This is a genomic window from Echinicola marina (assembly GCF_020463795.1).
Classification (GTDB): Bacteria; Bacteroidota; Bacteroidia; order Cytophagales; family Cyclobacteriaceae; genus Echinicola; species Echinicola marina.
The window spans coordinates 4,070,658-4,128,328 of the sequence record NZ_CP080025.1 but is presented as its reverse complement, the minus strand read 5'-3'; the positions used below and the strand labels follow the sequence as shown (position 1 = coordinate 4,128,328).

At 42.9% G+C, this 57,671-nt stretch carries 55 protein-coding genes and 2 pseudogenes (1 of these 57 only partly in view); 13 read left to right on the top strand and 44 right to left on the bottom strand.

All coding sequences use genetic code 11. The annotated features are described in order from the left end of the window. Positions 1-138: 138 nt before the first annotated feature. On the top strand, positions 139-1,494 hold the full coding sequence (locus KZP23_RS16630; RefSeq protein ID WP_226332891.1) for a RagB/SusD family nutrient uptake outer membrane protein: 1,356 nt from the start codon (positions 139-141) through the stop codon (positions 1,492-1,494). A 108-nt stretch (positions 1,495-1,602) separates the two neighbouring features. Here KZP23_RS16630 and KZP23_RS16625 read toward each other — a convergent pair whose 3' ends face one another. After that, positions 1,603-1,872 (bottom strand): hypothetical protein, encoded by a 270-nt coding sequence (locus KZP23_RS16625; RefSeq protein ID WP_226332889.1) that lies wholly within the window; start codon positions 1,870-1,872, stop codon positions 1,603-1,605. Between the two features lie 339 nt (positions 1,873-2,211). Then, a complete protein-coding gene (locus KZP23_RS16620) occupies positions 2,212-2,664 on the bottom strand; it encodes a MauE/DoxX family redox-associated membrane protein (RefSeq protein WP_226332888.1) in 453 nt (150 codons plus the stop codon). 254 nt (positions 2,665-2,918) lie between these two features. On the opposite strand from KZP23_RS16620, the gene KZP23_RS16615 reads away from it, so the two are divergent. The 4 genes from KZP23_RS16615 to KZP23_RS16600 all read left to right on the top strand — a co-directional run bounded on the left by KZP23_RS16615 (position 2,919) and on the right by KZP23_RS16600 (position 5,913). Then, positions 2,919-3,512 (top strand): Crp/Fnr family transcriptional regulator, encoded by a 594-nt coding sequence (locus KZP23_RS16615; protein ID WP_226332887.1) that lies wholly within the window; start codon positions 2,919-2,921, stop codon positions 3,510-3,512. A gap of 184 nt (positions 3,513-3,696) precedes the next feature. Then, positions 3,697-4,647: a terpene synthase family protein gene (locus KZP23_RS16610; RefSeq protein ID WP_226332886.1), complete on the top strand. Its 951-nt coding sequence runs from the start codon at positions 3,697-3,699 to the stop codon at positions 4,645-4,647. Between the two features lie 25 nt (positions 4,648-4,672). Next, positions 4,673-5,020: a hypothetical protein gene (locus KZP23_RS16605; RefSeq protein ID WP_226332885.1), complete on the top strand. Its 348-nt coding sequence runs from the start codon at positions 4,673-4,675 to the stop codon at positions 5,018-5,020. A gap of 5 nt (positions 5,021-5,025) precedes the next feature. After that, the gene (locus KZP23_RS16600; protein ID WP_226332884.1) at positions 5,026-5,913 is read left to right on the top strand and encodes a WG repeat-containing protein; all 888 of its coding nucleotides are present in this window, start codon (positions 5,026-5,028) and stop codon (positions 5,911-5,913) included. Between the two features lie 16 nt (positions 5,914-5,929). Here KZP23_RS16600 and KZP23_RS16595 read toward each other — a convergent pair whose 3' ends face one another. Further along, entirely contained in the window at positions 5,930-8,854 is a 2,925-nt protein-coding gene (locus KZP23_RS16595) for a DNA polymerase III subunit alpha (RefSeq protein ID WP_226332882.1), read from the bottom strand. Positions 8,855-8,856: 2 nt separating this feature from the next. Continuing rightward, positions 8,857-10,011 carry a DNA polymerase IV gene (gene dinB, locus KZP23_RS16590; RefSeq protein WP_226332881.1) on the bottom strand — a complete coding sequence of 385 codons (1,155 nt, stop codon included), beginning with the start codon at positions 10,009-10,011 and terminating at the stop codon, positions 8,857-8,859. Between the two features lie 70 nt (positions 10,012-10,081). Between dinB and KZP23_RS16585 the strand changes: the two genes are divergently transcribed. Further along, positions 10,082-10,897, top strand: a complete 816-nt coding sequence (locus KZP23_RS16585) for an XRE family transcriptional regulator (RefSeq protein WP_226332879.1) — start codon at positions 10,082-10,084, stop codon at positions 10,895-10,897. A gap of 16 nt (positions 10,898-10,913) precedes the next feature. Here the strand turns inward: KZP23_RS16585 and KZP23_RS16580 are convergent, their stop codons facing one another. Together KZP23_RS16580 and KZP23_RS16575 are read right to left on the bottom strand one after the other, a co-directional pair. Next, positions 10,914-11,591 carry an SOS response-associated peptidase gene (locus KZP23_RS16580; protein ID WP_226332878.1) on the bottom strand — a complete coding sequence of 226 codons (678 nt, stop codon included), beginning with the start codon at positions 11,589-11,591 and terminating at the stop codon, positions 10,914-10,916. A 494-nt stretch (positions 11,592-12,085) separates the two neighbouring features. Continuing rightward, a complete protein-coding gene (locus KZP23_RS16575) occupies positions 12,086-12,286 on the bottom strand; it encodes a hypothetical protein (RefSeq protein ID WP_226332877.1) in 201 nt (66 codons plus the stop codon). A 191-nt stretch (positions 12,287-12,477) separates the two neighbouring features. Between KZP23_RS16575 and KZP23_RS16570 the strand changes: the two genes are divergently transcribed. From KZP23_RS16570 to KZP23_RS16560, 3 genes are read left to right on the top strand one after another with little or no spacing between them, the layout of a single operon-like run. Continuing rightward, on the top strand, positions 12,478-13,251 hold the full coding sequence (locus tag KZP23_RS16570; protein ID WP_073094941.1) for a hypothetical protein: 774 nt from the start codon (positions 12,478-12,480) through the stop codon (positions 13,249-13,251). 11 nt (positions 13,252-13,262) lie between these two features. Then, positions 13,263-13,670 (top strand): DUF5675 family protein, encoded by a 408-nt coding sequence (locus KZP23_RS16565; RefSeq protein WP_073094942.1) that lies wholly within the window; start codon positions 13,263-13,265, stop codon positions 13,668-13,670. Then, positions 13,667-13,897, top strand: coding sequence for a hypothetical protein (locus KZP23_RS16560; protein ID WP_073094943.1), 231 nt, complete (start codon positions 13,667-13,669; stop codon positions 13,895-13,897). The genes KZP23_RS16565 and KZP23_RS16560 overlap by 4 nt, the downstream gene beginning before the upstream one ends. 265 nt (positions 13,898-14,162) lie before the next feature. On the opposite strand, the gene KZP23_RS16555 is transcribed toward KZP23_RS16560, so the two are convergent. From KZP23_RS16555 to KZP23_RS16390, 35 genes and pseudogenes are all read right to left on the bottom strand, one after another. Then, positions 14,163-14,585, bottom strand: coding sequence for a DUF6943 family protein (locus KZP23_RS16555; RefSeq protein ID WP_226332875.1), 423 nt, complete (start codon positions 14,583-14,585; stop codon positions 14,163-14,165). Positions 14,586-15,213: 628 nt separating this feature from the next. Continuing rightward, positions 15,214-15,831 carry a hypothetical protein gene (locus KZP23_RS16550; RefSeq protein ID WP_073094947.1) on the bottom strand — a complete coding sequence of 206 codons (618 nt, stop codon included), beginning with the start codon at positions 15,829-15,831 and terminating at the stop codon, positions 15,214-15,216. Positions 15,832-16,651: 820 nt separating this feature from the next. Then, positions 16,652-17,326: an HNH endonuclease signature motif containing protein gene (locus tag KZP23_RS16545; RefSeq protein ID WP_073094949.1), complete on the bottom strand. Its 675-nt coding sequence runs from the start codon at positions 17,324-17,326 to the stop codon at positions 16,652-16,654. Between the two features lie 7 nt (positions 17,327-17,333). Next, complete coding sequence (locus KZP23_RS16540; RefSeq protein WP_226332874.1) at positions 17,334-18,584, bottom strand: hypothetical protein; 1,251 nt, start codon at positions 18,582-18,584, stop codon at positions 17,334-17,336. A 1-nt stretch (position 18,585) separates the two neighbouring features. Then, entirely contained in the window at positions 18,586-20,790 is a 2,205-nt protein-coding gene (locus KZP23_RS16535; protein ID WP_201430286.1) for a sensor histidine kinase, read from the bottom strand. Between the two features lies 1 nt (position 20,791). After that, positions 20,792-22,078 (bottom strand): DNA methyltransferase, encoded by a 1,287-nt coding sequence (locus KZP23_RS16530; protein ID WP_073094952.1) that lies wholly within the window; start codon positions 22,076-22,078, stop codon positions 20,792-20,794. Next, positions 22,075-22,287, bottom strand: coding sequence for a helix-turn-helix transcriptional regulator (locus KZP23_RS16525; RefSeq protein ID WP_073095123.1), 213 nt, complete (start codon positions 22,285-22,287; stop codon positions 22,075-22,077). The genes KZP23_RS16530 and KZP23_RS16525 overlap by 4 nt, the downstream gene beginning before the upstream one ends. 68 nt (positions 22,288-22,355) lie before the next feature. Then, positions 22,356-23,018 (bottom strand): AAA family ATPase, encoded by a 663-nt coding sequence (locus KZP23_RS16520; protein WP_226332873.1) that lies wholly within the window; start codon positions 23,016-23,018, stop codon positions 22,356-22,358. Then, positions 23,002-23,763 carry a transcriptional regulator gene (locus KZP23_RS16515; protein ID WP_106565258.1) on the bottom strand — a complete coding sequence of 254 codons (762 nt, stop codon included), beginning with the start codon at positions 23,761-23,763 and terminating at the stop codon, positions 23,002-23,004. Before KZP23_RS16515 ends, KZP23_RS16520 begins: the two co-directional genes overlap by 17 nt. 15 nt (positions 23,764-23,778) lie before the next feature. Then, complete coding sequence (locus KZP23_RS16510) at positions 23,779-24,060, bottom strand: helix-turn-helix domain-containing protein (protein WP_226332872.1); 282 nt, start codon at positions 24,058-24,060, stop codon at positions 23,779-23,781. Positions 24,061-24,149: 89 nt separating this feature from the next. Continuing rightward, a complete protein-coding gene (locus KZP23_RS16505; RefSeq protein WP_226332871.1) occupies positions 24,150-25,496 on the bottom strand; it encodes a hypothetical protein in 1,347 nt (448 codons plus the stop codon). Continuing rightward, positions 25,453-26,250, bottom strand: coding sequence for an RteC domain-containing protein (locus KZP23_RS16500; protein WP_226332870.1), 798 nt, complete (start codon positions 26,248-26,250; stop codon positions 25,453-25,455). Before KZP23_RS16500 ends, KZP23_RS16505 begins: the two co-directional genes overlap by 44 nt. Positions 26,251-26,375: 125 nt before the next feature. Next, a complete protein-coding gene (locus KZP23_RS16495; RefSeq protein WP_226332869.1) occupies positions 26,376-28,427 on the bottom strand; it encodes a copper-translocating P-type ATPase in 2,052 nt (683 codons plus the stop codon). A gap of 18 nt (positions 28,428-28,445) precedes the next feature. Continuing rightward, positions 28,446-29,033, bottom strand: a pseudogene (locus tag KZP23_RS16490) (DUF2911 domain-containing protein). Next, positions 29,033-29,740, bottom strand: a complete 708-nt coding sequence (locus KZP23_RS16485) for a PepSY domain-containing protein (RefSeq protein WP_226332868.1) — start codon at positions 29,738-29,740, stop codon at positions 29,033-29,035. The pseudogene KZP23_RS16490 and the gene KZP23_RS16485 overlap by 1 nt, the downstream one beginning before the upstream one ends. Then, on the bottom strand, positions 29,737-31,050 hold the full coding sequence (locus KZP23_RS16480; RefSeq protein WP_073094959.1) for an APC family permease: 1,314 nt from the start codon (positions 31,048-31,050) through the stop codon (positions 29,737-29,739). The genes KZP23_RS16485 and KZP23_RS16480 overlap by 4 nt, the downstream gene beginning before the upstream one ends. 10 nt (positions 31,051-31,060) lie before the next feature. Further along, positions 31,061-33,403: a multicopper oxidase domain-containing protein gene (locus tag KZP23_RS16475; RefSeq protein ID WP_226332866.1), complete on the bottom strand. Its 2,343-nt coding sequence runs from the start codon at positions 33,401-33,403 to the stop codon at positions 31,061-31,063. 11 nt (positions 33,404-33,414) lie between these two features. After that, positions 33,415-34,104, bottom strand: a complete 690-nt coding sequence (locus tag KZP23_RS16470) for a class I SAM-dependent methyltransferase (RefSeq protein ID WP_226332865.1) — start codon at positions 34,102-34,104, stop codon at positions 33,415-33,417. A 51-nt stretch (positions 34,105-34,155) separates the two neighbouring features. Continuing rightward, positions 34,156-34,332: pseudogene (locus KZP23_RS23160) on the bottom strand (GDCCVxC domain-containing (seleno)protein); the annotation flags it as partial. 19 nt (positions 34,333-34,351) lie between these two features. Further along, positions 34,352-35,050, bottom strand: a complete 699-nt coding sequence (locus KZP23_RS16465) for a hypothetical protein (RefSeq protein ID WP_015266984.1) — start codon at positions 35,048-35,050, stop codon at positions 34,352-34,354. A gap of 24 nt (positions 35,051-35,074) precedes the next feature. Continuing rightward, complete coding sequence (locus tag KZP23_RS16460; RefSeq protein ID WP_226332863.1) at positions 35,075-35,512, bottom strand: hypothetical protein; 438 nt, start codon at positions 35,510-35,512, stop codon at positions 35,075-35,077. 95 nt (positions 35,513-35,607) lie between these two features. Next, positions 35,608-36,060, bottom strand: a complete 453-nt coding sequence (locus KZP23_RS16455; protein ID WP_226332861.1) for a 5-fold beta-flower protein — start codon at positions 36,058-36,060, stop codon at positions 35,608-35,610. A 79-nt stretch (positions 36,061-36,139) separates the two neighbouring features. Further along, positions 36,140-36,658: a DUF3347 domain-containing protein gene (locus KZP23_RS16450; protein WP_226332860.1), complete on the bottom strand. Its 519-nt coding sequence runs from the start codon at positions 36,656-36,658 to the stop codon at positions 36,140-36,142. A gap of 157 nt (positions 36,659-36,815) precedes the next feature. Next, a complete protein-coding gene (locus KZP23_RS16445; RefSeq protein ID WP_226332859.1) occupies positions 36,816-38,606 on the bottom strand; it encodes an efflux RND transporter periplasmic adaptor subunit in 1,791 nt (596 codons plus the stop codon). Position 38,607: 1 nt separating this feature from the next. Then, positions 38,608-39,840, bottom strand: coding sequence for a TolC family protein (locus KZP23_RS16440; RefSeq protein ID WP_226332858.1), 1,233 nt, complete (start codon positions 39,838-39,840; stop codon positions 38,608-38,610). Beyond that, complete coding sequence (locus KZP23_RS16435; protein WP_226332857.1) at positions 39,837-43,661, bottom strand: efflux RND transporter permease subunit; 3,825 nt, start codon at positions 43,659-43,661, stop codon at positions 39,837-39,839. Before KZP23_RS16435 ends, KZP23_RS16440 begins: the two co-directional genes overlap by 4 nt. Positions 43,662-43,763: 102 nt before the next feature. Continuing rightward, positions 43,764-44,198, bottom strand: a complete 435-nt coding sequence (locus KZP23_RS16430) for an HYC_CC_PP family protein (protein WP_449506045.1) — start codon at positions 44,196-44,198, stop codon at positions 43,764-43,766. Positions 44,199-44,431: 233 nt separating this feature from the next. Then, positions 44,432-45,730, bottom strand: a complete 1,299-nt coding sequence (locus KZP23_RS16425) for a hypothetical protein (protein WP_226332856.1) — start codon at positions 45,728-45,730, stop codon at positions 44,432-44,434. A 172-nt stretch (positions 45,731-45,902) separates the two neighbouring features. Next, positions 45,903-46,283 (bottom strand): hypothetical protein, encoded by a 381-nt coding sequence (locus KZP23_RS16420; RefSeq protein WP_226332855.1) that lies wholly within the window; start codon positions 46,281-46,283, stop codon positions 45,903-45,905. Positions 46,284-46,503: 220 nt separating this feature from the next. Then, complete coding sequence (locus tag KZP23_RS16415) at positions 46,504-47,349, bottom strand: sterol desaturase family protein (protein WP_226332854.1); 846 nt, start codon at positions 47,347-47,349, stop codon at positions 46,504-46,506. A gap of 63 nt (positions 47,350-47,412) precedes the next feature. Then, positions 47,413-48,156 (bottom strand): helix-turn-helix transcriptional regulator, encoded by a 744-nt coding sequence (locus KZP23_RS16410; protein ID WP_226332852.1) that lies wholly within the window; start codon positions 48,154-48,156, stop codon positions 47,413-47,415. 12 nt (positions 48,157-48,168) lie between these two features. Continuing rightward, positions 48,169-48,381, bottom strand: a complete 213-nt coding sequence (locus tag KZP23_RS16405; RefSeq protein ID WP_226332851.1) for a GDCCVxC domain-containing (seleno)protein — start codon at positions 48,379-48,381, stop codon at positions 48,169-48,171. After that, positions 48,382-49,011: a mercuric transport protein MerTP gene (gene merTP, locus KZP23_RS16400; protein WP_226332849.1), complete on the bottom strand. Its 630-nt coding sequence runs from the start codon at positions 49,009-49,011 to the stop codon at positions 48,382-48,384. It abuts the gene before it with no gap. After that, a complete protein-coding gene (locus KZP23_RS16395; protein WP_084121538.1) occupies positions 49,008-49,376 on the bottom strand; it encodes an ArsR/SmtB family transcription factor in 369 nt (122 codons plus the stop codon). The genes merTP and KZP23_RS16395 overlap by 4 nt, the downstream gene beginning before the upstream one ends. 71 nt (positions 49,377-49,447) lie before the next feature. Continuing rightward, positions 49,448-50,695: a site-specific integrase gene (locus KZP23_RS16390; RefSeq protein WP_226332848.1), complete on the bottom strand. Its 1,248-nt coding sequence runs from the start codon at positions 50,693-50,695 to the stop codon at positions 49,448-49,450. A 349-nt stretch (positions 50,696-51,044) separates the two neighbouring features. Between KZP23_RS16390 and KZP23_RS16385 the strand changes: the two genes are divergently transcribed. Further along, positions 51,045-51,293: a hypothetical protein gene (locus KZP23_RS16385; protein WP_226332846.1), complete on the top strand. Its 249-nt coding sequence runs from the start codon at positions 51,045-51,047 to the stop codon at positions 51,291-51,293. A 229-nt stretch (positions 51,294-51,522) separates the two neighbouring features. On the opposite strand, the gene tnpA is transcribed toward KZP23_RS16385, so the two are convergent. Continuing rightward, complete coding sequence (tnpA, locus tag KZP23_RS16380) at positions 51,523-51,984, bottom strand: IS200/IS605 family transposase (protein ID WP_226332430.1); 462 nt, start codon at positions 51,982-51,984, stop codon at positions 51,523-51,525. A gap of 69 nt (positions 51,985-52,053) precedes the next feature. On the opposite strand from tnpA, the gene KZP23_RS16375 reads away from it, so the two are divergent. Next, positions 52,054-52,233 (top strand): histone H1, encoded by a 180-nt coding sequence (locus KZP23_RS16375; protein WP_226332844.1) that lies wholly within the window; start codon positions 52,054-52,056, stop codon positions 52,231-52,233. 186 nt (positions 52,234-52,419) lie between these two features. Here the strand turns inward: KZP23_RS16375 and KZP23_RS16370 are convergent, their stop codons facing one another. After that, a complete protein-coding gene (locus KZP23_RS16370) occupies positions 52,420-54,726 on the bottom strand; it encodes a TonB-dependent receptor (protein ID WP_226332840.1) in 2,307 nt (768 codons plus the stop codon). Positions 54,727-55,573: 847 nt separating this feature from the next. On the opposite strand from KZP23_RS16370, the gene KZP23_RS16365 reads away from it, so the two are divergent. Together KZP23_RS16365 and KZP23_RS16360 are read left to right on the top strand one after the other, a co-directional pair. Continuing rightward, a complete protein-coding gene (locus KZP23_RS16365; protein ID WP_226332839.1) occupies positions 55,574-55,723 on the top strand; it encodes a hypothetical protein in 150 nt (49 codons plus the stop codon). Positions 55,724-55,753: 30 nt separating this feature from the next. Then, complete coding sequence (locus tag KZP23_RS16360) at positions 55,754-56,284, top strand: sigma-70 family RNA polymerase sigma factor (protein WP_226332838.1); 531 nt, start codon at positions 55,754-55,756, stop codon at positions 56,282-56,284. A gap of 103 nt (positions 56,285-56,387) precedes the next feature. Here the strand turns inward: KZP23_RS16360 and KZP23_RS16355 are convergent, their stop codons facing one another. Beyond that, positions 56,388-57,671: the 3' portion of a TonB-dependent receptor gene (locus KZP23_RS16355; protein ID WP_317198003.1), read on the bottom strand. It continues 885 nt past the right edge of the window; the window shows 1,284 of its 2,169 coding nt (coding positions 886-2,169); its start codon lies off the right edge, out of view — the gene reads right to left on this strand; its stop codon occupies positions 56,388-56,390.

Below are 57,671 nucleotides of genomic sequence, written 5' to 3'. Positions count from 1 at the left end.
CAGCCTGTAGGGCAGGAGGAAGGGGAAAATACGAGATTGCTTCTCCCGGCTCACCGGGAGAAGCAATGACGGAGACCATACAACCTCGCTACCATAAACCAATCTCGAGACTCAATACTAACGACTAAATACAAAAAAATGAAACATATACTCAAACCCATACTCACCATCATGATCATCAGCATCGTGCACTTGTTAAGCTCTTGTGAGGGCTTTCTAGATGAAAAACCCGAAAAAAGCATTGTGGTCCCAGAAAGCCTGGAGGACCTTCAGAAACTTCTGGATGCTTCAAGAAGAGGTATGAATGATGGCCCGGGACTTAGCCTGTTGAGCGGTGACGAACTGCTCACCAATGACAACGGTTTTGGTTCCTATTCAACTGTAGAGCAGAACACTTACCTATGGAACCAAAGTATATTCGAAAATTACGGTTTTGAATGGACCGTGTTCTACCAGCAGGTCTTCTATGCCAATGTGGTATTGGACGGTCTGAAAGCTCTTTCCAGGGAGGATGATCCCGAAGGCCATGACCAGGTAAGGGGAAGGGCCCTGTTTTACCGTGCCAATGCCTTTTATAACCTGCTCAGCCTATTTTCACCTGCCTATGTCCCCGGCCAAAACGATGGGGCTTTGGGCATTCCATTACGCTTAAGTCCAGATATAAACCAAGATGCACCTAGGGCCAGTTTGGCAGATTCCTATGAAAAGGTCATAGAAGACCTAAAGGAATCTGTAACCCTATTACCGCAGATGCCCGATTACAAAAGCAGGCCCAGCCAATGGGCTGCCCATGCCCTGCTCTCACGAGTGTACCTGTCCATGGGAGATTATCCCAATGCCCTTAATTATGCGGAAACAGCCCTATCCATTGAAGATGACCTATTGGATTTCAATGATCTTGATCTTGAAGCCACCTATCCTTTTGAGCAATTTAACAACGAGGTTATTTTTCATAGTGAAATGATCAGTCATGGGTTTATCCGTAACAGCAATACAGTTGTCAGCCCTGAAATCTATGGGAGTTATGAGGAAAATGATCTTAGAAAACTGGCCTTTTTCCAGGAAAACAGTTTCGGAATGGACTTCAAGGGAACCTACACAGGAACTGTCACCTATTTCTGCGGCCTTGCCACTGATGAGCTGTTTCTCAACAAATCCGAATGCCTCGCCAGAATCGGTGATTCCGATGGGGCAAAAGAAACAATGGACAGGCTATTGGAACACCGCTTTTTATCCGGCACCTATGAAGGAATTACCGGGGAGGGTGATGTCCTTTTGGCCAACCTATTGACAGAAAGAAAAAAAGAGCTCCTATGTCGGGGTACCCGGTGGGCGGATTTAAAACGTCTCAACAAAGCACCTGAATTTGCCAAAGCCATCGAAAGGACAGTAAATGGTCAATCCTACCAGTTGGAGCCTGGGTCAAAACGGTATGTATTGCCCATCCCCCCTGATGAGATCAATGTCAGTGGAATAGTACAAAATGAAAGGTAAGGAACTTAGGGGATTGAAAAAAAATCAAGGTAAAAAATTGGACAGGATTAAATCCTCAATTAAAAAAAGGGGCTGCAAAAACTTTGACAGCCCCTTACCTACTATCCATTAAGGATTGGTCAATTCAAAGGTACCTGGCTCAAGAGCCGTTGAATTCTCATCTTCCTCTGTATAAATGCAATCATACTCCGATGCATTACATTCATATTCCGAAGAACTTAATTGACTGACATCATGCCATGCCACAATATCACCATCCTCATTTCTCTCCGCCCCGAACCCTTCCTGAACATTGGTCGGAGTCGTAAAAGCGAAAGCTGCTATCATGGCGAGGAGAAAAACCCCGCCCTTTACTAAATTTAACACACTATTTTTCATAGTTTTATGGTTTAATTATTACAAATGGATCCGGGCGCTTCGATCGTTCTGTTATGCTTGACAATCTTTTGAGAGGAGCGTCCGGTTTTCTCCCCTACCGGTGCCAGGAAAGTACCTTGTACCTTCACTGGCCGTACAAAATCTTTTTCTGCTTTTTGTTTATGAAAATCTCAATTCCAACCTCAAGGAGATGTTCTCAGTAACTATTTCCATGGAACACTTATCTCCCATAAATGCTTTATCCTTGCTGGTACAGATTTGCAATTTGTACCCATAAATAATAGGCATTTGCAATGCCTCCTTCTTGACTTGAATACAACAGCTTAATCCCATTGCCAACTAATTTCCTACAATGGCTTGGCGCTTCTTGAACGGACGAATATTATATAACCCTATAAGGTTGATAACAATAAATGTCAAATTAAACACCAGGTGTTCCTCCCATCCAAGGGCACTGAGTACTCCGCCACAACTGCAGGGCACCCTATTAAAAACACCTATCAATACAAGGAAGATATACCCGGTAAATACCGTCAACAGTCCAAGGCTTAACCAAAGGGCCGGGCCTACCGTCCTCTTTCCGACCAGCAGGATGGCCAGTGCCAGCTCTGCAGGGGGCAGGGAATAGAGCAGGATAGTGCCCAGCCACTCAGGGAATACCTGGTTATACAAGGCCAGTTCTGTCGCTTGCCAATCGTACCATTTACTGATGGCCGTATAGGTATATAGGAATGCCAAACTGTAGGCCATACCTGTTGATAATCCATATTTATTCTTGACGTTCGACACCATTGTTATGAGCTCATTTGCGTGATTCCTATGATGAAACTATAAACACCAAACCGACAAATAAAATAAATCAAATAATCATTTGTACTTTTTATCAAAAACCTTTCACAGGATAGAAAAACGAAAAAAAGCATGTGACACCTACCATTCATCACAAAGAACATTGACACAATAAGCTCATTTACTTATGTTTACAGACAATTAAGGTATGATCTTTTTAACCTCCCACTTGGGGGGTACATATGTATTAAGTAAGAATGAACAGATTTTTAAGCGCTGAAGAATTGAAAAAGGAGTTTGATAGTTTTCATCAATTGGATTTATCCGTGTATGAGCATATTGCCCCCTACCTGGTCAAAAAAAGCTATCCAAAGGGTACTATCCTAAAACCCTTTGATGAGGTGGAGAAAAATGCGCGCTATGTTTACAGGGGCAAACTGGCCATGTTATATCCTTCACCCAAAGGCATGGATTACCGGGTTACGGTATTCAGGAAAGGAAAAATAGCCAGCGATCTGATGAGTTATTTCAATCAGAGCCATTCCCCTTATGCCATTAAGGCCATCACTTACTGCACGGTCCTAGAGCTCAGTTGCTTGGCAGAGAAAGAACTATTGGATAAGTTTCCGGAAATCAGCCCATTGTCCACCTCGATCAACCGGTATATTTTGGATGATTACACCACCTGGTCACACCTCACCAACCTTCCGGTAGAAAAAGGGCTTGAAATAATGCACAAATGTTTCCGGGAGGAAAAAAATGATTTGACCATGAAAGATTTGGCCTTTAAGTTCAAATGTTCCGTCTCCACTATCGATCGAACATTAAAAAGGTTAAATATAAAATCCTAAGCACACATCCATTTTCAGAAGTCCATCACAGGACAGCATTTTAGCAAAATAACCATTCTTATCCACTGATAATTTGCTTCCATAGCACATGAACATTTAGTTTACTTCCCTGATGACGGCTCCATTTTTCAAAGTGCTAGCAGGGGCAACCGTTTATTAAAGGTAATTATAATTCTTTTTTGTCATGAAGCAGGAAAAGCTGTACGAGGAGGAGCAGTGCTCAAAACTCAATCCACATTTTAAAGTGGCAGACCAACTTTGCAGGGAATGGGCAGCAACCCATATTTTTTTTCTAAATGATGAGGAAAGAAAGAAAACCCATGACCAGCAGCTGAACAAATTTGCCGCGAGGCTATTTCCCAATGCAGACAAACAGGAAATGCTTCAGATTTCCAAATTGTTCCTGGTCCTGTTTTGCCTTGATGACCGTGCCGATCAATTAAAAGGACAAACAAGAATAAAGTTCTGGAAGGAGCTCATCAAAAAATACGACCATATCCACAGGGGAATCCATGCTTATTATAATGATGCCATAGGCAAGTTGTTTTGGGAAATCCACTGGGGGTGGTTCAGGGACAGGGCTCGAAAAATTGGCTTGGGCATTCAGCTCAGCCAGTTCATTAGGAAATTCCTTAAAGCAGGTCTATGGGAGGCAAAGAACCTCCAAAAAAATAAACCACCGACCATTATCAAATATGTCCACCAGTTGAAGCATTGCTCAGGGGCTGGCATAGCCATAGAACTGCTGGGCTATCTTCAATCCAATAAACAATCTCCACAGGTCTTCCATCATCCCAAACTGGAACCACTCTACCAGACTATCACGGAAATCATTTGTTTCTCCAATGACCTATCCTCCTTTGAAAAGGAAAAACGAGATGGTGACTTCCATAACCTGGTCTTACTAAAGGAAATGCAGTACCATATCCCTTTAGAGGAATCCATCAAACGGATTAAAGAACGATTGGATTTTCTACAGCAAATATATGTCAACCAACATCGGACCTTTCCCTTATTGGGAAACACCCACCTGCAAGAAAAGATAAGGCTCATAAAAGCCATCTATGCCATGCTACAAGGCATGGAAATATGGGTACGGAAAGATACGAGGAGGTATAAAAATAATTCAGAGTGAGTCCACTTATTAAACTACCGCAAAGATGAAAAGACTATTATCATTACTATTAAGCTTATGTCCTATCTTATTAATGGCCCAAACGCGACTTGAAGGCCAGATAGAAATTTCCTACAAGAAATACCTGCCTTTCGATGGCGACTATATAGCCCTCAAGAACAACACTTCCATTCATTTGTATAATATAGAAAACCCTTCCAGTTTCCATGTAATAAACTGGAATCCACAATTATTCAATACAATCCCCTTTCAGATTATTAAGGGCTATTATTTGGAAACCTATGAAGACAACTATTTGATCAAGGATACCAAAACCAACAAGACCATACTGGAAATAAGGGAATTATGGGAATGGAGTAAAATGGTGGAATAGCCCAATTGAATAGAGATGGCCGTGCCAACTTATCCTACCTATATTTTGATTTTCCAGGTCAACCGATCGATACCTTGACCAAAGGTGATTACCTGACCATGTTCCCCAATGCAGAAAAAGGCCTGTTCAGGTGGTCCAGTATTCTCGGAAAGGATTCGGGGATGTTTCCATTTTCAGAAGGGCTAGCCACCATCAAAAGTCCAGACCATTTGTTCGGCTATATGGACAAATCCATGAATGTCATAATAGCCCCTCAATTCCCAAATGCAGGGAGTTTTTATGAAGGACTTGCTTCCGTCCAAAACAAGGATCACCAATGGGGATTTATTGATAAAGAAGGTAAAACCGTCATTCCATTTAGCTACCATGCACAGCCAACACGTTTTTCATGCGGTTTGGCCCGTGTCACCAACAACAAAGGGAAACGAGGCTATATCAACCCATCCAATGAACTGGTCATCCCTGCAGAATACACCTATGCAACGCCCTTTTATAAAGGACATGCCCTGGTCCGAAAACAGGTCAACAGCCCCATCTTATTGATCGATAAAAATGGGAGGACTGTAGCATCCTATGATTCAGTGTATAGCTATCTTGATAAATTTAACTTTGAAATCCCCCTTCACTATGAGACCGAAAAGATTTCTCCGACGCTCAGGCAATTAATGGATACTGGTAAGGCTATTGTTAGAAAAGAAGGACGTTATGGTCTTATTGATATAAATGGTCAAGTTATCCTTGACTTCAACTACGACCTCCTAAAAGACTATCGAAATGGTCTTATGCTTGCCCGAACAAGCACTTTTGAAAATGGCAGGACAATTATCCGCGATGGACTGATTGATGAAGGTGGTAATTTTCGGTTTTTGTTTGATGAAGAAGGTGGTTTTTAAACCCCTAATGGAAGGATTACTTCCGCAATCCCACATTCCTCAAGGCACTTACCTCAAGGGCGTAAACACCAAACTCCTCTACCACCTTGCCATAAAGCCTATAAAATCCCCCTGAGTTCAGCGGGTATTTTTTTAATACCTGAGGGAAATGCACCGTATCCAGCCAGTCTCCCCTTTCATCCAGAAAGGTCCCAAAGGCCATATAGTCACCACGTACCGTCCTCACGGGTTTGGTGGTCACGATCCTGCCCAGCATACATACCTGCTTGCCCACGAGTTGGGGCATTTCTTTGACATAGGAAAGTCCTTGTCTGTCATCGTCCACCAGCATAAAGGGATCATCCAGGGAAAAACCAATCAGCTCGATCTCATCATAGGCATCTTCCAGGGGCTTCTTGGGAAACTGTGGCAAGCTAAAGTCGATAGGCTCCTCCGCAAAGATCGCCTCACTGCTCGGCGCTTTCTCCATCCGTTTATGCTTGAAATTGGCATGCCAGAGCAGTTCCTTTTTCTCCATGCCCGTAAACCGCAGCGCTCCTACCCTGATCAGTATATTGAGCTGCTCGACATCTACCTTTGTACGCTCGATAAAGTCTATCAACCCAGTATAAGCCCCATGCTTTTTCCTTACTTCCAGTATGCGTGCTACAGTTTTCTTCTCCAGGTTCTGGATATGCACGAAGCCCACGATGACCACATCTCCCCTGATGGAGGTCAGGTACTGTCCCTCGTTCACACATGGGGGAAAGACCCTCGCCCCTGCCTTCTTCAGTTCATGGAAGTAAAACCGTGTACTGTAAAAGCCCCCAAAATTATTGATCACGGCCACCATAAACTCCATGGGATAATAGGTCTTTAAAAAAAGGCTCTGGTAGCTTTCCACGGCAAAGGAGGCCGAATGGGCCTTGGAAAAGGAATAGCCCCCAAAGGATTCCATCTGTCTCCATACCTCCCTACTGATCTCATCGGGATAGCCCTTTTCCTTGCAGTTGGCAAAGAACTTTTCCTCTATCAGTTTAAAGCGGTTATGGGATCGGTACTTGCCCGACATGGCCCTGCGGAGGATATCCGCCTCGCCCATATCCAGTCCCGCAAAATGGTGGGCCACCTTGATCACGTCCTCCTGGTAAACCATCACCCCATAGGTTTCCTCCAGCAGCTCCTTCATTTTGGGATGCAGGTAGGGAATATTGTCTGGATGATGGAAGCGTTCGATATACTGTTTCATCATGCCAGACTGGGACACCCCCGGCCGGATAATGGAGCTGGCCGCCACCAAGGTCAGGTAATCATCACAGCGTAGCTTGGTGAGCAATTGCCGCATGGCAGGGCTTTCGATATAAAAGCAACCGATAGTGTCTGCCCTCCTGATCTGATCGGCCACTTTGGGGTCATTGAAGAATTCCTCCACCTTCCGGATATCCACTTCCACTCCCCTGTTTTCCTTGATCAGGCCTACCGTATCCTTGATATGGGCCAGTCCCCTTTGGCTCAGGATATCCAGTTTGAACAAGCCGATCTTTTCGGCCAGGAACATATCCACCTGTGCGGTATTAAAGCCCTTGGGAGGCCGTTCCATGGCCGTGTACTGGTAGATGGGCGCTTCACTGATCAGCATCCCTCCCGGATGGATACTTTGGTAATTGGGAAAGTCCTGCATCAATGCCCCGTATTTTAGTATGGCCCGCTGGATCTTATCCTCGGGTGGACTGGCATCTTTCCTATGGCGTACCAGTTGGTCTATTTCCGGCTTGGGCAGGCCGAACACCTTCCCCAGTTCCCTGATAATGGCCTTACCCTGGAAGGTTGAGTACATCCCCAGTAGGGCCACATGTTCCCTGCCATAGCGCTTAAAGATATAGTCGATCACCTCATCCCGGTCCTGCCAGCTGAAGTCCATATCAAAGTCAGGCGGTGAGGTACGATGGGGATTCAGGAACCGCTCAAAATACAGGTCCAGCTTGATAGGGTCCACATCGGTGATCTTCAGGCAATAGGCCACGATGGAATTGGCACCCGAGCCCCTGCCCACATAGAAGAAGCCCCTGCTTTGGGCGTATCGCACCACATCGAGGACGATCAGGAAGTAAGCATTGAAGTTCAGCTCATGGATGATCCGCAGTTCTTTCTTTACCCTTTCCAGTGCCAGGGCGTTTCCTTCTCCATAGCGCACCTTCATCCCTTCGAGGGCCAGCTTTTCCAAAAGGATACGGTCGTCCTCTTTGGAGGAGCTAAAGTACTTTTTGTTCTTATCCGAATACAATTCCATGCTTATAGCGCAACTGTCCATGACCTTTAGGGTCTGCTTGAGGATAAAGGGGTATTCTGCATAGGCATTCCAGAGCTCCAGCTTATTGCCAAAGTATTCTTCCTCTCCTGCCAGATCCCCGGGACCAAGCTTGGTGAGCAAAGTATTCAGGTCTATGGCCCGCAGGATTTTGTGCAAATTAAAATATGTCCTGTTCTGAAAGGTAACTGGCTGCCATACCACCCACTTTTCAGGATGCTTTTCGGGTGCCTGCTTATACAGTTTGATCAATTGGGAGATCCGAATCCCCATCAGTTCATTCTCTCCCAATTCGGCCACCTGTCTAGAACCAAAGGGATAGATCACCCATACTTCTTTTAAATCTGGCATCCTTGGAAAGTCCTGCTTTTCCATCAAGTGCAGGCTTATAAAACGGTTGATATGCATCAGCCCTGCATCATTCTTGGCCAACAGGATATACAGCATCTTCTGGCCATTCCTGATCTCTGCCCCCACTATGGGCTTGATCTGGGCTTTCCCGCAAAACTCCACAAAGTCCCAGGCATCCGCCGTGCTATTGATATTGGTCAGTGCCAGTGCTTTCACCTTTTTGGCCTTGGCCATGTCCACCAGTTCCTGGGTACCGATGGTCCCATACCGGTAGCTGAAGTAAGTCTTACAGTTCAGATACATTTTTATCTCCTTCCTGTGTTCATACCCACTGCCCTCCTTACCGCCTGTGAGCCATATTTCCCCCTGATGGCATCCATGGCCTGATAAAGGCGCACATACTCCTCGGTATCCTCGAAAAGGTTGATCTGTTGGAAACCTCCTACCAGATGGCTGACCTTGACCCCTATCAGCCTGACCAGCATCCTTCTATCATAGAGCTTGGCAAATAGCTCCTTGGCCTTGTTCAGCAAGACATCGTCATTGGAAGTATAGGGCAATATGGCCTGCCTGCTTACCGTATCGAAATTGGCATAGCGCAGCTTCACCGTAATACAGCCACATAGCCTTCGCTGGCTCCGCAGGCTGAAGGCCACCCTTTCGGTCAGCCGTACCAGTTCACCGTTCAGAAAGGCCATATTGATCGTATCATTTTCAAAGGTCTCTTCCTTGCCGATACTTTTTTGTTCGGTATAGGGAATGACCGGGGTATCATCCTTGCCATTGGCCTTGCGCGAAAGGCTGATACCGTTTTTCCCCAGCAGGTTCTGCATCATGGGCTCGGGGATTTCGGAAAGCAGCTTGATGGTCTCCACCCCCATCCTTCTTAACAAGGAAGAAGTCTTCAGCCCGATCCCCGGCATCCGCTCAATGGCCAGCGGTGCCAGATAGCCCTTTTCATATCCAAAGGGGATTTCCATCTGTCCATTGGGCTTGGCATCCTCTGTGGCCACCTTGCTCACCAGTTTATTGGAGGCCAGGGCATAGCTGATGGGCAAACCTGACTCATGGAGAATCTTCTTTTTCAGTTCTGCCGTGAACTTACTGCAACCAAAGAAGCGGTCCATCCCTGTCAGGTCCAGGTAGAATTCATCGATGGAGGCCTTTTCCATTACGGGCACCTCTTCACGGATGATATCGGTCACCACACGGCTATGGTAACTATAGCTGTCCATATCCCCTTGCAGGTAGACGGCAGCGGGGCATAACCTACGGGCCAGTTTCATGGGCATGGCACTGTGCACCCCGAACTTGCGGGCTTCATAGCTGCAGGAGGCCACCACTCCGCGGTCCGAGTTGCCACCGATGATCACTGGCTTATTATTGAGGGCACTGTTTGTCAGCCGGGCGACACTGACAAAGAAGGTGTCCAGATCAAAATGCACCACATTCCTTTTCATTTGTCCGAACAATTTAGTAGTTTTGATAATAATTATATCATTATTGTGTTATAAATAATAACAAAACAATATGTCAAATCAAAGCTTTTTTTGGTCTTCCAACATCAAATTCCTGCGTAAACGCAAGAGAATGACCCAGATAGAGCTGGCCGAAAAGTTGGACATTTCCCGTCCCAAATTAAATGCCCATGAAAACGGCTCCGTGAAGACACCGGCCATGGTGGATATGGTGATGTTTGCAGACTTTTTTAAGATGAGCATAGACACCCTGATCAAGGTGGACCTGTCCGAGCTATCCGAATTGGGGATCAGGGACCTGGAAGCAGGCAACGATGTCTATTTGAAAGGTGGGAGCATCAGGATTTTGGCCACCACGGTAAATCCCGATAATATGGAAAATGTGGAACTGGTACCCATAAAGGCAAAGGCTGGCTACCTGGCAGGATATAGTGATCCGGGCTTTATCAGCCAGCTGCCGGTATTCAACCTGCCACAGCTGGACCCCAACAGGAAATACCGCATGTTCCCTACCGAAGGGGATTCCATGTTGCCCGTACCAGAAGGGGCATATGTAATTGGGGAGTTTGTACAGGACTGGAGCAGCATCAAGGAAAAAATGCCCTGTATCGTGGTGACCAAAGAGGAAGGGATCAGCTTCAAGCTGGTCACTAACCACATCAAGGAAAACCGAAGCCTGCTTTTGGAATCGCTGAATACAATTTATGATCCCTATGAGGTAGCCGTAATGGATGTGTTGGAAGTATGGAAATTCCATAGCTATTTTACCGAAAACATCCCTGACCCACTGAGCGCTTTGGACCAGGTGGGCAGGGATGTCAGGGAAATTAAAGCAACCCTATGTCAGTTGGCAAACGATAAAAAATAAAAGGGTGCCATGTTGATTATATTGGTTCAAGGACTTCAGGTACATTGGTATCCAACCTGGAATTGGTCACACCGTCCATAACCCGATATCCCTCCATTTTACTGTCATTTGGATAAGGGACCATAAGGTCAGTCATTTCATCCTTATTGAGATCCTCTATCAACCAGGCTTCCGCCTGATCACCATCCAGCACCAGCGGCATCCTTTTTTTCTCATTATGGATTTCCTCCAATAAGGGGTTGGCCGGTACGGTGATAATGCTAAAGGTCGGAATATCATGCCATACCGAATAGATCGCACCTAAGGTAAAGTACCCCCCTTCTTTGGGCCGGATGTAATATGACTGTGCCTTCTTCTGTCCGTATGGATGGTGAGGTTCAAAGAAGCCATTGCAGATCACCAAGCACCTGTTCTTCCAATAGGCCTTATAAGACCCCTTTTCAAACAGTTCCTCTCCTTTGGCATTAAGGGTATTGGCCCGCCAGGAAGATTCATCCTTCACCCAATGGGGAAACAGTTTCCACCGGTACATATGGATGGCCTTTTTATCGTGGGTACTGAGCACAGGAAGATAGGGCTGGGCAAATCCGTTGAGATGATAGCCACTTTGAAAACGATCCGGTTCCGCAACCTTCTTATCAAAATCCTTTTCTACCGTCTTGATGTCCTTATTAAGGGAAACATGATAGCACATAGCATAAAAATGATGGTCCTATTAAAGATAAGTATTTATATAAAAATCACCTAGTACTATCAGCAAAGGAAAATCCTTTTGTATATTTAGTAAAGGCCTGTCATTCAATTCAACTAATATGGTTCCCATTGACTTCGATCATACCCACTTTATCAACCTGTGCCATAATTTCAGGACTTTCACAGAGGCAGAACCTGATCAAGATCAATTGGAAGAGATCTATCGTTTGGCTTTACTATTGGATAGTGGCAGGATTACAACCACCCCACGCAAATCTTTATGTATCAGTAAGTTACAAGAACGAATTTCAGCGGGTTCACCGTTCAGTTCTCAATTTATTCGAACTGGTTTGAGTGCATTTGGTGAACTCCGAAACCTCTGTAAATATACAAAAAAGCCTACGTTTTGGGTTCAAATCGTGGCAAAAAGTGCTAAAATTTATTGGCAAAGAGTCATAGATTTTAGTGCCGTTTGACTGCCTTCATCTGGCAAGATCAATCGGTGATGTAACGCTCAACAATGGCCGGTGCAAGGCCGGTGAACTCGCAAAACTCATCCACACTCACAAACTGGTGTGGGTCTTTAGCGAGCTCCTCCCTGATCTTCTTCAACAGTTTCCTTCCGTATCGTTCACTCTTACCAGTAATCCGCTGTACATCTTTTGGATAGATACAGGCTCTTTTGGTTTCGATCATACTTTATCTATGCTTCATCTATGCCTTTTGTATACTGTAAATATATGAAATGCCATTGGCAGTTCATTTTGAACCAATCGGAATAAACGGTATTCAATGTTCCTAACCGGAACCAGTCTTTTGTCTGCCTTACGTAATTATCGGATTTTCGAAGAGTTGCAACGAAGCAACGAATCAAAATTTAAAATGATATGGCAAGACAAGCTGGGATTATCAAGTTGAAGGGCAAGGTCGGTGACATGTCCTTTTACAAAACGAAAGATGGCTACCTAGCCCGGGAAAAGGGCGGGGTGGACAAAGACCGGATCCAGAACGATCCGGCTTTTCAGAGAACCCGTGAAAACGGTGCTGAGTTTGGCCGTGCAGGTGCAGCCGGACGGACTTTGAGAACGGCCTTCAGGCCGCTTCTTCTGCGAACCTCTGACAGCCGATTGACCTCCAGGCTGACTAGGGAAATGGTGAAGGTCATCAAAGCGGATGCAACCAGTGTCAGGGGAGAACGGAATGTTCTCGATGGCGAGCTGGAGCTTCTAAAGGGCTTTGAGTTCAATGCAAACGGTCGCCTTGGAGCTACCATGTATGCGCCTTTCGATGCGAGCATTGACAGGGCCACAGGTGAAGCTGTGGTCAATGTGCCTGGCTTTGTACCCCAAAATACCATCGCTGCTCCTCAGGGTGCTACGCACCTGAAATTCGTTTCTGCTGGTGCGGAGATTGATTTTGAGGAGGATGATTTCACTTTGGTGACTTCCGATAGCGGTGAGATTGCGATTGGCCCACAGGCCGAAGTGGCCATAAACCTGACCAATGGGTTGCCAGCAAACAGCACCAAACCGCTTTTGCTAGCCTTTGGAGTTGAGTTCTATCAGGAAGTGAATGGGAGCTTCTATCCGCTGAAAAATGGTTCTTACAACGCCTTGGCGTTGGTGGCTATTGATGGTGCTCCTGCCGCTCAACAGACCTAATTCTGGTTCGGATGGAATTGATTCTGAGAAGAGACCATCATCCGGAAGGAACGAACGGTAGCCTATGCGATGGGGGGCAGCAAATCTGCTCCACCATCGAGCTTCCCTGGAGGGAAAATCAGCGAATGGTATCCTGCATCCCGGAAGGAAGGTATGAGCTGGTCAAGCGATATACCGACAAACGGGGTTGGCACCTGCTGGTGAAAAACGTCCCTAACAGGAGTGGAATCCTGTTCCACCCGGCCAATGACGCCCTGAAGGAACTGAAGGGCTGTATAGCCCCGGTTTCAAAGGTGACTGGTCCAGGTAAAGGGACGCAATCCAGAGTAGCCGATTCCAGGTTGAAAACACTTGTGTTTGAGGCCATGGAAAGAGGCGAAAGTGTATTTCTTATTATTCAAAAAGCAAATAACGTATGACGATCATAGAAAGGGCAAAAGCCCCAACCCCAAAGTTTTTCAGAGTGCTCCGCACGATAGGTTTTTCACTGGCGGCAGCTGGTGGCGCATTGCTGGCTGCACCGATCAGTTTACCGGCCGGTATTATTGCCCTGGGCGGCTACCTCACAGTAGGTGGAGCCGTACTGACTGCAGTCAGTCAGGTGACCGTAGAGGATAGCGCAAAAGCGAACAGGAAAGATGGCTAATCTGGTAAGCGGAGGAGGCACGAGAGCAGGAATTGTTGGAGGCACGTTGCTAAGCGTCTTGGCGAACATAAATTCCGGGGACATCCTCCATACCTGCATATTAGCTGCTGTCGGAGCGTTAGTGAGCTTTACCGTGTCCATCCTGCTAAAGTTGTTACTCCAATGGTTCAAAAGAAAACATCCACCTCCGAAGGTGATGTAATTCCCGCAAGTCGGGAAAGTTTGTGTTCCTCTCAATGAAAAGGCCTTCTCGTGGGGCCTTTTTTCATTCCAAAAGTATCTGAAACATAATGGCCCTCTTTACCTGTTTCACAAGCTCTACCTGCTTTTGCAGGATCTTGGCTTTCTGCTCAAAGTCCTGAAGAAGTGCCAATGACTTTAGGTACTTCCTACGGTCTTTCATGGCTTTTTCCTGCCCTGCCAGCAATACCCCCCTGGCGTCACCTATCCTGATGAATGGGACAACAGAACCGGTCAGGTGTGGCGTGAACGCCTGTGCCTGCCAAAGACCGTAAGAGAGCCAGAAATAAAAGTTCCTTGCCTCCTCCGATTCTGTGGTGATGGCGAAGCAATTGGGACAAGGGGTTTCGAGCGGCTTTCCCGCATTCAGCCCTTTGGAAAGAATGAAGAAATGAGGTTTAGAGCTGGTGAAGCCTTCTCGATAAGTTTTGATCTGAAAAGTGTGCATAGTATGAGCATTTAAAGTTTTGCTCGCTGCGCTTCGCTTCGCACACATTTCAAAAGAGAAAAGAAAAAAGGAAAAAAAAGAAAAGAGAAAGCCTTTGGTCAGGTGGGCATGGACAGGGCAGTCAAGGTTTTTTGGAAAAATACTACCCGCCAGTTGGCGGGTGGAGATTTTTTCAAAAACCCGTAGGGCTTGACCTTGACGGTACTGATTGGGGATGGCCTTGCGGGGCCCGCCTAACTTAGCTGCACTCTTTGTTTTGTTCTTCTTTGTCCGACACCAGAAAAAAAAAAGAGCCCCCCTAAAAGGGAAGCTCTGAAAGGCACAACTCGAACCATAGAAAGCGAAGCGTATAATCTGTGATACCACAATGCTGAACGCCTGCATGGAACGGACGACCTGAGGTGCGAACGCCCGCCAGCAACCACCGGCTGCCGCAACGGACTCTAAATAATAACTTAAACATAATGCCCTTCATCACAGGAACGGTGTGATTGCGGCAAGGGCTGTGAAAAAAAATACTACCTGAAGGGTGGAGATTTTTTTTGAAACAGGCGAAGCGGACCCTTGCAAGCTCTCACATCCGCATGCCTGTAACTTTGCTTTATGTTTTAGTTATTTTGAACCCGCTCTAATTGATGTTATTTTCAATATTTCTTTCATTCAGGTAGTTGTTCAATTCATCAAACTTCAAATTCTTTAATTCATTGTTCTCTCTGAGCTGGTCTATCATTGTTCTTAAGGAACGTTTATGTCTATCCTTCCCTACTATTCCATTAAACCACTCAATACCATTGAGATTAGGATCAGTTGACTTATTATTGGTGAATTTGATGATGCTTTCGAGTCCTGACTCTGGAATAATATCCCATGAAATACAAAGCATATTAATTGCGGTAAGTAGCTCCCGATTGAAGGGATGAATTGGTGCTTTGTCTTTGGATGCGGAAGAATTCCCATCCCCGGGTACATGATTCCCCTGTTCATGTATCAAAGGATTAAAAAGTGGAAGGGGGTCATGTTTGATAATATTAAGAAATTCGTTGGCACAATGAGTACCGACAAAAAAATATTTCGATTGAGCGTCATAATCTCCCCTGGGTCTATATGAAAAGATGTAGTATTTATCATCCAAAGACCCGCAACAGCCTTGTTTGTGTTGACCATTAAGAAGTTTCAAGTAGTTAACGGGTTGAATATAAAATTTTCGGTTGAGCTCTTCCTTTCTTTTTCTTGCTCTACAATTCATACCTGTGGCAATGGTTAACTGTGGGATTTAATTTAGTGCGGGAACGCAGGAAAACCAAAAAACGGCTGACTGGCGGATGCAATGAGCGAAGTGTAACGGAGCGGGTTGCAGCCCGACAGACAAGCTTCGCGAGCCGTCCTGCGAGTGGAGCAAGGGTGCCAGACCGGAAAGCTGTGAGGAACGAACAGCGGGGGATGGCTATGTGTGGAGTGGAATGCAGGGCTTTTGTATTTTTACTTTCGACAAAAGCCCGGAATGGAGCGGAACTACACAAGGGCTGGCGTGATTTTTTGCCTTTGTGCGTTGGCCAGGTATAAGCGATCGCCTTAGCGTTTGGATACCATGCGTTGATGCAAAAAGCATGACAGTCCCGCAGCCCGCAGCGACCCGCAGGCGAGCAAAAACACTGGCAGCCGGTGGATGTGTTGCGGCTGAAGCGGAACGAAGCGATAGCGGAGTGTAGAGAAGCGGCAAAAGCAGACAGAGTAGGCTGCCGTGAGGATGACAACCGAGCTGCAAGCAGCATGACAGGCTGGCGATAGCCACCCGAAGGGCAGCATAGCTTATTTTCTGACCTTAGAAAAAATAACACTTTCAGAAAATGGGCTGTGATGGCCTGGCATGATGCTTTGCCGAGGGCGAAAGACGAACACCGCTTTTCCTGCGTGGGGTTTGAGCGTTGGGAAAGGCAAGTGTGGCACGGTATGGAGTGCAGTGCAACGGAACGGAGTAACGGGCTACTCTTGCTGTGCGGTGCTGGAAGCTTGTGAGTGCAGCGAAGCGAAACGAACAGGCTGGAGGCACAAGGGTGTGGGGAGGTTCACCCGTAAATATCATCGAACCTTGAGTAATTTTTGTGTCCTTTCCCTCTATTGATCCTCCCTTGTTTTGTATTGTCAATACGTTTTTGAAGGAATATACATAACGACTCAAATTGTGTTTCGGGGATCTGATAAGCACTTGCCTTGAATTCCTTTTTGATGATGCCCCAAATGGCAGTATAATTCATTTTGGATTTGCCAACATCGCCTTCCTTGTATTCGTTATATCGATCAATCAAATGCTTGACATAGTTTTTCAATTCCGCTTTTTTACCAATGGCGCCATCAGCGAATTCCATCTTTGGTTTGCTTCGGGATTTATAGACAATTGTCTGTGCACTGATCGAATTGGCCACTGTAGAATTAGCCACATTGCCTTTGATATTGATGATATTTGATGTCTTTGCATTGGATTTGCTTTTAGCCTTAATCATCAGATAGGTCTTGATTTGTCTCACCTCCTCCTCACCAATGTCACCTTTTGTAACCTTAGAATGGCAAATCGGGCAAAGCATCAAAAGGTTTTCAGAAGCATTGTTTTCAGGATTTTCGTCAATGTGATGAATTTCAAAATGGTCAACATTTGAATCATCACAGATTGGACACTGGGAGTTAATCTCTTGTTGTAAAAGAGCTTTAGTTTTTTGGGGTATGGATTTTCGAGTTTTGGTCATAACGAATTCAATTTATATTCCAATCTCTCACCAATGTATGAACAGCGGGCGTACCCACCCTTCCAAGGTGTGAGATGTATCGTTGCCTAAGCTGTTGAATGAAAGGAGAATTTACCTTGAATTTTCTTGGTCTAATTTTTATTCGTTCCTGAAGGGTTTTCGAATTGATCTTGATAGAATCGGTTGTAAAATCAATGACACAACCCTTATTAAGATCATCTGATAATAGAGGCAGAGAAGGAAAAAAGTGAAGACTTTGCATGACCTGAAAGAAAATACTCTTTTTATTTTTCTTCACGTGATCCAGCTTAAGTATCTCTTCAAGTGAGTTGTGGGAAAACTTTAAAAGATCGAAGCTCAATTCCTTGTTGGTCTTTACTTTTTTTATGTCACATTCTGGGGTAATTATTATGCCAAACACATTGTCCTCTATTTCACAAATATCTCCTGTCATCAATGGAGCGTCAGGTTTAAGTTCAGAGTAGTGTAGTCGGCTGAACAGTTTAGATAATGACTTTTTCTTGTCATCCGAGTCATTTGTTTCAATTTGTCGATCACCTTCATTTTTTAATGCTTCAATTAAACCTGCGTTTTGAACCAAGGACTCAGAGAGTATCAACTGTAAAAGTTCTATGACAAAAAGTTCAGGATCAACTCCGTCACCTTGCGCTGATTTATAAATTTCTAATATCCAATCCTTTTCAGCCTCGGAAAGCTCTTTGAATATTTGCTGGATTGATTCATTAATTGCAACTGTCCATTTAAGAGGTAAGGATAGATTTTTATTAGATTCCTTCCATTCATCAATGCCTTGCAATATTTTCTTTTTGAATTCAGACACTCTATCCGTAGTGAAATTCTCATCCTTCTTTTCGATAATAATCCTATTGCCAAATTTCTCACGAAGAGCCTGACCATAGGTTTCTTCTATATCCTTTTCTGAGAAGATATAAATGAGTGAATAAAAATTGTTGGTTAAAAGAAAGTCGTATGCAGCATCTTCTTTTTGTGCAGTTGTAATTGATATTTTTCCAGCCCCTAATTCCTCGGCAATGTCCTCAAAACTATCATCTTGGGAATATTGCCAATCTAAAACAACTGCGCTAAAGGTGCCAATTGATTGGACTGCCTTGCTGGCAAGCTCTAATGATTGAACACCTAGTACCGGAAGATCCGACCGTAAAGATTCAAATAAAGCTCTCTCAGGGCGGTTTTCTGAGTAGATATGATCGTCAGCAAATAAAACAACTCCTTCCATGCTACTTTTCTTCTTTTTTAAACTTAATGATGAAATTGGCTCCCTTTAGAATTCTTAAATTGGGGTTGGTTATGAGGGAAATTTCAGCATCAATCCTATCAAGTAACTCTTTGACGATGTATAGGCCCAATCCCCTGCCTTCAGATTTCTTTGTATAAAATTCTGTGAATATCAGATCTTCTATATCCTCTGGAATGCCAGGGCCAGTATCGGCAAAAATTACAGTGTTATCATCTTCATTAAAAACAATACTAATCTGTTTGTCCTTATCTGATAATTGCTCCAGCCAATAAATGGAGTTATCCATGAGGTTGAGGATGACTTGAAGAATTAGTCCTGTATTCGTCTTTACCACTATGTCCTTATTGGAATCTAGATTCACCTTGATCTTTCCTTCAAGCTCTTTCCTGAAATATTTGATAACCCTCTCGGTAACATTTCGGACGCTTACATCCTTGGTTACTTTTCTGGCCACCCGAAACAGTGGCTGGAGTACCTGCAACTCCTGGTACAGAAACTCTAAGTTTTCCTGAAGCTCTACTAAAAAATCCCTGAGTTCCTTGGATTGTATTTTCCCTTTATCAAAGCGATTGACAAAATCTTCAGTATTGACTTTCAACCTTTTCAAGAGTGACATGGTATCGTGGGTTGCCTTTTCGACAGCCATGCCGGTACCGGCCAATTCTTGGGTGATTTTCAAGTCCTCACGAACCTTTTGTATCAGATTGTTGGTGGCATTGAAGAATTTCTTAGAGCGGTCAATTAATTCTGCATCATCATATTCTAGCAGTTTCTTTTGAAGGGTGTTGTAACTTTCTTCATAAGATTTGCTGAGGGATTTTATTGCCTTCTGCTTTTTTAATTCCTCCTTTTTGCGGTCAATGTCGACCTTTGTTTTCATGACTTTTAGAACGGTCTGAACTAGTGCTATAAAGTCGTCCTTAGCTCCATTGATATTCATCAAACCTTCTCTGTCAGCTGCATCACGGAGTTTTGGGTTCTCATCTTGAGTAATAAAAACAAAACCAAGAAGATCATTATATGTAAAATAATCACCTGCCTTCAACTCTCCCCTTGATTTACTTAGCTTGAGCCAATCATCACCAATCTCACCGTAAGGATATACCCTAATATTGTCTCGATATAAGTAAACTGAAGTTTCCTTCAGAAACTCAATCTCGTCTTTTGTCAATGCTGGATCACGTAAATCATAGGCATAGAAGAAAAACATAAAACCACCAATTTCCGGCTTACGGATTTCTACGATTTCCTTCTTATCGTATTTGAGAAATTGATCTCTATAGGCTTTTAAGCTCCTTATTCCAGATGATATAATGTCCAATTCATCTTCAAATAGATTAAATTGGATATTAACTGTCGATTTGTTATGCGTATAGATTGCATCTAAATTGCCATGGCTATCAAGCATTCCTTCAAAATAATAAGGTGCCAAATCAGAAATTTCATCAAACCTTTTATAAGTTTTTGGCGGTTTCCGGTGATCCCAGATAACTTCATATTGGAAGTCTTCTGGAATGCTTAGCCCAGGTAGCTTAGGCGGTTTCATTCTGAAAAAAGCCTTATCTAGTTTTATTAAATCCTCAAACTTCCAATCACTCCTAATATCAGAGATTCTGATAAGTGTACCTTGTTCTTTAGCATTAATGATTTTTTCAGGCTTATCGTTGACTTCCCATTTATTCAAAATCTCATGTAAATACTTGTCTTGATGTTCACTTTCCTTGAACTCATCATCTGCATAATCATGAAAGTCCAATGTCAATTTTACTTCACCAGTTGATTTAGTCTTACTGTAAACCTCAACATAATCCCCAAGCTTATAAATCGCAAAGCGACCAACTCCTTTATCCCCTTGCATTACCCGGCCCTTTTCAGTGAATCTTTTGTCACCAGCCTTTTTTTTGTTGAGTTTGTTTGGTGTAGCTGGCTTCATCCAGACATCCAGTATGGTATCGATATTCATACCATGTCCGTCATCCTCAATTTCTATTGTTGGCTTTGCAGAAGCACTAGGATTGTCAAAATTCAAAAATCTTACAATTACTTTCTCTGCATCAGCATCGTAGCTGTTCTTCACCAATTCAATTACTCCTACCCATTTATCACTGATAAGCTGGTCACCTAATACGCTAATCAGACGGGCATACGCCTGAAATGGGGTCTCACCTGACTTTATTATTGCCATATTACTTTCTTGCTATTAAAATGTACTCCTCAGGATAAACCAGTTTGCTATTCTTATTATCCAACTTTGAAAATCTACCAGACTTTTTATCTCGTATTGTAGGGATCAATTTGTTTGGAATAGAGCGCTTAATGATATCTACAATCTCAAAACCTTGCATGGTGAGGATTTCTGCAAAGACTTCAGATGATTTAATTTTCACATCCATCAATGTCGTATTACCGATCACAATACAAGCGTGACCTCCAGCCCGTAGTACCCGGAACATTTCCTTTCCTACTGAAAGCATATCGTTGAAATAATTAGCAACTTCTTTTGCTGTGCGCTTGTCCATTTCAAGCAGATTATTAACTATTTCCTGTCCTATAAATGATGGTGTACTAGTCTCTTGATTCAGAGAATAAAAAGTTCCGATGAACCCCTTTCTAAATCCGTACAGATCTGTTATATATTCATACCAATATCCCGTGAGTTGATGGATATCAGCGTACTCGTAGGAGGTGACATATGGGGGAGAAGTAATAATTGCTCCAACACTGTTTGAAGGTATGCTCGTATTTCTAGCATCTTCAAGTTTTATTTCACATTTTGTCGTGATAAAATGGCTGGTCTCAAGCTGTTCATAGAACTCTTTATTCTTCCTGGCCATTTGATTAACCTGGATGCGAAATGCTTTGAACGGATCAACAGGACTCTTTTTAGGGTCAACTTGGGGCTTAGTGCTTGATTGTAACCATTTTGAACAATTCTTTAGGATGTTTGACAGAGCTACAAGAAAGAAGTCTCTGATTGATGTATTTTGCTCTTCTAATACTTGTTGATATAAGAATGCTATCTTTTGCTTGTGTTCGGGAAAAAACCAATAATCGATTCTTTCATGAAGCTTGAGAGTTTTCGATTCAAAGCCACTGAATTTCTCGATTTTATTGAAGACTTTTTGGGTTGTACGTTGTAGCTCATCAGGGTGTATAGGAGTCGTCTTTGCCTGAGTAATCAAAATGGCTACAGGGTTAATATCTACTCCAATAGAAGCCCGGCCATGAACTTTGGCTTCTACAAGAGTGGTTCCGCATCCTGCAAAGAGATCCGCAACCAAATCATTCTGATCTGTGTAATCCTCTATAAGCTTTTTCACAAGATTCGGTAGAAATTTTGCAGGGTATCGATGATACCCATGTGTCCACTGTTCAGTTGAACGCACGTTTTTGAAGCACCATTCTGGGCTAACAGGGATTTCCTGGAACTTTCGTCTAATATCGGTAATAGGATTATGTATGGCAGTAGTCATTTTCGTTTAGTTGGATTTAATAAGTCACGGATATCAACGTTGAGTACTTTAGCAACCTGATGAAGGGTTTCGAGAGAGGGCTGAATCTCATTGGTACACCAACGGGATACTGTGGATTCACTTTTGCCCAACTGCTCTGACAGCCACTTGTTTGTTCGGTTTAGCTCTGCTAAAACTACTTTAAGACGATTTATTGCTATTTTGCTCATATTGATTAGCATCTCATGCAAATATATTGAGTTAAATGAAACCGCCAAGTAAATGCCAAATAATCTGCTCACACCCTCTTATCCTTCGCTTCCTTCTCAAAAGCAATCACGTTCATCATCTCCCTTAATCTGCTTCTAACCCGATTTCCATAGCAGTTTTCAATTTCGCTGGCAGAAAGGTTGGTGGTGGCGTGTGTGATCATGTGCCGGCTAATGAACATGTCGTAGCGACTGAGGAGGATTTCGGCCATCACATTTGTTTCATTTCCATAATATTTGATGTTTGATTCTACACCTAAATCATCGAAGCAAAACGCTTTTGGGGCCAGCTCTCCACCTGTTTGCTGAAAGGCTGACTTAGAATATTTGTTGATAACTGGATAGCCGTCCTGTATGAATTCCAGGGTGATGTCACGAGCGGATTTGATAATGTACTGTTCTTTGGGTGCGAGCATGAAGCGAAGCAGGGTCATCAGGGAGGTTTTGCCACAACCGACCGGACCGGTCAGCAGGATGCCTTTGTGTAAGTCAATGCCGTGCTTTTCAGCATTGGGTTTGTCCTGGTAGAAGTAGACCAGAAGTTTGAATATAATCAAGTGGTCTTCCTTCCATATCCGGAATTTTGGACTGGTGTAGGCCTTGCCTGCTTTCTCCAGAAATTCAAGGCATTTGTCGAATTGGATGATGTTGCTTTGAACACTCTCTGAGCAAGACTTAGAGTGGCTCGCCATAGTCTTTGCCGGTTCCTGAGTGGAGGTTTCCGGGTTTAGGACGTGGCTGATGGTTTCGCTGATCTTTTGCATAGGTATTGAATTTTTGAGCGTTCAGCATCCAGTTGCGGGCGGCTGCTTTCCAGTCTTTCATCTTGGAGCGGCCACCTACCAGCCAGCCATTGCTTTGGAAGTAATTATAAAACTTCTCAGCCTCCACGGATGGATAGCCTTTTTCATCAAAGTAGATTTTGACATGTTCTTCCAGAGGTGGAATTTCCGGGCCATAGCCGGTCATTCTTTCTCTTTTAGCGGAACTTTTCTCTTTCTTCATTTCCGAATCATTTGAACTTGTCTCAAAATTTTTAGCTCGCTTACCCAAGTTTGTTTCGTTTTCATAGTTTAAAGGGTTTGTATTGTTTGTATAAGGTCTCACAGCTATTTCACTGCCTGTATCAGTACCCTTATCATCACCTTTATCAAAACTGTACAGGTAAATGAGGCTGCCCCGATGCGGATTGTATGACGGTTCATAACGGATATACCCGAATTGATCCAACTGTTTCAGACACTTGGTGTAGGTGTTCACCGAACCGATTTTTGACAACCTCATCAACTCGTCCCGGGACACGGATATCGGGTTCTTGAAAAAGTTGAGGTTCCACCGCCTGAACAAGGCCATATACAGACTGATATGGTAGGGCGTGAGCCTGGTATCTGCATCCATCTGCTGGAACGCTGCGGAAAGGTGCCTGATGTAGTTCATGCCCGGCCATGTGCTTTACCTCAAGCGGTTCTGAAACTTGTTGGACTGAAGCATGGACTGAATGTCCGTATAGTCATAATAGATTACGCCCCCGATCTTGGTAAAAGGCAATGTGCCGTTCACCCGCAGGTTCTGCAAGGTGCCGGGTGAAATACCCAATAGCTTACGCACTTCATAGGACTTCAGCCATTTCTTGGAAGGCTGGCCTGAGGGTTCTTTGAGTAGCCTTTTGAGATCTTCCAGGAGTTCGATCTTGAACTCACGAAGGTCGTCCGTGGTAATTACTTCTGCTGCCATATCTTAACAAATGTTGATTGAACAGCGAAGATGTTCCCGTTTAGTGGGTTTTATTCACAAGGCAAACCGAAGTTGGGAAAGATTTTTTGTTAAATAGGCTCTTTTTCAAATAATCCCCAAGTTTTCCATAGAGCTCCATAAGCGCACACTTCAGAATCGTTCCACCTCTTCCAGGGAGAGCAATTGCATCTTTCATCCACATTTACATTGATCATACAGAAATGCTTCAAATCGCACTTATTAGTTCCATTTTCAAAGAGGTTGAATATTTCCATAATGGCGGCAAGTCTATCAGGTTGGATGTTTTCTTGAGTGATAGCTTGTGGAGGGTGAAACCAAGCATCACCATTGATATTCATCATGAACGGTGTACCTAATTTGCCGAATACCTCAATGAACTTGGCTGAAGGCATAGTGTGTTGGCGAAACATCTCTAAAAACAAACCTAAGTTCTTCAGCCTTATTGATTCACCTTGTGATAAAATCTCATCTAACCATTTTTTTTCAGCCAAGTACACATCAGTAGTAAAGTAGCCACCTAATAGTTCCTTTGCTTTTTTAGCCTGGAACTGAAAAATCTCAATCAGTGACTTTGAATCAGCCGACACATTGCGTAGGACAAAATCATATACATCACTGGCGTTTTCAGGCAAGTATTTTTGTGCCTTCATGATTTCCAGCATTGAAACAAAAGTTTCTCCTGAATGCATTGACATAAGTGATGCTTCACACAATGCCAGTACGTTTTCCAAACTAGAGGCAAACTGAGGATGAATGTGTAAAGCAACATATTCTGCTGCTCTATAAGGCCAGGACGGGTGATGGGTTTCTCCAAAAAACTTTTCTTGCAGAATGTGAGCAATATTCTCCAGGATACATATCCCTCCAAATTGAAGAGTTTCGGTCGATCCATTTAAGTCAATACAGACACGAACCCCCTTAGCATACTTCGAGAAAGGGTCGGGAAGAAAAATGTTAGAATCACAAATAGCTACGGAAAGAATGTGGAGGTCTTGAACTCCAGATCTCAAATTCCCTGTTCCCTGATATAGATTCTGTAGTTCGGCATTCAACTTTGAGTTGGCTCCATTTTGATCAATCAAAGGGATTTTTACTTTAACAAATTGGTCTGGGGAATTTCTAAACTGCTCATTATAGAACCTAAGGCGATTGGCAATTATTGCAGCATTTGTAACACCGAAGGTGGTTGTTAAGTCTTGAAGAAAATGAATGTATTCATGGTAAAAAGTGGAAAAGTGAGCTTTGTTTAGCAGATTGAGATTGGATAAATCACAATCTGCGTTTACAGTCAGTTTTAAAAATGAGGGGTTGTAGTAGCCTCTGGTGGTTTCTAGTTTAATATCCATCTTTGAATATAATGAATTGATGGCGTTATTTCTCATCAGCTTCATCCATTCTGCGGATAAGGCTTTCATGCAGGGAATCGAGGAATTTCGTCCTTCCCGTCTTTCTGATACGTATTTCGAGGAATGTACGGTGGTATTGTCCTAAATCAACTCCAAAAGTGTCTTCCATGCATTTGGAAATTTCTTTCAAGTCTGCTCTACCATGGTTAAAAACCCCACGGGCATGGAGGGCGTACATCAGCTCAATCAACGCTACTTTGGAGTCTGTCCATGTCATTTTCACCTTCGGTTCGACTTGTGATTTTCCGTTGTTTAAATCTGTCAAGCTCAGCTTGTTCAACTCATCTTCCAGATAGACATTGAGCAAGTCATTTGCGAGAATGTTAGAAACCTTGAAATCGTGGCTGGTAGAGAAATTTGGATCAGTCTCGAAAAAAAATGAATCAAGGGTTAAGCGGAGATCTTGCTTGCCACGGACAAAATACTTGTGGTCCAGGTAGTTGCTGTGGGTACGGTAATAGCGGTAAAATTCCAGGTTATTATCAAAATACCGTTTGAGCTTGTCCAGCTCATTCTGATAGTATTTACGTTTTACCTTGATTCCTCCGTTGGGTTTATTGGTTTCAATATTGAATACGCTGAGGTGGTAGATGAGCTTACTAACGAATTTCGGTTTGATCTCCTTGAAAAAGTAGATTTCATCGGTTTGTGAACGCAACAGATCACCCTTCAAATCATCTCTCAATTGATTAATTGCCTGAAGGGCTATTTGAAAGCTTTGCTCTGATTTTTTGAGAATGTTGTCCTCTTCTAGATCAATCATTCGAAGCTTATCTTCTAATTCTGCATATTTTAATAAATACTCCTCCAAATTTGAATGATAGAAAGTTTCATTTTTCGCATAGTATTTCAGTAAAATCCCCTTCCACAGCGGAAGGGGATATGCTCTCAGCTTTTCTTTTTCAGCAATTGCGCATTGATGGCCACTATGACCGTACTCAGGCTCATGAATACTGCGCCTATAGCAGGACTGATCACCAGGCCTGGAATAAAGCCTGTGGCCAGTGGCAATGCGATAGCGTTATAGCCTGTTGCCCAGGCGAGGTTCTGGATCATCTTGTTGTAGGTGGCTCTGCCAAATAGTACCAGATTGGCAATGTCCTTTGGGTTGCTGTTGACCAATATGATGTCGGCTGTCTCAGCAGCCACATCGGTACCGGAACCTACTGCAATACCCACATTAGCCTGTGCCAGTGCAGGGGCGTCATTCACACCATCACCCGTCATGGCTACAAAGTGGCCTTCTTTTTGGAGTTTCTTGATGATTTCCACTTTTTGATGGGGCAGTACCTCACTGTAGTAGCCATCCAGCCCGAGTTTTTCACTGACTGCCTTGGCGGTTTTCTCATTGTCCCCGGTAGCCATGTATAGCTTCATGCCTTTTTCCCGAAGCGTTTCGATGGCTTTAGGGCTTTCTTCCCTGATTTGGTCGGACAAGGCTATGAAGCCTATTATTAGATTCTCTTGCAGCACATACACGATGGTTTCTGCCTCATCAGATCCTGCCTGATCGGGGATATTTATGTCGTTTTCTTTCAGGTAGCCGGGGCTGACTACTTTCCAATTTTGTCCCTCGATCTTGCCTTGAATGCCCTTGGCCGTTAATGATTCAAAATTTTCTACCTTTTTCAATGCCAGGCCTGCCTCTTTCGCTGCTTTCACAATGCCTTGTGCAATTGGGTGCTCCGATTGCTGCTCCAGCGAAGCGGCAAAGGACAGCAGTTCATTTTTGTTCATATCATCAGAAAGGCTCTCATATCGTGAGACACCAAATTTGCCTTCGGTCAACGTGCCTGTTTTGTCAAACACCATTGCGGTAATCTTCCGGGCATTTTCAAAAGCAGTACGGTTGCGGATCAGCAAGCCTTTTCCTGCTGAAACAGCAGTGGAAATGGCTACAACTAGTGGTATGGCCAAACCCAACGCATGTGGACAGGATATAACCATGACGGTCACCATTCGTTCCAATGCAAAATCTAAAGGCTTACCCAAGCTGATCCAGGTAAACAACGTAATAGTACCCGCACCAATGGCGATGAAAGTGAGCCATCTTGCGGCAACATTGGCCAGATTTTGGGTTTTGGATTTGGCTTTCTGAGCCTCTTCCACCAAGGTGATCACTTTGTTTAGGTAGCTTTCTTTGCCGGTTTTGGACACCTTTACCTTGATGGATTGACTGCCGTTTACAGAGCCGCCAATTACCTGGTCTCCTTTGGTCTTTTTCACCGGCTTGCTTTCACCTGTGAGCATGCTTTCGTCAAGGTGACTTTCACCATCCACCACTATGCCGTCCGCAGGTATTTTCTCATTGGCTTTTATCAGGATGATATTCTCCTTTTTCAGTTCATCCACTTTGATGTCCTTGATATCGTCACCCTGTACCAAATGCGCCTCGGACGGCATCATCTGTACTAATAATTCGAGAGCCTTCGATGCTCCCATTACTGATTTCATCTCGATCCAGTGCCCTAGCAGCATGATGACAATCAGTGTCGCCAACTCCCAGAAGAAGTCCATTCCCTCCAAACCAAAAACCACTGCCGAGCTGTATACGTAAGCCACGGTAATGGCCACTGCGATCAGGGTCATCATACCCGGTTTTTTGTCTTTTAGCTCATCCCAAAGTCCTTTAAGAAAAGGCCAGCCCCCATAAAAGAAGACAATAGTGGAAAGCCCAAAAAGGAAGTACTGATCACCAAAAAAGGTCAGCTCAAATCCCAGTAATTGCTGGATCATGTGAGATAATGCCAGGATCGGTACCGTGAGCACCAGAGAAATCCAAAAACGCTTCTTGAAATCATCGATCATCATGGCATGATGGTCGTGGTGTCCATGCTGATGGTCTGATTTGTTGACGGTTTGATCATCTGATGATTGGCTCTTTTGGTGGTCATCATCGTGGTGATGGTGCTTGTGATGTTCGTGATTATGCTTTTCCATGAGTAAAAATTTTAGTGGTTAATCTGTTTTAAATGGAAGGGAAACACTTAGCTTTTCCCAAGACATGCGGATAGCGCCCGAACCCTCTCTTTTGTCTTCAATGGTATAAGTAAGCCGTTCTGATAGCGGCATTTCTGTTTCAGGTGTTACCTCGATCCTGATAATATCCTCTGCCTGATCGTAATCATCAGCAAGGTGCTGCTCCTAGTTTTTGTTTAGGATCAACGTCCAGCGTTCCTGTCCGGGGATAGTAAAGAATGCATATTTCCCTTTGGGTATGGTCGTACCTTCTATCTCGATTGCTTTGGAAAATTCTATGCTGGTGGCACTGTGGGCACCCGCAACCCAAACTTCGTCAAAAGGTACCAGGCCGCCCCAAATGACCCTACTTCGAACCGCAGGTGAGTGGTAGTACACAGAAACGTGGGCATCACCCACATTGCCATGCGCTTCCTGAGGGATGCTCTTTTTCGAATTATCCGATTGGTCGACCGTAGAGGTTGCGGCTTCCGGCTGATGGTGTTCGTGACCACCATTTTCACCTTTTTTGTTTTGGCAGGATACGATCAGCAATCCCAGTGCAAGTGTGTAAATTAGTTTGTTCATCATTTATTCTTTTTAAGTTTTGAAGTGGTTTTTAAGAAAGTTTTAGAGGATACTGCGTAAAGTGTAAAGCCTGATAGCACTGTAAAAAGGCCAAAGACTGAAAATGCCCTGAGCAGCCAATTGTTAAAGTTGTCCCGCCCGGCATAATCCATGGTGTGAAACATCCAGAGAAAATCGAACCAACGCCAACTGTTGTGCCTTACCCGCTCAAAGCGGCCATTGGAGGCATCAATGTACGCTACCAGTTTTTCGGGATGATCAAAGTGGACAGCCCAGGCTGGTAGCGGCCTGCCACGGTATTCATGATGGTTGTCGGTTTCAGTAATCCATTCTGTTTTCAGGATTTCCAGGTTTTTTACAAGATGGTTCTGTGCGATTTCGACCGCCTCCGTTTCGGTTATGCCCTTTTTGATTTGTCCGGTCTGGGCATTGTAGAGCAGACTATCGTTGACCCAATAATGCGGTTGGTGATTGATGTAGCGAAGCTCAAGGGATGAAATACCACGCGTTGAATCCAATTGTGCCGGACTGATCAGGTTCCGGGGTGAATGGGTCGTGACATGCTCATGGTGGAACTGGTCTCCATGGATTTCGTCAATATCCGTCCAACTGAAATAGAGGCCGCTGACCGTCCACCCAATAAACTGAATGCCTATAAAAATCCCCAGATACCGGTGTGTTTTTCGGATGTAGTAGTTTCGTTTCATTTTTGGGTAGATTTATCTGCTCGACTTAAGAACCATTTTTCACCTGCAAAAACTATTAGCATCACAGATGCAGAAACAATAAGAACCAAAAGGTCAGATGATGCCTTGATCCATAAGAAAGCTGCCAATACGATGAAATCCAACACCATCGCTGTGAGTACAATTGTTCCATTGGCTTTCACCTCTTTCCTCAAATACTTATATACACCCCAATGAATAATGATGTCCATCACCAAATAAAAAATGGCTCCTATGGAAGCAATTCTGGACAGATCAAAGAAAATAGTCAGGATGATAGCGATAAACACCACATACACCAACATATGCTTCTGTATTCGGCCTGACATGCCCAAATGACTATGTGGAATAAGTTCCATATCTGTAAGCATAGCCGTCATACGAGAGACTGCAAAAATGCTGGCAATCACTCCCGAAATAGTAGCTATTATGGCAATAGCAACGGTAAAATGAAGACCAAAATCTCCAAAAGCAGGTCTGGCAGCTTCAGCAAGGGAGTAATCTTTGGCTTGAATAATTTCAGAGATTGTAAGGCTTGAGTTTACAGCGAAAGCAACCAGAAAATACACCACTGTGCATATCAACAAAGAAATAATAATAGACAGGCCAACATTTTTTTGAGGTTCTGTAATTTCGCCACCACTATTAGTTATTGTAGTGAATCCTTTGTAGGCCAAAATGGAAAGTGCTAAAGCCCCAATATAACTGGTTGCTGAATAATCAGTGTTTTTGATGGCTTTTGGTATCAACCCTTCCAGAGAAAAACCCACTGCCCAGAGAGCTCCTATGGCAAAAATCAGAATTCCGATAATTTTGATAAATGACATGAACTGTGATGACTTTCCTATCAGCTTGTTGCCAGATATGTTAATCAAAAAAGCGCTAACCAAAAGAGCAACACCCAATATGGGAATCCAAAGTTCCTTGTTTTCAACTTCGAACAGTTGTAGGGTATAAGAGCCAAAAGTTCTGGCAACCAGGCTTTCGTTGATTACCATGGATAGTGCCATTAATAATGATGCAGAAGCTGTTATTGTTGATTTACCATAAGCTTTTTTCAAAATCATGGCTATCCCCCCAGCCGAAGGATACGTATTTGAAACTTTGATGTAGGAGTAAGCACTAAATGCTGAAATGAGAGCTCCCAAAACGAAAATGTAAGGAAACCAGGTCCCTGACAGTTCAGCCACCTGGCCCAATAATGCAAAGATTCCTGCACCGATCATTACACCAGTGCCTAAAGCAATTGATCCTAATAAACTTAAACTTCCTTTTTTATAACTTTCTTCCATAACTTCCTAATTAAAACATGACAGATAATCCGCCCCCTGCTCCGAAGCGGTTGTCATAGCTTGTCATCAGTGAAAAATTCTTAGAAAGCATGTATTGTGCACCGGCACTCCATACAATTTCTTCTTTGTAATTTTGGCCGGCCTCCAGACCGTTTACCAATCCTGCATCAATTTGATATTCGTAATAGCCAAAAATTGATAACTTCGGAAATATCATCAGCGATCGACCGATTCCAATTCTAGGCCGAAGCTCATTATCTATCCTTAGGTCAACATTGAACATATAAGGTGTAAACCACCGGATACCAGCCACGGCAATTGTCTTCATATCATCCAAACTATTCCTGGTGGTATTCTCAACATTAATACCTCCAAAAACCCTCAAATAATCGTACAGATAATACTCATAAGAAAATTCAGCTTCCAGGTTCTGATTCCATCCGTATTCCATTGATAAATTGAATTGATTGCGAATGTTTGAAGTGGTCAGATTGACTGTTGTATTATGTGAGGCAACATCTGCCATTCCCCAACTATAGAAGCGGTTGGTTTCGTGAATCAGTTTGGAAATTGGAAAGGGTTTCATTCTAGGGTCTTCCGGTGTATCATAGCTGACTACCCGTGCCATACCTCCCATCATATGATAGAGAATATGGCAATGAAAGAACCAATCTCCATATTCGTTCCCGTAAAACTCAATGGTTACTTTTTGCATGGGTGGCACATTCACCGTATGCTTCAGGGGCGAGTAATCACCGCTTTCGTTGATGACACGGAAAAAATGACCATGCAGGTGCATGGGATGGTGCATCATCGTCAGGTTGTTAAGTGTGATTCGGGTAATTTGCCGCTCTTTGATTTTTATTTTATCTGTTTCAGATAGGGGAATACCATTCATGCTCCAGATGTAGCGGTTCATATTCCCTGTAAGATTGAGGAGGATTTCATTGACTGGAACATCCTTACCATAAACCGTTTTTTCAGGTGATTTCAGATAATTGTAATTGTATTCTGAAAACATATCCATGTTTTCCATCCCGGGCATTTCAGCCATGGGAGCACTTGGCGGATCCATTTTGGAGTTTTTATCATCAGATATATCCATTGAGGAATGATCCATTTGGGAGACCTCTTCCTTATTTCCGGCCATATTCATACCCGGCATATCATTATCCGGGTTTTTGTCGCCTTTCATTTGCATTCCCCAGTTCTCCATCATTTTTTGGGGATCGTCCTTTTTAGGATTAAATTTTAGGGCAGGAGCCCCCATGCGCATGTCCATTTTTGCCATTTGCATCATCATCCCTATTTTATCAGGGCGGGGAACATCTTCGGCTGCTAAAACTTCACCTTGGCCCAAAAAAGCAGAGGCTGTTCCCGAACCATCCTGAGCGGTGGCCCGAAATTCCATCTTTCCACTTTCCGGAATACTTACAATAAAATCGTAGGTCTCCGCAATGGCAATAAATGTTTTATTGCGCTTGACCGGCTCAACATTTAGTCCATCGGCCGCAACTAAGGTCGGCATTTCACCACCAAACGTCATCCAAAACGAGGTAGAAGCTGCCCCGTTAATAATTCTAAGCCTAACCTTTTCTCCGGGTTTGAAATTGGAATATTCCTGAACTTGTTCACCATTAACTAAAAAGGCCGGGTAATATATATCGGCAATGTCTGCACTTTCCATTCTCTGCCTCCAGAAATTTAACTGGGCTCCCATTGCACCTCTGGCAATAACGCGGTTGAGGGGTGTGGCCGTACCTTTTCGCCAGTTGTACCATTCGGTTCCTCGTTTCAGAAAACGGAGTACGTTCATAGGCTTTTCATTCGTCCAGTCCGAAAGTATTATAACGAGCTCTTTGTCATAGGCCAGGTTTTCTTTTCTAGGATGGATGACGATAGAGCCAAAAACACCACTCTGCTCTTGCAGCATGGTATGTGAATGATACCAATAGGTACCGGCTTGTTTCAGGGGAAATTCGTACTTCTGTGTTTCCCCAGGCGCGATGGGCGGAGTGGTGAGGTAAGGAACCCCGTCATAAAAATTTGGCAACAACAAACCGTGCCAGTGAATGGAAGTTTCTTCATCCATCTCGTTTTTTACATATATTACGGCATATTCACCTTCAGTAAAAGTAAGTGTGGGTCCCGGGACACTGCCATTAATGGCCATTCCCATGACTTCTTTGCCTGCCTTGTTCACTGCCAGCTCATTTATGGAAATGGCATATTCTCTTACAGGAAGATTATCAGTGTTGCCTTCGACTGATTTTTCAGTGAGGTTTTGTGCCCTCGTAGACAGGCTAAGCAACGAAAAAGAAATGGTCAAAATATAGTAGAATCTTAAGTTCATGATTTCCGTAATTAAATTTGATTTTTGATTTTCAATGATTTAGTTCCCTCATAATAGCAAAATGACCCGATCCTGGTATTAATAAAGCCTGTCTCCTGCACATCCGAAAACCCTGCCTCACGGATGTAATCCGGCAGCAAGCCCTTCACATTGGCTGTGGTGGTTTTGAAACCGTCCAGAAGCTGCACGGTGTAAAAAACTGTGCGCATCCATCGGTTCTTTGCCTTGCCCCAATCGCCAATGATGAGCTTGCCTCCGGGCTTTAGAACCCGGTAGATTTCACTGAAACAATGCGCTTTAGTTTCATCATCTAACTGATGAAATACCAGACAACTGTAGGCCTTGTCAAAAACAGCATCATCATACGGAAAAATGCCCCCATTGTAGAGTTGGAGTTCAACCAGAATGTCTTTGTCTTTGAGCTTTGAAAAGGCAATCTCCCGTACTTTAGGGTCAATGTCTAATCCGAAAAATGAAGAGTTGGGAGACCGTGAAGAGGCAATCGCCAGATTAGCCCCTGTGCCAAAGCCAAACTCAAAAATTTGCTCATGAGATTCGGGCTTTAAACGGTCTATTAGTTCGCTTCTAAATTTCTTTTCAGGCATGGTCAGTCTTATGGTGGTATCATAAAGGCCGGTAAGGAAATTATAGCTTAATGCAGGGATGAATTCCTTTTCTTTTTTATGGTCTGTGTTTTTCATTTTTTCTCTCCATTGTTTTTGTTCTAATTTTTCCCAGCCTTGGCTGACCAAGCATTTATGTGACCCGAATGCACAAAAAATGCAGCATTGATCGCCCGGAACAGTAATCTCGCATTCGCATCCCTTACAAATGAAGCTATCCTGCCGCTCGTTATAAGGTATTCTGCGAACCTGCTGCTGGCCACATACCGGACAGGTAAGTACCGAATCAAAAAATAACCCAGGCATACTGGTGATTTCAAGTCAATTAGTGGTCATGCTCCAGTTCTAAAAATTTACCTTCCGGACCTACACCTTCTATGTGTACCAATTGTGCTCCGTAATGCCCTGCATGTGCCACAGCATACGCTGCGCTCAATAGCACAACTGCCACAATAGCCATTGCCCATCTTTTCGATTTGAAAATAAATAGATTGATCCCTTGTAACAGCAGGCCGATAAACCCAAGATTGATTGTCCAGTCAGCCCAGAAGTCGTGTTGTTCCAATACGAGCTTGGCATGTTCTGTTAGTCCGTGAGTATGCGGATGGAAGTTTCTGCCAGCTAAGTAGGCAGCTACAAAACCTACCAGCACCATAGCGAATGCTGTCCACGCCAATTCCCTTTTGATGAAAAAGATGTTGACGACCGCCAGAATGGCTCCCACAATCAGCAATACAATAGCGAAATGCACAATTAACGGATGGATTGTGGGAAAGTCCGCAAGATCAGCCGTGACCTTTTTTTCGTAGTGAGCATCTTGTGGATGTGAATCGTGGCTGTCTGCCTCGCTGGCATGGGTGTGGTCTTTATGCTCTTCCCCGGTGGAATGAGCATTCATCACGGTATCCGCCTGTTGGGCGGTACTGTCTTGTTTGTTTTTATGGCCGTCATGTGCCGATAGGGTTGCTGTGGTGAATAGTACCAATACAACTGCTTTTAGAATATTTTTCATTGTCAATTTCATAGATTTGGGGTTACAGGATTGTTTTTAGTTTTTCTTAAATGCGTTGTAATTGGCCTCTGATTCAAAGTAGGCAACTGCACCTTGCGGGTTAGTCACTACTATAAATGCTTCTGATTTATCTACCGGATTACCACTAAAAGGGTCGATGGCGATCCTTGCGCTTTCCAGGTTGTTAAGCTTATCCACGCACATTTCACAGCAACCATAATAGGTTTTGCCATTGACCGGTACCGGGATTTGTGGCTTCCCCATAAAGGCGTCATTCACCATACATACCAGGCTTGGTTCAACTGGTCGCTCAATTTCATCCTGGATATAGCTGACAGAAGGCTTTAGCTGCTGATAGTTAATCCAGTACACCAATGCTGTGGCTGTCACTAACAATGCCGCAATGGTCAGGTAGGCATATACCAGATTCCGGGTAGATGTCTTGGAATTGTCCTTGTTGCTTTTCTTCTTCATGACTTTTCTGTTTGGTGCCTGATGGAAGAGTGGCGGCAGTGTAGCATGCAAGACTACACCTGCACAGAGGCCACTCTCCAACAGGGCTTTACTTTTTACTTATCTTCCTCTTTTTTCATTTCCTGTTCCAAGAAGAAACAGTGGGAAGCACACGCATGAAGTTTATAGTTTTTATGAACTGTGCCTTTCTTGTGACCATCCAGATCCAGGATTTCACATTTATCACCCATCGTTTTGGTACTCAAAATGAAGACTCCATCGTTGTTGTAATAGCGTCCATCTTTTTTGGCTTTGCCTAGGGAATTACCTTCGGCATCATACACTTTACCATTTTTGATAAAGCCCAGTTTTTGACCCTGATTGTTAAAGACTATGTCTTCTTTACTGATGTACCCGAGCTTGGTGCCCTGGTCATCCGATACCTCACCTTTTGAATTGATGTGTATTAGGCGTTGTTCCAACTTGCTACTTGGTTGTGCCAAGAGCCCATGTGCTGCCAGCAGCATTCCTCCAAGGAATGCGATGCTGAAAATGATGTTCTTTTTCATTTCTCATTGTGTTTGTGCCTGGTGTCAGGATCGGGCTTAACCATATGAGTTGACCCAATCCATAGCACTAGGACTTGTGTTAGTTTATTGTCTCTTTTACACTCCCACACTTCAGCATTTTGTCCCCGAAGTATGGGTTTTTGATTTCCTTCTGATTTGAAAGCCAGTAGGCTCCTGAATTGTTATTTGCCATGGGGCAATACTCAAGGTATACTTCTCCCATTGAGAGTTCACCATCTTTCACTAAAGTGGTCATTTCATTACTCAACGAAGCGAAGGCTTTTCGCTGGTCATCCAAAGTAGTAGCTGAAACCACCTTTGCCGCCTCCGCCTTAGCTTCCTGCCAGTTATCTTCGGAGCCTAAAGACGCTTCCAGTTTGGTTGCAGCCTTTTTGGCCTCATTCATCTGTGAAGCGACCAGGGCTTCTTTCAGGTGGATATAATGGCCGTAAGCCACGCCCAAATCTTTGTTTTTGAACATAGGATCCATTTTTTGGCCCATTTCCTTTTTGTCATCATGATTCCCATGATCGTGTTGCGCAAATGCTCCAAAGCTTACTAAAGCCAGAGCCATTATTAAAACTGTTTTTTTTCTCATTACCCTTTTCATTTTATTGATTTTTTAAAGATTAAACATTTGAATGAGGGCTATCCCAATCACCAGGAGAATTACGATACCCCAGACGATTCGTCCAGTCCACATTTTTAATTTTGAAGGGGCTTTTTCATCCTCTGTTTTACAGCATTCTTTCATTTTACTTGATATTTTCCTGTACCTCCCCACAAGTGAGCATAGATTCCCCAAAGTAGGGATTGCGGATTTCCTCTTCGGTACTCAACCAATTTGCTCCCTTATTATCATCTGCCATAGGGCAAAACTGAACGTACAGTGTCTGATCCATGGGTTTAAAGGCTTTGGTCATGGCAATCATTCCTTCAGATACCTGCTGAAATGTAGTGCGTAGTTCGGCTATCGTTTTAAGGTGCTGAACATGTTGCAGTGCATTTTTCAGGTCGCTGCTATGACTCATCCAAGCATTGTGTGACTCACCGGTAAAAGCAGCCATATTCACCTTATCCAGTGTTGTTTTGAGATCAGAAGCGGCTTTTTGAGCCTGATCAAATTCATCAGCCGTTAAGGCATCCTTAAATTTGAGGTATTCAGTATAAAGGGGCCGCAATGCTTCTTTCGCCTTCTGACTAATTGACACTGGCTTAGTCTCTTTTTTCTTGACCTGGCCTGACGAAGCTGGCGTATCCATACCCCCGTGGTTATGCCCTGTCATTGCCGGGCCTCCTTCAGGATTCATCATGCTTGCCTTTCCGCTTAGTTGTGCTGCTGCATCAATGCTGAAGGTGCCATTGACTGCTATCTCTTCACCTTCTTCAAGGCCACTCTCCACAATAAAGCTGTCACCTAAACCCGGCCCAAGCGTCACATCACGCATCATGAAACTTACTCCACTACTAGTGGTATTTTTTACATAAACTACCGAACGCTTGCCTGTCCACATAACAGCAGTTTTGGGAACCACTATGTTATTTGACTTTTTCGGCAATGTAGCTTCTACCGTACCGGATGCAAACATTTCAGGTTTTAGCTGATTGTCTTTGTTGGGCACTTCTACCCTTGCTTTTGCTACTCTTGTCTTAGGATCAATAACAGGATCCAGGAAGGTTATCTTACCTTCAAATGTCTCTCCCGGTAGAGAGGCCACTGTAAAGTTTACCTTATCACCTTTTTTGATCCAGGGCATATCCGATTCATAAACATCAAACAATACCCATACCTTTGAAAGGTCTGCAATCTCATAAATAGCCTCTCCCTTTCGGATGTAATCACCCAGATTTACCATTTTCTCAGTTACATAACCCGAAACATCAGCTTGAACAGCAAATTCCTCTTTCGGTGTCCCCACTTTGAGAATTTGCTCTACCTGACTGTCGGAAAGTTTCCAATTTTTGAGCTTTTCTTTGGCGGAATTAAACAATTGCGGCTGTGTATCTTTAATTTTTTGTGCTTCAAATAATTCCTCCTGTGCAGTAACCAAATCTGGAGAGTATATATAAGCAATGGCCTGCCCTTTCCTTACGAACTCACCTGTGAAATTGACCATCAGCTTTTCTATCCTGCCCGGTATATGGGAAGACTGAGAAAAAACCAGTCGCTCATCTTCCTGTACCTTTCCGTTCAGCCTAACCGACTTAACCGGATCCATGGTTCCTACAGCAGCCGTTCTGATATCAGCCAGTTGCATGGCGGTAGGCGACATACTTACTGCCATAGGGTCAAGTACTTCATTCTGATCATCCTCCAAAGGAATAAGGTCCATGCCACAGATAGGGCAGTCTCCGGGTTCACTCTGACGGATCTGAGGATGCATTGAGCAAGTCCACACGGTCTCGCCAGCTATTTCTGTAGTGTGCTGGTGCTCATCATCCATTTTACTTTCGGATGATGAACCACCAAAAATCAACCAACCCAGCAATAAACCTATTGCCAGTGTTGACAGTGCTACGATTACTATTTTTTTATTCGTGTTCATCTTAATATGTTTTTGCAGTTAAGTAATTGAGTTTGGCCAGGGCAATTTGGTACTGCGTTGCGGCCGTTGCCTTCATCTTTTCATATTTTAAGAGCTGCTGTTGCATACGCAGTACCTCTTCAAATTCATTTCCTGAATTACTGTAAGCCGTAAATAATAGATTTAAAGCCTGATTGGATTCCTGAATTTGTTGATCGTATAGCTCAATCAATTCTTGCTGTTGTTGAATTTCAAACCAGGCCATTTCGTAGTTTGACGTTAGGGTATTGGCAAAGTCCTTTTTTTGGAGTGAATAGCTTTCCTGCATGAGCTGTGCTTCTTTAACAGCGGCTTTATATTTACTCCTGAAAATGGGAATGCTGACAGAAACCATAGGCATTAGAATGTCCTGACCATTGTCGGGAAGTTCCACTTCAGGTCTGTTTCCCACAATAGCATAATCCAATCCTACACCAAATTTTGGAAGCCCTTGTTTGTAAGCGACCTCCTCACTTGCCTCACTGGAGGCTATTTTTAAGTCCAGTTCTTCCAGTACAGGGTTGTTCGTAAGCAAAGAGTCCTTTCTGAAATTATCAGGCAAGGCTTGAGCAACGAGTGAATCCTCTACGGTTACCAATGCGTCCTCCTCTCTGTTGAGTAGTTTATTAAACCGGGTCAGCAGAGGAGCTTCCTTATCGTTCAGAATGGAAAGGTTTGTAGTGGCGTCTTTCAACATAATATCCACACGCAAGAAGTCAACCATCGTACCCACTCCATTTTCAAACTTTTTGTTGGTAATGGTTTTATAAGACTCCAGTATTTCAATATTCTCCCGCTCAATCTCTTTCCATTGATTAAGTTCATAAAGCGGATAATAGGCCGCTGCCACTTGGTAATACAACCTATTCCGAGCGTCTAAGAAGGCTTGATATTTTGCTTCCGCCATTAAAGCTGCGGCATTTCCCTGTGCCCGTAGCGTTCCAAACCAGGGGAACATCTGCGTTAGGGAAAACCTTGCCTTTTGTGGTCCTACCCTCGTTTCCACCGGTGAAATGAAATAACCAAAAGAGAAATTAGGGTCCGGTAAAGTATTTACCTGCTCCACCTTCTGTATGGCCGCTTCAAATTCCCGATATTTCGCCTGTAATCCCGGATTGCTTTCCGCTGCTATTTTAAAATAGTCATCCAGGACCTGCGCCTGACTTACGCTGGTTCCGAGAAAAACAAGTATTACAATATTTACAATAATCTTCATGGTTGTGTCTTTTTAAATTTTCTTTCTTCCCTCATAGCGTATAAAACCGGCACGATGAAGTAGGTGACGGCTGCGAAGAACATACCTCCGAATGCTGGAATAGCCATTGGGATCATGATGTCTGCTCCGCGACCCGTTGAGGTAAGTATAGGCAGCAAGGCAATGATGGTGGTGGCGGATGTCATCACGGCAGGTTTTATTCTTCGTTGACCAGCTTCCACTGTTGCCGCTCTTATTCCTTTCAGACTGTCTGTTTTATTACGATTAAAACTTTGATCTAAATAAGTAGCCATTAATACCCCATCATCAGTGGCTATACCAAACAAGGCAATAAACCCGACCCAAACAGCCACGCTCAAATTGATAGTATGTATTTGGAACAAGTCTCGGAAATTCGTACCGAAAAGGGAGAAGTCCGCAAACCAGGTCTGGCCATACAACCATAGCATGATAAAGCCTCCACTAAATGCCATGGCAATACCAGTAAACACCATTAATGAAGTCGCTACAGACTTAAATTGGAAGTAAAGGATGAGGAAGACGATACCCAATACCAACGGAACAATGATTGAAAGCCTCTTTTCAGCCCTTACCTGATTTTCATAGCTTCCTGAGAACTTGTAGCTGACCCCGGCAGGAACGACTAAATCACCTGTATCTATTCTTTCCTGAATAGCTGCCTCGGCATCATTGACCACTCCAACTTCCGAGTATCCGTCCCTTTTGTCAAATAGTACATAACCCACCAAAAAGGTTTCCTCACTTTTGATCGCCTGTGGCCCCCTCACATACTCAAAGTCCACCACCTGGCTAATTGGTATCTGTGCTCCTGTAGGTGTAGGCAAAAGAATTTTACCCAATGATTCGGGATCGTCCCTGAGTTCGCGCGGGTAGCGTACCCTCACCGGAAAACGTTCGCGTCCTTCCACGGTAGAAGTAATTTTCATTCCTCCAATGGCAGTTTCAATGGTCTGCTGTACATCTTCCACATTCAGCCCATAGCGCGAAATCTCATCCCGGTTGATGTTGAGATGGAGATAAGGTTTGCCCACAATACGATCAGCAAACACCGCTTCCTCTTTTACAGAAGGAACATTTTTTAGTACTTCCTCTAGTTGAAGGCCAAAATCCTCAATAGTTTTAAGATTAGGACCATAGACTTTGATACCCATGGGAGCCCTCATGCCTGTTTGAAGCATGACCAGCCGGGTTTCAATAGGCTGTAACTTAGGTGCTGAGGTAACTCCCGGTATTTTGGTAACCTTCACGATTTCATTCCAGATATCATCCGGGGATTTTATTTGTGGCCGCCAGTTGCGGAAATAATTTCCGTTATCATTAGGGATGAGTTCCTCTGTTGTAACCCCACGCTTAATGGCTTCTTCGTTAGAAAGGCTATCTCCGCTGTTGAGTATAAAGCGATCTTCCTTATCAACTTTGAACCTTAGCCTGTGCCCTTTTTCACTGAGCATGTACTCCGTTTTATAGTTGATGATGTTTTCATACATGGAAATAGGTGCCGGATCAAGGGCAGACTCTACCCGTCCTAATTTGCCTACCGTTAATTCTACTTCCGGGATGTTAGTCAAGAGCATATCCAACTGACCAACTACTTTACGGTTGAACTCAATACCGGAATGTGGCATGGATGTTGGCATTAGCAGGAAACTTCCTTCGTCCAGGGAAGGCATAAATTCTTTTCCTACACCCGGGAAGGTATGGGTCAAGCCTGACCAAACTGTAGTTGTCCGGACATCCCAGCCGAGATTGTCAAATGCTTTAGGAATAAACCCGAAAATGCTATTAAAACCCAACCAAACATTAGCGCCAAGCAAAATCAAGAAAGTAGGTATCAATAAAAAAGTTACTTTATTATCCAGGCACCATTTTAATATAGATTTGTAGTAATATTCTAAAAGCGTGAACGACCCCAGGATAAATCCTACCAATAAGGTCACAAAAATAAAGTTGAGTAGCAGAGACTTTGAAGCTCCTAGTGGTAGCCAATATTTAGCTAAAAGCCAGGTTACCCCAATAAGTACAATGATCAACTCGGCATAATTGAAGAGAAATAATACAGGCTTGGAAAAGCGTTCCTTTTTAGTGTCAAAAAAATTCTTTACAATTCCGATTGCACCAAATAGTACCAGCAGTACTCCACCCCATACCTGACCGGTAAAGAGCCCTATAATTCCAAATAGTACTAATGCATAGCCACCATATTTCTTAAGAAACTTATTATTGATTTTGAATCCAAAGAACCAATGTGCCAAGGTAGGCATGATCAATAGACTCACCAACAGCGCAGCTACCAGGGCAAAGGTCTTGGTGAATGCCAAAGGTCCAAAGAGCTTTCCTTCAGCAGCTTGCATGGTAAAGACCGGAATGAAGCTGACAATGGTGGTAGAAACAGCGGTGAGAATAGCGGTACCCACTTCTGAAGCTCCATTATAAATGGTATCTATCAGTTTTTGACCGGGAGGAGCTTCATCTATATGCTTGATAATATTTTCGGAAAGTATAACTCCCAAGTCCACCATCGTACCAATGGCAATGGCAATTCCAGACAAGGCCACTATATTGGCATCCACACCAAAATAGCGCATGGCGATAAACACCATTAATACCGCAATCGGCAGGATACTTGAAATGAGAAATGAAGCCCTGAGATTATACACCATCACGATCACTACTAAAATGGTAATGAGCACCTGAAGCGAAATGGCTTCTTCCAGGGTTCCCAATGTTTCATAAATAAGCTCGGAACGATCATAAAACGGAACAATGGTCAGCTGGCTTTCCCTTCCATCTGCCAACGTTTTTTTCGGCAGTCCCGGGGCTATTTCTTTGATCTTATCCTTGACGTTGTTAATGACCTGCAAGGGATTGGCCCCATAGCGCGCCACCACTACTCCACCTACCACTTCAGCACCGTCTTTATCCAACAGACCTCTACGGGTGGATGGCCCCAGGGTGACTACACCAATGTCTTTAATACGGACGGGAACATTTTCCTGAACGGCCACCACGGCCTTTTCAATGTCTTCTACTTTTTTGATGTAGCCCAAACCACGCACCAGATATTCTGCCTGGTTGATCTCAATGGTTTTAGCCCCTACGTCTTTATTTGATTTCTGTACCGCCTGCATTACTTTATGCAATGGGATATCATAGGCTTTAAGGGCATCAGGGTTCACATCAATCTGATATTCCTGTACAAAGCCACCAATAGAAGCCACTTCCGAAACGCCTTCTGTTGCGTTTAATCCATATTTGACGTAGAAGTCTTGTACGGTACGGATTTCGTGTAAATCCCATCCTCCCGTAGGGTTTCCATCCTTATCTCTGCCCTCAATGGTATACCAATACACCTGGCCCAGCGCAGTGGCATCAGGCCCGAGTGCGGGCTGAACCCCTTCCGGTAATAAGCCGGAAGGCAAGGAACTTAGTTTCTCAAGGATACGTGAACGTGACCAGTAAAACTCTACATCTTCACTGAAAATGATGAAGATACTGGAAAAGCCAAATATAGAAGAACTCCGTATAGATTTTACGCCCGGAATACCTAATAAATAGGTAGTCAGCGGATAGGAAATTTGGTCTTCTATGTCTTGTGGTGATCGGCCCTGCCACTGGGTAAAGACAATCTGTTGGTTTTCTCCTATATCCGGAATAGCATCTACCGGAACGGGATCAGAAGGTAACGCACCTATCTGCCAACCGAAAGGGGCGGTCACAATGCCCCAGGCAATGAAGCCAATTAAGATGAGAACGGTAACTAACTTGTTCTCAAGAAAGTATTTAATGATTTTATTAAGCATGTTATTTACATTCAACTTTTGAATTGATTTAAAAAGGCATAGCAATAATGCCCCAAGGCTCTAAAGAGCTAAGCCTTGATCACGATCAATTGAATGAAATGCTTAAATAAGGAAGGATTGAACGAGTACTGGTATATCACGTTCAATCAGTGGGGGGGAATAGTCGTTAAACGTATAGTGATCAACGGTAGTGTCACTAAAAAGAAACGAAACCACAACGTAGATAACTGCGATCATTTGAAAATCAGGAACCGCAACTTTGGTCACTTGCGTAAGGTCTTCATGACCCTCAATTACTAAAGTCTGGTCTTCACAGCAACCTTTTTTAGTCACCTGCTGGTGTTCGCAATCCGGATCATGCTTATCATTGGCACAAGGTGATTTTTGAGTGGCCATTTCGCAGGGCTCAGCCCCGGAAAAAAGTGCAATGCTCTCTAGCTGGCCCATACAGAAATGCATCCCAAACGTGAAACTCGTGGAACTGAGTAGCACCAGGCAGGATAACAAAATGGCCGATATTTGTCTAAAACGTTGCACTTTGGAGAAAGTCTAATACGAATCTACGGAATTTAGTTCAGAATGTTCGATTTTAATATCAAAAATGATGGTTTGTATTTCAAATACCTCAATATGTAGATGTTTGAGATTTATTTTCCATCTAAAAATTTTGGTCTGTTGATGCTTATTTTTAAAGTCGTTATCTCTTATTCAGGAATGATCAGGAATGAAAAGAACCCCGTGTGGGTGAACTCATCCACACGGGAGTTCCGTCAGAAACTAATCACCGCTTCAACCACGACTCCACTAAATTCAGCCCCGGCAAAACGCCCTGTCCAAGCATTGCCTTCATATTGCTGCTTCATGTACTCAACTTTTGTTAAAACGTTCTTTGAAAGATACCAGCCTCCACCAAAATTGACCCTGCTGATTTCCAAATCTTCTGTGGCACTTTCACGCATTTTACCAGTTACTGTATTATATCTACCCCCAAGATAGAAACGTTCATCAGCTCCAAACCTATACAATACCTCAGCTGCTATTTGTGTGAATGCGCCCTCTGTGTCAGCTTGAGGTGTTGTGAATTCATTGCTTCCATCAGCCAACTCATAAATACCAAAGAACTCCAAGCCTTTGTACTTGATGAATGGGTTAATCTGCAAGGCTGTGAGTTTTGTGAACCTGGCATTAAACTGACCATCACGAGGGCCACCCTCTGTATTGCCATCCACATCCGGTACTGTAAAAAGCACATTGTAATACCTGGAGCCTCCTCGGTCACCACCATACAGATAGGTGCCTGTTGAGGTGCCTTTATTGATGTACCAAGATCCGGTCAATCGTACTCTCAAATCCTCACTCAGTTGTTTATCGTATCCCAACTTACCGAAGAAAGAAGGCTTATTATCTGTATTGTCGTTCACAGTTACATTTTGATTGAGCTTGCCGTTTGTCAACCCAACCACTGCCAATAAACCATTCTTTTGAACTGTAAGCTCTCCGAATGCCTCGGTGGAGAATGCATCCATAAGATAATTCCCCACAAAAGGGTTGAAAATACCTCTCGCATTGTCCGTTCTCCTGAAATGTGCGTCTCCATAGTTGAACTCATCTAACCCTATGGTAATACTTGCATATTTCATCACTCCCTCCAGAAACCCAGGTTTAACAAAGTCAAGATTATCAACTCTCATGTATCCACCCTTAATCCATGCTTCGTTGTGTGCTCTGGAAGAAAGATAGGTCCTGAGGTGCATCCGAACACCTTCCATTACCTGAACGTCAAGGTTGAGGTTAGCTGAAGGTAAATTGAAATCGGAACCAAGCTCAACCAAGGTACTAGCATCATTACTTTGGTTAAGGCCCTGAAATTGCATGGCGAAATCACCGCCTACTCTTACTTTGAGGCCATCAAAGATAACTGTATCCACTTTTGAGGGCTCGAATACATTCAGGCCGTTTTTATCGTTTGGCCTGAAATACTGCAAGCCTGGTTGTTGGGCGTATGTGGTATTGATCACCATCAGTGTCACGGCAATGAATACCAATTGAATTTTATGAAACGTTTTCATGATTTTAACATTTTGTTGAAAGTCTGATTAAAGAAACTTGATGATAGTTTTGTCGGATAGATCGTGTCTAATGCTGTTCGAATATCCCGGAGCAGCTATACTATACAGAACTATTTCCGACATTGCCCAAAGGTTTCGTAACCCAGGCAACTAACTGATATTCAGATGTTAGCTAAAGAAGAAATGACTGGAACAGGATAGAGCGATACCGCCCTGACCAGCCGGGGGGAGCCTTTTTAGGAGTTGTGTAGTTTCTTGACTCGAAAAATTGTGTAGAAGGCAAATGGAAAGATGGCTGAGCCATTGCCGCATGTGAAAAATCAATGACCAGAATGTCTGAATGAGGTGTCCTGAAATCATCGAGAGAGAAGATGGTTTCCTGATCCTCACAGCCATCACAAGGGTTGCTGTGGTCGTCACAGCATGGTTCGTAATGTTTTAGAAAAAGCTCGAAGCTGATCAGTTCGCCCCCACAAAAGTGCTGAAACACTGCCATCCCTTTGCCAGGGAGAAGCATTGCAATTATTAGGACGATATATAAGTTGCGCTTCATGAGCCTTTTGATGTAAAATGCCATCCATTGAAGCGGGTATCTATTTGTTATCCCCTTCAATATGACTCAAAAGTACGCAACGGTTATTGAGCGCGCTATGACATTGCACATGTCAAAACATGACCTACATCATGTTTGAACAAAGTCGGGTTTATCCAACTTAAATCAGTAATGTTTGAGATTGTTACAGGTGCATGAAGATGATAAAGAGAGGTGCTATCTATTTTCGAAATGGATATGCTATCTGCTTTAGATAAGATTTCGGAAAGTTTGGCTCTTCTGCCATACCAATCTCCCCAATACCTTCGGATGTGTAGATTTTCGGATCATCAAAACTGGTTTTGAAGATGTAGTCCCAAATGGTCAACCATGCCCCGTAATTTACCTGTGCATCCTTGAAGTCAGCTCGATGGTGCCACCTGTGTAACTCTGCCACACAAAAGAACTTCTTTAGTATCCCTGCTTTATAATCCAGATTGGTATGTTGCATCATCATATTGATTGCGAGGAATGCAAGTGCCAGTACAACAACTGGTTGGGGTACACCAATGATCAGACAGGCGATGATTCCAGGACCACCTTCTAATATCTGGTGGAGTGCATGGCGTTTTTCACCATTAAGAAAATATAGCCTTTCGGAGCTGTGATGGATGGCATGAAACTTCCACAGCCATTGGTACTTGTGACTTTGCCAGTGTACAAGATACAAAAAGAAATCAATGATGATGAGTGCCAATATTACCTGTATCCATAGTGGTATATCCGTAGGGAACCATTTGAAGAAAGTAAAATAAGCAGAGAGCCAGATAAAGCTAAACTGAGCTGATATTTTGATCAGGTAGTTTATGATATAATATGTAAAATCAAGATTCCAGTCTTTGCCGTCCAGCCAGTTTTTCTCGAAAGGCATCCATTTTTCAAGAAACAAAGCGATTATGCCAAACAAGGCAATGATAGGGATTGTGACAAGATATTGGTTCAACCCTGATTGTACTCCCAACAGCATCAGGCACCAGGCCGAAAGCATGAATATTGGGTAGAGGCTGTATTGCAGTATTCTTTTCATCCTGTAGATTTTTTTACCCTACAAAGATGAATAGCCTTAAATTGAATTACTTGTATAAACCTGCTAACCTTTCAAAACACTGGAGGGCGCAACGCCAAACATTTCAGTAAACGTCTTTGAAAAGTGTGGAAGGTCTGAGAAGCCACCATCATAGCAAGCGGTGGTCAATGAATTCCCTAAGAGGATTGATTCGACTGTGGACTGCATTCTTGCCCACAGAATGTACCTCCGGAATGGGATTCCCACATGCTCTTTAAATAAGTGAGCATACCTTGACGCAGACAAGTGAACCTTTGAAGCCATGTCTTCAATTCTCATTTCCCGACTAAGTGATTCTTTGATGTGTTGAATGGAATTGACAATCCTTTGATCTGATTGATTTGAATAAATATGATGGCCAGTCAATTGATCCACTAATAGTCTGGTATAGTGCAAGACATCAATCTCCTTGCCCATGATCCAATGATTGAATTCATTGATGATTTGTTCATCCGGCAATTTTTGAAGACCAATAATTTTCTTATCAAGTTGATATGTCTTTTTTAAACGTTCTGAAAACTGATGGAAAGGATCCATAAAAATGAAAATAGGAATACTATTTTCATGATAGCTAAATTGATGTTTTATGTCATGGGGGATTATAGACAAAACGCTAAAATTTTCTTTGCCACTATTATCAATTATTTTATGTTGGCCCTGAGCGCAATAGATTATTTCTGTGGCATGATGGGCATGAGGTTTAGTAGTGGCAACATGTCCTGAATATACACCAATACCGTCTTTAAAAAACAATCTGAAGGCTCTCATGATCCTTGCGGTTCAGCAACAGTTGTTTTTACTACCCTCTTGAATCGGAGGACAAGCCTTTGTTCCATAACTACAATATATACAACAGTCACCCACTTTCGGTTTTAGCACCTGGTGGCAATTCTCACATTCATAAAAATACTGGCAGGCGTCAGTGGGCATGGTTTCTTCTTTTTCATGTCCGCAGTTGGGGCAGGTGATGGTGGATTCTAAAATGATTTCCATTTATTTCTCTGTTTTATTGGTCACGGAATATCCGGTCGAGTTGATAGCTTGCTCAATTTCAAGAATGCCTGTTTTGGACTTGTCGAATTCTACAACGGCATTGCCCTTTTCGTAAGAAGCAGCTACATCAAGGATACCACTGAGCTTATTTACCTCATGTTCAACATGAGCTGCACAACCCTGGCAAATCATGCCCTTGATTTGAAAATTTACGGTCTGAATGTCCGACTTATCAACGATGATCACTTGCTTTTCGGCTTTCGGGTAGAAAATGTGAGCATACAGCGGGAATGTGAGCATCAGGGTAGCAAAAACGGTGACTATCCCCAAAAACTTCTGGGTCTGCCAAAAGCTAGGATATGCATATTCTCCGCCAGGCTCACACGCACATTCTATTTCATCTTTGGCCTTTGGTCTACCATGCCTGCCGGCAGGCAGGAGTTTTTGGTACCAAGCAAACCCCAACACTATAACTGTAATACCGACAAAAATGGGCCGTGCAGGATCCAGCCAGGAGAAAGTGGAGGCAATCCCGCTTGCACCGGCCACTAGTGCAAGCACTGGGGTGATGCAGCAAAGTGAACTTAAGAGTGCAGCCATAATACCGCTAGTTAAAAGAGAATTTTTCATAAGGCAGGAATTGTATTTGGGAGATTAAACAAATCGAGCACTGATGAAATGATTCGCTGACTTTGCTCTTCTACTGAATAGAAGATGGTTTGACCGGATTTTTTGGTCGTCACGATTCCCGCATCCTTCAGTTTTTTTAGATGTTGGGAGACGGCCGGCACGGTCATGCCCAGGATGTCTGACAAGTCACATGGGCAAAGTTCATTTTCCTGTTTCAAGAGGTACAGGATTTTGAGGCGAACCGCATTACCTGCCAGATTCAGTACATCGGCCAGTTCTAAAAAGCTTTCTTCTTTGTTTTTCAAGTCTTCTCTGCAGCGACTGATCTGGATGCTATCTGCAAAGACACGGATACATGTATTCATAGTATTTAAGCAATTGCTTAAACAAAGGTAGGGAATGATAGTTATTTAAGCAAGTACTTAAATACAAAGGGCTATTTCGCCCTTCTCATCAATTTTGGTGCTGCTAGTTTCTCTCTTAGATTCTGCATATCCTCACTCACTTTTTTCTCTACCACTTTGGCGTAAACCTGCGTGGTTGTAATTTTGGAGTGACCCAACATCTTGCTAACCGTTTCCAGTGGCACACCATTACAAAGCGTAACTGTAGTAGCAAAAGTATGCCTGGCTAGGTGAAATGTGAGGTTCTTTTCAATTCCGCACAGATCAGCAATTTCTTTCAGGTAAGAGTTCAGCTTTTGGTTAGAAATCATTGGGAATATTGCCCCCCTCTGCACAGCTCTTGGATGGGTTTTGTATTTCTCGATGATTTCCCAAGCTTTGGGAAGGATAGGAACCCTTACCGGCTGGTCGGTCTTCTGGCGGCAGGTAGATAACCAATATTCCCCATCAATGCCAATGGTAATATTGGATGGGGTAAGGTTCATAGCATCGATGTAGGCCAGTCCGGTATAGCAACTGAACACAAACAAATCTCTTACCCACTGCAGGCGGACAATTTTGAAGTCCTTGTTCTCTACGGCCTCCAGCTCTTCATCATTGAGGAAATCCCGATCCACCCGATGGAATTTGAGCTGGTACTTGTCAAATGGATCCCTGCTTACCCATTCCATTTTCACGGCCATTGTCACCATCTTCCGGAACCTCTCCAGATGCTTCATCACTCCATTGTTGCCAAGCGGCTTCTGGTGGTCTTTGGGTTTATAGTTTCGGAGGTAGAATTCAAAATCGGTGATGAATTTATAAGACAGTTCCGAAAGGAACATGTCGGTAGTACCAAAGCGCTCTTTCAAAAATCGATGGATATACTTCTGAGTGGTGAAGTAGTTTTTCATCGTGCCCCACGCCAGTGTATCCCGCATTGTCTGGTTGTGATAATCCACCAGCTTGCATAAGGTGAAGTCCTTTTGGTCTGTACCCAGGAACATACTCTTGATGGCATCAGCAGTGATCAGTCTTTTTTGGACCTGCATCTCCTGGTAGCACTCCATAATCCTTGCCCGGACTTCATCCAGGTAGTGATTGAGCGATTTGATTTCTTCCCGGCTGCCCTTGGCCATGCCTTTTGAGCTGTTCAAGTCGCATGGTTTGATCCAACGCTTCAATGATATTTCAACTCTGCGGCCATCAACAGTGACTCTGGCATAGATTGGGAGGAGGCCATCTTTGGCCTTGTTAGTTCTTGTGATGAACTGAACTCCGAAGGTGTTTGTAGTTCTCATAACAATTCAGCTTTTGAGTGTTTGTGTTAAAATGATTCCTCTCGTGGTGAACTGCTTCCACAAGGCTACTCAAACAAGCCCAAAACAGTTCAAAAATTGTGATGTAACTATCTGTTTTACAGCTATTTTCATCAATCTGGTGAACTAAATATAACCATTCATTTGGTTCACCGGATAGGTCTCATTTTTGCTGAAATTGTCTAAATAGAACTGATACATAAAAAATAAAAAAGCCTGCAAATCGTAAGATTTGCAGGCTTTTGATATAGGTTGTTAACCTATTTGTCGGGGTTATAGCCTGAGAACCCATCCCCCTAACCTAAAAGAATTCAATATAATCAATAAGTGTTTGATAGGTACCGATGTTGAACTGGCATGGACGGATATCGATTCAAAGATTAGCTATTATGGTGGGATATATGAATGGGAAGAGGACTATTTCTTTGTGTATTCCAGCATTTCCAATAGTGAAAAGACTGTAGAGATCAATCATTTGGGGACCTGTCCTTACTTAGCTCCATTATTCCTTTACCACAAGCCTAATAAGCCATTCAGGCAAGAATTTGCAATGATCTTTGAGCAGATTTTTTCATCTTAGGGCTAATTAAGTTTTTTGTGTCCCTATCATCAATATGGTCGACTATCGGATTTATATTTATGAGACCAATTAGTATCTTTAACTGATTTCACTTATTCAAGCTCTAAATATTAAGCCCATAATTTTACACATTCCTATTCTTCTCCTGACAATTGGCACGAATTTTTCCTTAAAATTGTCTTTTCAATAAGTAAATAATCCTCGGGGCAAGCCCACGAGGCATTATTGGTCAATCGAATATTTTTAATTGATAATTGGTCTTCAGTTTTTTATATCCTTTTTCCAGCCCTTGACTCTTTACATAATTAGCGATCTTTTCCTCTGTTCCATGTTGGCCTACCGTATTGACAAAATATCCCTTACCCCAAAACTCCCCTCCCCAGAGCTGTTTTTTCACCTCTGGGCATTCTTTAAACACCTCTCGTGACACTAAACTCTTTATCGTTCTCACTATTTTGGTTATACTATACGTTGGAACCGATTGGATCAGAAAATGTACATGGTCAGCATCTGTACCGATTTCCAGAAATTTAATCTCATATCTTAGTTCTATCTGTTCACACGTCGATGTCAGAACTTTATCAACCTCTTTACTGAACACTACTCGTCTATATTTTGCTGAGCAAACTATATGGTACAGCAAAACTGATACATTATGACTCTTATGGATATACTTACTTTCTTGCGACATCGAGTCACAAGATAGTAAAACGAGGCTAGCCTCGGGGAATTTGACCCTAAGAGATTAAACACTTAAAAAATGAGCAGATTTTCAGAAGTAAAGGAATTAGTGGATTCCTTGGAAGCAGATTTCACCAAATTTTATGAGCAAAGCAATAAGGCTGCCGGAACAAGGGTAAGAAACGGCATGCAGGCCATCAAGACCTTGGCCCAGGAGATCCGTACCGAGGTGCAGGAAATCAAAAACAAGGACAAATAATCGTAAAAACATTTCCCTTGTTTTAAAAGTAGATTCCTGTATTGATGCCATGTGCCAAACATTATTTCACACAAACAAATATGGTAATAGGCAGGATCAACTCAAGATCTATGAAAAAACTGTAGCGTTTTAAACAATAACGGCTACTCTTTGAGCAGCCGTTATTTACAATCAAAGCTTTTATCACTATAGGTTGATAATTGCACTAATATTAAATGACGCACCTTTTCCCTTAGTATATAGATTGGATCGGGTAAACCATTGTGATCTGGCAGGGAAATAATCCTCATTGAAAAGATTTTGAATGCCCAAATTCATCGTTATGTTGGAATTAACTTTATAGCTTGCTGCTAGGTCAAAAATATGGTAAGCTTCCACAGGAGCCTTATAAACGTCGTAAGAACCTGCTTCGTTTTTCTCAAAGCGGTCTCTATTACCAACGCCGCTGTATTGAAGCTTGAATGAGACCTTTTCATCCAACAAAATATACCTTAAATAAGCCCCCATTTTTGGAGCTGAAATTCTCTCTCCACCCAGATAGGTATCCTCCGAATCCCGGTAAGAACCGTTATCGTTAACATCCATTTTACCTTCAACATATGCGTAATTTACTCCTGCAGTCAAATTACTAGTCACTTCCGCATCCAGTACCAATTCTAATCCATGGATTCTTTCCGGACTTCTAAGAACCTCAAAGACACCATCCACAAATTTCCCACTTGTTCCGAGTTCAGAAGTACTTATATAACCTACAGCTTCAAAACGAAAAAGATCAAATTCACTTAAAAACCCCGTTTCATAGTTATTGACCACGACTGGTTCCGTATTGATGTCTTTCATGTCGTTTACCCTGGCAGATCGGAGCATTACACCAATATCAGCCACGCTAAATCCTTGAGAAAAACTTAGATACGGAGAGAAATATTTCCATTTGTTATACCTTAAACCTGTATTGAACAACCATGTATTATAGGTTAGTTCACCACCTTTAACATCAAAAGATGGATTTACTTCACCGGTAGACGTGTTAATGGTTGCCAGGGTCTTATAATCTTCCACCCCGATATTTACCTTTTCGAACCTTAACCCACCTTTAAAGACCAATTCATCAAAAAAGTCCATTTTCAACTGGGCGAACGGAGCAGTATTAAACATATCCATTTCCGGCACCCACTGCCTTCCATCCACCAAAGGCTGGGAAGTAACATCATTCATCAAATCAAGTCCATATAACACACTTCCATTTATATTGTTTGAAGACAATAATGGGGTGTTAAATTGGAATCTTAAGCCTTTCTTATCCGAAGAAATTAAGGATTGTCCCCCATCAATAAATACATCAGACTGGAAGAAAACATTATCCACTGATTGATAATAAAGGTCTACTTCATAATTGGTATTGCCAAAAGCTTCTTTCCCTGAAAATCTTAAAGAAGCATTATGATTTCCCCTCACGCCTTGCGGCACCCCTTGAGGTGTTCCCAAAACTGCTTTGGTCTTTTCTCTTTCCTCATAATTACCAAATTCAGAAATATAGTTTGTTTTCTGTTCACTGGAATAATAATTATAGCTGAATTGCAGTCGATGTTTAGGGCTCATATCATATCCCAGTTTAAGAAAAGCATTATATGAATCCGTCTCCCCCAAACCATAGGTTGGCGGTAGCACGTCCCCTTCCGCATCTTTCCATTCGCCTGTCTGCTCAAATACTCCACTGACCACATAGTCCAATTTACCTGCCTTACCATAAAACATCTGGCTTAACCTAGATCCCATACTGTTATCTATATTTGAAAGCGAACCCGTACTTCCTATTGATGTTCTTGAATTAAATGCTTTTTCAGTCCTTGGGGTACGTGTGATATAATTGACCAAACCGCCAGCTGCTCCATTTCCATAAACTGCCGTAGCGCCTTTTATGACTTCTACACGTTCTATCAAATCAGGATCAAGGGATCGCAAATCTACTGAACCATTTCTTAGGGGAGTAGATTGCGGTACACCATCCACCATGATCAAAAGTGGCCTTCCTCTTAATGTCTGTCCCCAATTACTGCTTGTACCCGTACTCGGCCCTAAGCCAGGAACATTATTGCTTAAAATATCGATGATATTTGTGGTTACGATCATCGATTCATCCAAAGTCTTTCGAGGAAGGATGGTAAATGAAGAGGGTACTTCATCGATGGATTCTGGGTTTCTACTGGCCGAAACAACCATTTCTGCCAAGTTAAGGGATTCGTTTCTCAGAATAAACTGGACTTCCACAATTTCACCACTTCCAAGATCCACACTTCGTTGAATACCCTTAAAACCTATGGAAGAGGCCACCAAATTATATTTCCCTGCGGCTAGTCCACCAAGTTCAAATATCCCGTGTTCATCGGCAGTGGTTCCCTTTCCCATCCCTTTGATCAGCACATTGGCGTATGGTATTGATTGTCCTGAGTGATCTACAACCTCTCCCTTTATGGCTCCGGAACTTTGAGCCATAAGATGTACAAAACTACTTAACAGGAGAATACTTAATAGTAAACATTTTTTCATTATATTTATTTAGATTTAATTTAATTAATAATGCACAAAAGTAATATCCTTTCCCTAATCTTAAAAAAACCAATCAGCCTATTTTCATAATAATATTCTATGGTAAAATATATTTGATAACCAACAGGTTCATTCAAAGTAATAATGGATAAAAGGCTGTCTAAAATTGGCAGTATTGATCCTATAGTTTAAAAAGATTATGGATGATATTTATTTTACCTTTTCCAGTTTACCCTTGAATCCCTTCCTAAGATTGACTGGGTAAAGTAAGTGTCTATCCTTGAAATTTATAATTGTCAATTCTGAGTTAGAATTGACAATCCATATTGAAAAAAGGAAATGTTTTGAGAATCAAGCATTTCATATCCCTGTGAAACATTGACGTAACGGAATTATATCCCTAGGCCATCAGGCATCCCCCTACCAAAAAACATTTAACTGAAATATGCATTAGCCTATCTATTAAGGACTGAAAACACATTAAAATCAGTCGATTTGATGCTATCTGGAGACTTAACCATAGCCTTGGCTATGCCTCAGACTTCAAACAGCCTCATTTCCTTGCATTTTCAGCTCTCATTACGATCGCTAATGAATAATCTTGGTTTAAGGAGAAATTATGGACCAAGAGTTGGCTCAATAGGAATCCAATGTGGATGTACTTTTAGGAGAGGAGCATAGTAATTACTGGTCCTTTCAATAAAGTTGAACAAGCAGCTTTTTCTTCCTTTTAGAACCCCTAAATTATTTTTAATTTTAAGTGTATCCTTTTTATGCTTATGCCGTCTACCTGATGAAACAAAAATCTAGAAGATTATGGATACTTGTAAATGCACCAATTGTGATTGCCAAAAATGTAACTGTGTCAATTGTTTGGAAAGCAATTGCCCTTGTGAAAAATGCGATTGTCAAAAATGTAGTTGTTGTCAATCTTAACTGGTAAGGCCTTGGCCTTGCCTAAACCTCATCTACCATGGAAACAACATCCCGTGCAATAGTGGAAAAATATGGCGAGCGGCTTTATTTTTTTATCCTGAAAAAGGTAAAGGACAAGGATATCTCCAATGATATTTTCCAGAACACCATTTTAAAAATCCATATGCATTTAGGCCAGGTAAAAAAGCCCGAGAAGATCAAGTCATGGATTTTTCAAATTGCAAGAAATGAGACTATGGACCATTTCAGGGAACGTTCCCTATTATCTGAAGAGCATATCACTAACCTTTCAAATACCCAAAGTTCATCCAATAAATTCTGCTGTTTTGACAGATTTATAGAAGAGCTACCCGAAAATTACAGGGTATGCATAGAAAAGGTGTACCTGGAAGGAATGAAGCAGCAAGAGGCAGCCATTCACTTGGATATATCACTGGCCAATCTTAAAGCCAGGGTAAGACGGGCAAAAAGCATCTTAAAGCAACGATTCAAGGAATGTTGTAAATACAGTTTGGGCGAGAGAGGGAATTTAGTGGGAGAACCTGACTGTTCCTATTGTGCCGATTAAAAAGCAATAGACAAACGATCCTTTTTTGAATCCAAGAACATTAAAAACAACGGCCTGTCATTTGGACAATGACAGGCCGTTTTTCATATAATTAATCTCCTTATCAAAGGTTGAGCTTAAAGCCTCCGTTGATTACAAAACCGTCCACAGGGGCATAGATATCCCTGATCTGAGGATCGTCAATATTGCCTGTGAAGATCGTATCAAACCTGGTCTGACGGGTATCCAACATGTTTTCAAAATTCAGAAAAAGAGAAAAATGCTTCCCTAATTTTTTCTCGGACATGATTCCCATAATCCAATAGGATTTTCCGGTATCTCCATCTGAAAGCTTTTGGGGGCTGAAATAATAAGCCTCCAGTCCAATCCAAAAGTCCCCATGTTTTTCATACATCAAGACATTATTCAGTCGGTGCTTGGCCACCAAAGGATACTCCGTGGTTTCATTTCCATAATGCTCATTTACATCTGCAAAGGTATAGCCCAAGAACAGTTTGAAATCATGGTAAGTCCATTTCATATTGGCTTCCAAACCACGCGTGTTGATATAACCAATGGGTTGGGTAAATTCATACATATTCTCATTGTTCCTCACCAATATCATTGGATCATCGATCTGTGTGTAGAACAGCAGGGCATTGGTGCTTAGACTCAATTCTCCTGAAATAGGCCATTTATAGTTGACATCCAGATTGATCCCAGTAGAGCGCTCAGCTTTTGTATTGGAAACATCTATGGGGAGAACATTTTGAAAGTGAAGTCGCTCGGTATCCTCGGTAAACTGAGTAGGTGTTTTATACCCAAGTCCTCCCCCTGCTCTGAAGGTAATCCTTTCATTGGGTTCGAACATCAATGAAAAGCGTGGCAGCAGATAAGCCCCGTATTGGCTTTGATAATCTCCTCTCAATCCTGTTTCCAGTGCCCATTGTTTGGCCATGTTCCAGGTGTTTTGAACAAATATTCCCGTGGTATAATTGGAAAAGCTAAGATCCTGTTCGGGATCTCCCTGCCTTTGGTCAAAATTTTCCGTCCATAGGTTAGCGCCCAAGACCCATTCAACCTTATCACCATAGGCAGCGTAATTAAGCTCCGAAAAGGATGAAACCTGTTTTCCTCCAAAGGTATATTCAGGTATGGCAATGGACCTTTCGAAGAAGCTTATGCTGTTTTTCAGCTGGATACGTGAATGGTCAGAAAATCGATGGGTAGCATCAAACTGGGTGGACAATCGATCTGTATTGTTCTCCTCGAAATAACCAGTGTTGCTGTCCCCTTTCACATAATCCATATTTCCTCCCAAGCGGTCTTCGGTAACAAAATTGAAGCCCAGGTTTATATCTGTTTCCTTGTCAAGATAGAGGAAGAGCCGCGGGTTAAGGGTATACCG

Bases quoted from the DNA above. Each gene is read 5' to 3' on its own strand.
- KZP23_RS16630 (WP_226332891.1), top strand. From the start codon at position 139: ATGAAACATATACTCAAACCCATACTCACCATCATGATCATCAGCATC.
- KZP23_RS16625 (WP_226332889.1), bottom strand. From the start codon at position 1,872: ATGAAAAATAGTGTGTTAAATTTAGTAAAGGGCGGGGTTTTTCTCCTC.
- KZP23_RS16620 (WP_226332888.1), bottom strand. From the start codon at position 2,664: ATGGTGTCGAACGTCAAGAATAAATATGGATTATCAACAGGTATGGCC.
- KZP23_RS16615 (WP_226332887.1), top strand. From the start codon at position 2,919: ATGAACAGATTTTTAAGCGCTGAAGAATTGAAAAAGGAGTTTGATAGT.
- KZP23_RS16610 (WP_226332886.1), top strand. From the start codon at position 3,697: ATGAAGCAGGAAAAGCTGTACGAGGAGGAGCAGTGCTCAAAACTCAAT.
- KZP23_RS16605 (WP_226332885.1), top strand. From the start codon at position 4,673: ATGAAAAGACTATTATCATTACTATTAAGCTTATGTCCTATCTTATTA.
- KZP23_RS16595 (WP_226332882.1), bottom strand. From the start codon at position 8,854: ATGTATCTGAACTGTAAGACTTACTTCAGCTACCGGTATGGGACCATC.
- dinB (WP_226332881.1), bottom strand. From the start codon at position 10,011: ATGAAAAGGAATGTGGTGCATTTTGATCTGGACACCTTCTTTGTCAGT.
- KZP23_RS16585 (WP_226332879.1), top strand. From the start codon at position 10,082: ATGTCAAATCAAAGCTTTTTTTGGTCTTCCAACATCAAATTCCTGCGT.
- KZP23_RS16580 (WP_226332878.1), bottom strand. From the start codon at position 11,591: ATGTGCTATCATGTTTCCCTTAATAAGGACATCAAGACGGTAGAAAAG.
- KZP23_RS16575 (WP_226332877.1), bottom strand. From the start codon at position 12,286: ATGATCGAAACCAAAAGAGCCTGTATCTATCCAAAAGATGTACAGCGG.
- KZP23_RS16570 (WP_073094941.1), top strand. From the start codon at position 12,478: ATGGCAAGACAAGCTGGGATTATCAAGTTGAAGGGCAAGGTCGGTGAC.
- KZP23_RS16565 (WP_073094942.1), top strand. From the start codon at position 13,263: ATGGAATTGATTCTGAGAAGAGACCATCATCCGGAAGGAACGAACGGT.
- KZP23_RS16560 (WP_073094943.1), top strand. From the start codon at position 13,667: ATGACGATCATAGAAAGGGCAAAAGCCCCAACCCCAAAGTTTTTCAGA.
- KZP23_RS16555 (WP_226332875.1), bottom strand. From the start codon at position 14,585: ATGCACACTTTTCAGATCAAAACTTATCGAGAAGGCTTCACCAGCTCT.
- KZP23_RS16550 (WP_073094947.1), bottom strand. From the start codon at position 15,831: ATGAATTGTAGAGCAAGAAAAAGAAAGGAAGAGCTCAACCGAAAATTT.
- KZP23_RS16545 (WP_073094949.1), bottom strand. From the start codon at position 17,326: ATGACCAAAACTCGAAAATCCATACCCCAAAAAACTAAAGCTCTTTTA.
- KZP23_RS16540 (WP_226332874.1), bottom strand. From the start codon at position 18,584: ATGGAAGGAGTTGTTTTATTTGCTGACGATCATATCTACTCAGAAAAC.
- KZP23_RS16535 (WP_201430286.1), bottom strand. From the start codon at position 20,790: ATGGCAATAATAAAGTCAGGTGAGACCCCATTTCAGGCGTATGCCCGT.
- KZP23_RS16530 (WP_073094952.1), bottom strand. From the start codon at position 22,078: ATGACTACTGCCATACATAATCCTATTACCGATATTAGACGAAAGTTC.
- KZP23_RS16525 (WP_073095123.1), bottom strand. From the start codon at position 22,287: ATGAGCAAAATAGCAATAAATCGTCTTAAAGTAGTTTTAGCAGAGCTA.
- KZP23_RS16520 (WP_226332873.1), bottom strand. From the start codon at position 23,018: ATGGCGAGCCACTCTAAGTCTTGCTCAGAGAGTGTTCAAAGCAACATC.
- KZP23_RS16515 (WP_106565258.1), bottom strand. From the start codon at position 23,763: ATGAACTACATCAGGCACCTTTCCGCAGCGTTCCAGCAGATGGATGCA.
- KZP23_RS16510 (WP_226332872.1), bottom strand. From the start codon at position 24,060: ATGGCAGCAGAAGTAATTACCACGGACGACCTTCGTGAGTTCAAGATC.
- KZP23_RS16505 (WP_226332871.1), bottom strand. From the start codon at position 25,496: ATGAAAGCCTTATCCGCAGAATGGATGAAGCTGATGAGAAATAACGCC.
- KZP23_RS16500 (WP_226332870.1), bottom strand. From the start codon at position 26,250: ATGATTGATCTAGAAGAGGACAACATTCTCAAAAAATCAGAGCAAAGC.
- KZP23_RS16495 (WP_226332869.1), bottom strand. From the start codon at position 28,427: ATGGAAAAGCATAATCACGAACATCACAAGCACCATCACCACGATGAT.
- KZP23_RS16485 (WP_226332868.1), bottom strand. From the start codon at position 29,740: ATGAAACGAAACTACTACATCCGAAAAACACACCGGTATCTGGGGATT.
- KZP23_RS16480 (WP_073094959.1), bottom strand. From the start codon at position 31,050: ATGGAAGAAAGTTATAAAAAAGGAAGTTTAAGTTTATTAGGATCAATT.
- KZP23_RS16475 (WP_226332866.1), bottom strand. From the start codon at position 33,403: ATGAACTTAAGATTCTACTATATTTTGACCATTTCTTTTTCGTTGCTT.
- KZP23_RS16470 (WP_226332865.1), bottom strand. From the start codon at position 34,104: ATGAAAAACACAGACCATAAAAAAGAAAAGGAATTCATCCCTGCATTA.
- KZP23_RS16465 (WP_015266984.1), bottom strand. From the start codon at position 35,050: ATGAAATTGACAATGAAAAATATTCTAAAAGCAGTTGTATTGGTACTA.
- KZP23_RS16460 (WP_226332863.1), bottom strand. From the start codon at position 35,512: ATGAAGAAGAAAAGCAACAAGGACAATTCCAAGACATCTACCCGGAAT.
- KZP23_RS16455 (WP_226332861.1), bottom strand. From the start codon at position 36,060: ATGAAAAAGAACATCATTTTCAGCATCGCATTCCTTGGAGGAATGCTG.
- KZP23_RS16450 (WP_226332860.1), bottom strand. From the start codon at position 36,658: ATGAGAAAAAAAACAGTTTTAATAATGGCTCTGGCTTTAGTAAGCTTT.
- KZP23_RS16445 (WP_226332859.1), bottom strand. From the start codon at position 38,606: ATGAACACGAATAAAAAAATAGTAATCGTAGCACTGTCAACACTGGCA.
- KZP23_RS16440 (WP_226332858.1), bottom strand. From the start codon at position 39,840: ATGAAGATTATTGTAAATATTGTAATACTTGTTTTTCTCGGAACCAGC.
- KZP23_RS16435 (WP_226332857.1), bottom strand. From the start codon at position 43,661: ATGCTTAATAAAATCATTAAATACTTTCTTGAGAACAAGTTAGTTACC.
- KZP23_RS16425 (WP_226332856.1), bottom strand. From the start codon at position 45,730: ATGAAAACGTTTCATAAAATTCAATTGGTATTCATTGCCGTGACACTG.
- KZP23_RS16420 (WP_226332855.1), bottom strand. From the start codon at position 46,283: ATGAAGCGCAACTTATATATCGTCCTAATAATTGCAATGCTTCTCCCT.
- KZP23_RS16415 (WP_226332854.1), bottom strand. From the start codon at position 47,349: ATGAAAAGAATACTGCAATACAGCCTCTACCCAATATTCATGCTTTCG.
- KZP23_RS16410 (WP_226332852.1), bottom strand. From the start codon at position 48,156: ATGAGAGCCTTCAGATTGTTTTTTAAAGACGGTATTGGTGTATATTCA.
- KZP23_RS16405 (WP_226332851.1), bottom strand. From the start codon at position 48,381: ATGGAAATCATTTTAGAATCCACCATCACCTGCCCCAACTGCGGACAT.
- merTP (WP_226332849.1), bottom strand. From the start codon at position 49,011: ATGAAAAATTCTCTTTTAACTAGCGGTATTATGGCTGCACTCTTAAGT.
- KZP23_RS16395 (WP_084121538.1), bottom strand. From the start codon at position 49,376: ATGAATACATGTATCCGTGTCTTTGCAGATAGCATCCAGATCAGTCGC.
- KZP23_RS16390 (WP_226332848.1), bottom strand. From the start codon at position 50,695: ATGAGAACTACAAACACCTTCGGAGTTCAGTTCATCACAAGAACTAAC.
- tnpA (WP_226332430.1), bottom strand. From the start codon at position 51,984: ATGTCGCAAGAAAGTAAGTATATCCATAAGAGTCATAATGTATCAGTT.
- KZP23_RS16375 (WP_226332844.1), top strand. From the start codon at position 52,054: ATGAGCAGATTTTCAGAAGTAAAGGAATTAGTGGATTCCTTGGAAGCA.
- KZP23_RS16370 (WP_226332840.1), bottom strand. From the start codon at position 54,726: ATGGCTCAAAGTTCCGGAGCCATAAAGGGAGAGGTTGTAGATCACTCA.
- KZP23_RS16365 (WP_226332839.1), top strand. From the start codon at position 55,574: ATGAAACAAAAATCTAGAAGATTATGGATACTTGTAAATGCACCAATT.
- KZP23_RS16360 (WP_226332838.1), top strand. From the start codon at position 55,754: ATGGAAACAACATCCCGTGCAATAGTGGAAAAATATGGCGAGCGGCTT.